This window comes from Bacteroides sp. AR29, from assembly GCF_900217715.1.
In the GTDB taxonomy this organism is placed as follows: Bacteria; Bacteroidota; Bacteroidia; order Bacteroidales; family Bacteroidaceae; genus Bacteroides; species Bacteroides uniformis.
Genome location: NZ_OBMS01000002.1, coordinates 403,700 through 445,925, shown reverse-complemented (window position 1 = coordinate 445,925; position 42,226 = coordinate 403,700). Strand labels below are relative to the sequence as shown.

Here is a 42,226-nt window from a genome sequence, read left to right as displayed (position 1 = left end):
TTTTCCAAAACCGAAGTTCCGAAAGAAACCTATGGCAAAGAAGAGAAAAATGGAAGCTTACCGCTCCGTTTTACTGTCAGAATGTCAAAACATCGCCGCCTTCGTTCCCGAAAGCGGATGCAAAAGTAGCGCTTTTACGGACATCTGCAAAATATATACAAGCTTTTTTTGAGGGTTTACGTGAACTTTTTCATAACTAGCTGATTGATAGATATGTTTTAAAGCATGTTTTTTAAAGGGAAAGAAAGGAAGGAAGGAAGGGGACACATTATATATATACGCGCGCGCATCGGAATATACTAAGTTCGCCCCTTGACATAGACCACAGAACGGCCGGCACCACGCTTGAGGAGCCCAAAGAGAACTGACAATAAACCTGCGAAAGGCTACATCCGGAAAGCCCGGATACTAAACGAGAACTACTGAACAACTTTTCTCACCACAGATATGTTTCTTTCTTACCACACCCGCGTTTCTTTCTTTCCACAGCTGTGGTAAGAAAAGAACATTGCTGTGGAAAGATTAGTTTTTAGAGAAAAACAAGGTAGTACATCGCAGTTTTTTTCCTAACTCTTAGGTGTCATCTACGCACCATACTGCGACAATCAGTAGAAGCCTTTATCAAATCCACTTCTGTGCCCTACCCAAAGAACGCACAACGGCAGCAAACTCTTCCCGAGGAATGATAGCCTTATTACGTGTTTTCAAACGATTATTATAAACGGTCTGAGGTGAATAATGCAAGAATTCGGCAATCTTCACACTATCAGTGATACCTAAACGCACCAAAGCATAAATGCGCAATTCCGTATTCAGTAACTCACCATCTTTTAGCACAATCTGCTCGTCAGGATGGAGCAAGGCATTGAAGTCACTTACAAAATCCGGATAAATGTGCAAGAAGATAGCATCAAAGTTATGATAGAACTCTTTCAACTCATTCTGTGCCATAGAATGAGTATCGGTTAATGCTTTCACATCCTCCAACTGGTTTGCCTTAAGCTTACGATTGATATTTTTCCGATACTCATCCAGCTTACTGATATAATTGGAACAAATGGAAAAGACATAACCTATGTATTCCTCCTTCACATAGTTGGATTCACGAAGCTGATTATTGGTATCCCTCAACTGTTCATTCAAAGAAGTAAGCTGTACATTCGTTTCTGCCACTTGTCCGTGCATTTTCGAAAGCTCTTCCACATGCTTATTCAAGCGGTTGTTTGCCTCATTCAGCTGTTGGCGCGACTGCTTCAACCGCTTCATCTGCTTGTATATATATAGGAAGGCAAACAAGGATATCAAAGACAAGACACTGACCAGTACCAAATACATACGTAACCGCGCTTCTTGCCTCTGATTACGTTCCTGATAGATCTGACGAATGGTGTCCTGCACCGCAGAGATGCCCACTACCCTCACCCGGTTCCGATATGCCAAGGCATTCTGCAAGCAGTAACTCATGTAGACATAAGCATGGTCAATATCACCCAAACTAAAAAGTACCCCCGCCAGCTCTTCCAACGAAGCAATATCTTTATTGGAGATACGTACATCGGCCATAGCAGAATATATCAGGTAAGTCAGATAATTTTCCTGCTCATCGGACTCGCGATAAAAGCAGGCCAGCACGTAAGCATTCATGGCATCGCGCCGAGTGTCGAATGCAGAATTAAGAATTCCCTTCTGCAAACGTTCTTTAAAAACATACATACTGTCCGTACCTTGTACTACCTGCCCTTTATACCACAAGAACAAGGGGTCTTCAGGGGTAAGAACCATATTCAAAGAGTCCTTGTAAACACGCTCCAACTGTGCATAATGTTCATGCAAAGTACCCATTTCACTACCGGTATACTGATTGAAATGCGAATACAGATACAACATTTGTCCGTAATAGTCCACTAACAATTCTTTGGGGAGCGAACCGCCCGAGACTCCGTCCAACTCATCCTGGGCTTCTTTCAACAGACCGGTGGCAGCCAACAGAAAAGACTTTTTTATCTTCCACTCCATCTGCCGGTATTTATCATTCTGCTTATAAACTATGTCCAAATTGCCTGCCACATAATTCATTGCAGAATCGGCATTATAGACACAATACTCATCATAAAGATTTTTATTCAGCCAATATCTCTCCTCCAAAGTACGCACATCCTTTCGCAACTTGTGCAACTGGGCAATCTTCGCCTCTTTAAGCATAGCAAACGTGTTTTTTTGCGCAATCAGAGAATCAAGACGCACCAGCAGTTCTTTTATCTTTTCACTGTAAGGTGCCGCATTCAGAAAGGTACACCCCATCAGCAAAAATAGTAAAGCTATGATTTTTCTTTTCATTTCTATTATCTATATAAGGCTGAGAGCACAAAGATAAATTAATCTATCTAAACATAAACTACCTCCACCCTAAAAAGTACATGAAATTTAAGAGATATTTCGACCGCTCAAAGCGACAAAACAGTATATACAGACCTCCTTCCATAGTGGCCGACCTTTACTTTACACAGTAATCAGCAAGAATACAACTTATTATATATCTGATATTTACATTTCACACAGACTTACTTCTCCATATTACCTGCCTATCGGACGAATAGGGTTGTCCGCTATCTTTGCAGCACAGAAAGAAAAGTGTACTATGGAAAACCACCAATCTCTATTAGGACATACTTTTCTAATAATAAATTAAATCTTTCAATTAAAGTACTATGAGAATGATTACAAGAAATCTTCTTACGCGGAGTTACAAGCTCCTTTTGACATTACTCGTACTGCTAATGTCAACAAATGCATTTGCCCAACGATTGACAGCTACGGGTAAAGTAACAGATGCTGCAGGCCTGGAGGTCATTGGCGCATCCGTATTGGAAAAGGGTACCGCCAACGGTGTTGTTACCAATCTGGACGGGGAGTTTTCCCTGAGTGTAGGACAGAATGCCACACTGGTAATATCCTTCATCGGCTACAAAACGATAGAGGTAAAAGCAACCACCAACATGAATATCACATTGCAGGAAGATAACGAACTGCTGGACGAAGTGGTAGTTATCGGTTATGGAAGTGTGAAGCGTAAAGACGTAACCACAGCCGTATCCACGGTTTCTACAAAGGATTTGGACCAACGCCCCATTGTATCGGCAGCCCAAGCCCTGCAAGGCAAAGCAGCCGGCGTGTCGGTTATGCAACCCAGCGGTGAACCGGGCGGAGGCATGAGCATCCGCGTACGTGGTACCACCTCATTCAACGGCAGCAACGACCCGCTCTACGTAGTGGACGGTGTGCCCGTGGACAACATCAACTTTCTCTCTCCCAACGACATTGAAAGTCTCTCTATCCTAAAGGATGCCTCATCGGCAGCCATCTATGGTTCGCGTGCAGCCAACGGTGTGGTACTGATTACGACCAAAGCCGGAGCAGAAGGCAATGCCAAAGTGGCACTGAACGTACAATATGGTATGACGAAAGTAGCCAAGAGCATGGATGCCCTGAATACAGAACAATACCGTGAGTTACAGGAAGAAATCGGGGCTGTCAACCCCGCTGCCCTTGAAGGTCTAACAGACCAGACAGACTGGTTTGATGAAGTTTACAAAACCGGACAGACCCAAAACTACCAGGTGTCCGTATCTAACGGAAACGAAAAGATGAAATACTTCCTCTCTGCCGGTTATCTGAATGAAAAAGGCATTTTGGAAGGCACGTACTTCAAACGATATAGCTTCCGTGCCAACATTGACAACCAGATACGCAGTTGGCTGAACGTAAGTGCCAATATCTCCTACTCCGACAATATCGGAAACACCGGCATCATTTCCGGTACGGGTGCCAACCGTGGCGGTGTAGTCCTCTCGGTTATCAACACACCGACCTATGCTCCTATTTGGGACCCTGAAAAGCCGAATCAATACAATAAGAACTTCTACGGGGTAAATATCATGAACCCGATGGAAAACCTGGCCCGCCAGAAAAACAACAAGAACAAGGAGAACCGCCTCATCGCATCCGGAGCCGCTACCATCAGCTTTCTGCCCAACCTGAAGTTGAAATCATCCGTAGCCCTGGACCGCCGTAACGGTGTAAGCACCACATTCCTCGATCCAATATCGACCACCGACGGACGCAACAGCTTCGGTACAGCCTCTGACAACCGGAATATGAATACCGTGTTGGTTTTCGATAATATATTGACTTACAATACCAATATCAAGAAGCACGGCATCGACGTAATGGCAGGTTCTTCCTATACCAAATCGGACTATACCAACAGCTGGATAAACGGCTCACATTTCCGGGACGATAAAATACAGACCCTGAACGCTGCCAATAAAATTTCATGGGACGGTACCGGAACAGGAGCTTCACAGTGGGCCATCTCTTCCTATTTCGCCCGTGTGTCCTACAACTATGACAGCAAGTACATGCTTACCATGAACATGCGTGCCGACGGTTCATCCAAGCTGCATCCCGACCATCGCTGGGGTATTTTCCCCTCCTTCTCGGCTGCATGGCGCATTTCGTCGGAAAAGTTCATGAAAGACATCGCTTGGATTGATGACTTGAAGCTCCGCGGTGGCTGGGGACAGACCGGTAACCAAAGCGGTATAGGCGATTACTCGTATCTGCAACGTTACAACATCAACCGCATACCCTGGTTTGAAGAAGGTAACGACCATGCAGTTCCCGGTATCAGCCAGGCCAACCTGAGAACAAGTGACCTGAAATGGGAAACTACCAACCAGACGAACATCGGTCTTGACCTGACTGTACTGAACAACAGACTAACCTTCAGCATGGACTACTATTACAAGAAAACTACAGACATGTTGATGAATGTAAGTCTGCCTGCTGGTGCGGCAGCAACCACCAGCATCACCCGTAACGAAGGCGAGATGACCAACAAGGGATTCGAGTTCGCCATCAACTCCCATAACCTGACCGGCGAGTTTTCTTGGGATACAGACTTCAACATTTCTTTCAATAAGAACAAGCTGACCAAGCTGTCATTGCAGAAAATCTATACAGCAGCAAGCAGTGCCGAGGTGGTGAAAGAAAATATCGTACGCAATGAGCCCGGACGTCCTTTGGGTGGTTTCTACGGCTACATCAGCGACGGTGTAGACCCCGAAACCGGTAACCTGATTTATCGCGACCTTAACGAAGACGGCAAGATTTCCACTTCTGACCGTACCTATATCGGCGACCCGAATCCCGACTTCATCTACGGATTGACAAACACCTTTACATGGAAAGACCTCAGCCTGAGCATCTTCATCCAAGGAAGCTACGGAAACGACATCTTCAATGTGTCCCGTATGGAAACCGAAGGTATGTATGACGGTAAAAACCAGTCAACGGAAGTATTGAAACGCTGGAGAATTCCCGGACAGATTACGAATGTCCCGAAAGCCAACTTCAACATCAAGAACTCCACTTATTTTGTAGAAGACGGCAGCTACCTGCGTGTCAAAGACATTTCACTCTCTTACAACATCCGTTGCCGCCAGTTCAAGAAATGGGGTATCAGCCGCGTACAGCCTTACTTTACCGCCAGCAACTTGCTGACCTGGACCAGCTATTCAGGTATGGACCCCGAAGTGAACCAATATGGCAACAGCGGTTCTGTACAGGGCATCGACTATGGAACTTACCCGCAGAGCAAATCATTCGTTTTCGGTATCAATGTTGAATTCTAAAAAAGGAAGAAATAACTTATGAAACTAAACCATATATATAAAAGTATAGCTTGCGGTGTATTGTTGGCAATGACCGCAACCTCATGTGACTTGGACTATAATCCGGTAGACACCTACTCGGATGTAACGGAAGGAGTGAACAAAACTGATGAAAAGCCTATTTTCAACAGTGTGCAAGACGTGGAAACTTCAATGGTAACCCTTCACAAAAAATTTCGTGACCGGCAGGAGCACTGGTATGTCGACAAACTGCTTATCGGTGACGCTCATTCCGATAATGCCTACGCCGGAACAACGGGGGCCGAAGTGGTGCCTTACGAAACCAACTCCATTGAAGGCTCTAATTCTGTACTAAAACGTGACTGGGACCGTTTCTTAGGCGACATTGCCGTTGCCAACCGCATCATCGTGGGCTGTGACCAGCTCAAGGCACTCAGTGAAAGTGAACGCGGCAAGTATCAGTCACAAGCCAAGATATTCCGTGCCATGGTCATGTTCGATATGGTACGCTTATGGGGTAACTTCCCGGTCATCACTACCGTGGGCGGTGACATTACCGAAGACAACGTAGAAGAAATGTACCCGACCTATTTTCCTCCACAGAATACGGCTGAAGAGGCTTACGCCCAAATAGAGAAAGACCTGACTGAAGCAGTGGAAAACCCCAACACACCGACAAACGACACATCAGACAAGAGCATACTTACCAAATCGGTGGCACGTGCCATGCTTGCCAAGGTCTATGCAGAAAAACCTCTGCGCGATTATGCAAAGGTTATCAAATATGCCGATGAACTTGCTGCCGACGGCTTCGACCTCGTGGAAGACTTCAGCGACCTTTGGGCGTATGATACGGAAAAAAAAGACTGCCGGGTACGCAATACCAAGGAGGCAATTCTCGAAGCCCACTTTCCTCCCGGCTCCGGCAACTGGTGTACTTGGATGTTCGGCCGTAACTTGAGCAACTGGGATGAAAGTTTCACCTGGGCCAAATGGATTACCCCTTCCCGTGACCTTATCCGCCTCTATGAAGAGCAAGGAGACACGAAACGTTACAATGAATCTGTTGTATGGTATGACTGCGGATGGAGCAACTATTATCCGGCAGACCATTATGCCTTCATGTACAAATGCCGCTCTGCGTTCAACAGCATTATCTATCTGCGATATGCCGATATCCTGCTCCTCAAAGCCGAAGCAAAAATTATGGGAGAGGCTCCCGACCTGAACGGTGCAGCCGACATCATCGACCGCATCCGCAACCGCGCCGGACTGGGCAAACTTCCACAAAGCACCCGCAGCAGTAAAGAAGCATTGCTCCAAGCTTATATGGACGAACGCCGCATGGAGCTTGCCTTTGAAGGACAGCGCTGGTACGACCTTTGCCGCCTCAATAAGGTAGAAGAAGTGATGAACGCCGTTTACGCCAAAGACAGCGGCCGCCATGCACAAGAAAATCTGTTCAATGAGAACTCCTATCTGCTGGCTATTCCCCAAGGAGCCATCGACCAGAACGAAAATCTGATACAGAACCCGGGCTATTAATACTAATGAGTAATATAAAAATCAATTGAATATGAATTTAAGAAATATATTCACTACCGCATTAGGCTACTTCACCATACTGGCAGCCTGCGGCAATGACAATGACAGTAACATCACCCCTACACCGGAACCCAAGCCAGACCAACCCACGGAAGAGGCAAAGGATGTTACCCTCTATGTAACGAACACCAGTCGTACTTATGATTTGACAAAGTCCGGGCTGGCCTTCGGCACCGGAAGCAACATGTCACCTTCTACCGTGACACTTGACCCTGCCACCCGCTATCAGGAAATGGACGGTTTCGGTGCAGCCATCACCGGCTCTACCGGTTACAACCTGATGCAGATGACACAAGAGAACCGCACGAAGTTTCTGACTGAAACATTCTCGGACAAAGAAGGCTATGGCTTCAGCTATGTACGTATTGCCATCGGTTGTTCCGACTTCTCATTCAGTGAATTCACTTGCTGTGACGAAAAGGGGCTTGAGCACTTTGCCCTTCCGATGGAAGACACCAAATATGTGATTCCTATATTGAAGGAAATTCTGGCAATCAATCCTGCCGTCAAAATAATTGCCGCTCCCTGGACATGTCCGAAGTGGATGAAAGTGAAAAGCCTGGAGGAACGTGTACCCTTTGACTCATGGACCAGCGGACACTTGAACCCCGAATATTACAGAACGTATGGCGACTATTTCGTAAAATGGATACAAGCTTTCGAAAAGGAAGGCATCAAAATCCACGCTGTGACTCCGCAGAACGAACCGCTGAACCACGGTAACTCAGCATCCTTGTTCATGGGATGGGAAGAAGCCCGTGACTTCATCAAGACCGGCCTGGGCCCTGCCTTCAAAGAAGCCGGAGTTACTACAAAGATTTATGTTTTCGACCATAACTACAACTACGACAATCTGGCCGACCAAAAAAGTTACCCTACCAAGATTTATGATGATGCGGAAGCCTCACAATACATTGCGGGCGCTGCCTACCATAATTATGGCGGTAACCGTTCTGAGTTGCTGAATATCCACAAACTCTATCCCAACAAGGAACTGCTTTTTACGGAAACCTCCATCGGTACTTGGAACTCCGGTCGCGATTTGGAAGCACGCCTGCTTAACGATATGGAAGAAATAGCATTGGGAACAGCCAACAACTGGTGCCGCGGCACCATTGTGTGGAATCTGATGTTAGACAGTGACCTGGGACCGGTAAGCCCCTCAGATGGTTCTTGCAAGACCTGCTACGGTGCAGTGGATATTGACAATACAAACTATTCTAAAATTGTCCGTAATTCCCATTATTACCTTATCGGGCACATGTCTTCAGTCGTGAAACCGGGAGCTGTACGTATCGGAACGACCGGTTACACAGCCAACGGAATCACCTACTCCGCCTTCGAGAATACGGACGGTACCTATGCATTCGTATTGGCAAACAACAATGCAGATGCCAAGCGAATCACCGTAAGCGACGGCACACACTACTTTTCCTACGAAGTTCCGGCCAAAGCAGTCGTTTCTTACCGTTGGAAAAAATAAAACTAATAATTTAAACAGAAGATTATAATGAAAAGCTTAAAATACTATCTAATGGCATTGGCAGGCATAGCCATGCTGAATGCTTGCAGCGATGACGATCCGGTTCCCGGCAACCCGACAATGGACTTTCAGGCAGAACCTTCTTCAGCCTTGTTCGGAGACAGTCTGCCTTTTACAATCAAGGCATCGGACGCAGATGTACCCCTTTCCACGTTAAAAGCGCGGTTATACTTCAGCGACGAAATGGTGTCAGAGACTATAATCCGTACAAAAGTAAACGGTCAAGACTATACCGGGAAAATATATGTTCCCTATCTGGCAAATATTCCCAACGGAACAGCTACATTGAAGTTCATTCTGCAGAACATCAATTTCACAATTACAGAGAAAAGCTATGACGTGGCGCTGAGTCGTCCGGACTTCCCCTACCTAACTCTGATTTCCGGAGACCAAGAATACCGCATGGAAAAAGTCGCAGCCAATCAGTATAGCGTGACCGGTGAATTTGCACAAAAAGTGAAAGGTTACATCAAAGCTCCTAAAGTAGGCGCCAACGGGAATGAAATCAACTTCGGATGGAGCAACGGTGCCATTACACAAGGTACCTCCAGTGAAATTACCTTCTCCAATCTGTCAGCTGGAGAATATTCCATCTCCTTCAATACGTTGACTTATGCAGCCGCTCCTTTCGTGAAACTACTGCTGAACGGTTCTGAAATGGAGATGGTGGATGATGACCATTACAGCATCGACCTCAATCTGAAGCAAGGGGACAACATCACTGCAGACATTCCCAACTTCGACCAATATTGGATAGACCCCGACTTCTTCGAAAAGAATGAAGACGGTTCGCTGAAGTTCCTGCCCATCGATGGAACTTATCGCGTCATTGCCAACCTGGCCCTGAATTATCTGGAAGTATTGAAAATGAACGGAACAAGCACCGCCACTCTGAACGATGACGGAACCGGCGCCCTTTGGATTATCGGTGACGGTATCGGTAAACCTTCCGTAGCGACCAATGCCGTAGGTTGGACTACAGAAAAAGGTCTCTGCATGTCACAGATTGAAGCGAAGAAGTATCAGGTAACAGTAGTAGCGGGAGAGCAAATCAAATCTGATGACATCAACTTCAAGTTCTTCCACCAGCAAGGTTGGGGAGGTGAATATAAAAACGATGCCTTGTCTACCACCAGTGACTTAGTATTTATAGGTGACGGTACCAACGGACGTGATGCCGGCAACTTGGGCCTCGTAGAAGGCAAAAGCCTGGAAAACGGTGTCGCTTACCGGTTCACAGTTGACGTAACGGCAGGTGTCTCTTCGGCAGTTCTGACAGTAGAAAAGGTAGAAAGATAGACGGATAACGCAGAAGATTAACTAAATGAGAAAGGGGCTGGCTCTATAAAAGAGTTCAGCCCCTCTTGTTTATGCAGAATATATGTTCCGGATTTAGCTTAAACCTTCTTTCGCCTCTTCTTGTGGAATACGTATCGAAGTGTAAAGCTCAAGAATGGCGGCTATCGTCAGAGACACAATCCATTCATTGCCCCTTGTAAAGAGCATGAATGCCCCCGTAAGCACCAGCAAAAGCGCACCGAATATTTGCTGTCGGCGCAGGCGTTTGACAGTGGGACTTTTACATTTGGACGGAGAATTAATTTGGGCCAAAGCAACCATCGTAGCGCCGATAGTATATATATAAGGTGAAAGAGGCCAGCCCGTGATATAAACGGCAGCTCCTGCCAAGAGCATCACGGCCCCTACTGCGAAAAGGGCGGGTATCAGTTGTTTCATTCTTCTATATCTTCTTCAAATACATAAATATCCTCATTGGGCTTTTTCATCAGATACTTCTCACGGGCAATCCGTTCGATGGCACCGGAGTCGACGGCAAGCTCATTGAGCCGTTCGGTATTCTCCTCGTATTCCTTGCGGTACTTTTCTATTTCATCGCGCAGACGGCTTTCTTCCCGGGCGTAACCCAAACGGCGTACAACACTGTTCTCATCCAGGAACCCGATAATTACAGCAAACAACGCAAGCGTAATCAGATATTTATGCTTGCGGACAAAAGACCAAAGAGAAGCAAGTTTATCCATCTCGTTATCTACTATTTAGCAATTTATCATTCATGATGGAGCTTGTCCATCATATAACTTCACGTCACAAAGATAAGAGGAATAACCGAAAGATTTCTTTTTTTTGTGTACATTTGCACAAAAAGCAAAGAATATCCCAAATATGGAAAACTATATCGTATCTGCACGGAAATATCGTCCCTCGACCTTTGAGTCCGTAGTAGGCCAACGTGCACTGACCACTACCTTGAAGAATGCCATTGCCACCGGAAAACTGGCGCATGCCTATCTTTTTTGCGGTCCAAGAGGCGTGGGAAAAACAACTTGTGCCCGTATCTTTGCTAAAACAATCAATTGCATGAGCCCCACAGCAGACGGTGAAGCATGTAACCAGTGTGAATCCTGTACTTCCTTCAATGAGCAGCGCTCCTACAATATCCATGAGCTGGATGCCGCCTCAAACAACTCTGTGGATGACATCCGCCAATTGGTGGAGCAGGTACGCATTCCACCTCAGATAGGCAAATACAAAGTATATATCATTGACGAGGTACATATGCTGTCCGCCTCGGCTTTCAATGCTTTCCTGAAAACACTGGAAGAGCCTCCACGCCATGCCATATTCATCCTTGCCACTACCGAGAAGCACAAGATATTGCCCACCATCCTTTCACGCTGCCAAATATATGATTTCAGCCGGATTGGTGTGGAAGATACCGTAGCACACCTCGCATATGTCGCCTCCAAAGAAGGTATCACTGCTGAACCGGAAGCGTTGAATGTCATTGCCCTCAAAGCAGACGGCGGTATGCGCGACGCACTATCCATCTTCGACCAGGTGGTAAGCTTCACCGGAGGACACATCACCTATAAGAGCGTGATTGAAAACCTCAATGTGCTGGACTATGAATACTACTTCAAACTAACCGGATTCTTTCTTGAGAACAAAATCAGTGACGCGTTGCTATTACTGAATGATGTGCTCAACAAAGGCTTCGACGGCAGCCACTTCATCACCGGACTTTCATCCCACCTGCGCGACTTGCTTGTCAGCAAAGACCCGGCGACACTGCCGTTGCTTGAAGTGGGCGCAAGCATCCGCGAACGTTACCAAGCACAAGCACAGCAATGCCCCCTCCCTTTTCTTTACCGTGCCATGAAGCTCTGCAACGATTGTGACCTGAACTACCGTGCCAGTAAAAACAAACGGCTACTGGTAGAGCTCACTCTGATACAAGTGGCACAACTGACCGCCGAGGAGGACGACGGTGCCAATGGGCGCAGCCCTAAACAAGCTATAAAACCCATATTCACGCAGCCTGCCGCCGCTCAGCAGCCACAGGCCACTGCTGCCATGCCCCAACAAACCGTACAGCCGGCAGTACAGACAAACAGCACTCCCCAACCTGCTGCCACGCAGCATAGTAATGCAACAACTCCACATGCCACACCTGCTGCCGTATTAATGGCGCAAGGGAGAGAAGAGAAAAAAATTCCGGTCATGAAAATGTCCGGATTAGGGGTCTCCATCAAACGCCCCCATATAGAAGAGGAACAAAGAAACCCTTCATCTAACCCTACTGCCGCCCACCAAGCAGCACAACCGGAAGAAGACTACATCTTCAATGAAAGGGATTTGAACTATTACTGGCAGGAGTATGCCGGACGTATGCCCAAGGAGCAAGTAGCCATTGCCAAGCGCATGCAGAACATGCGCATCACTTTAATAAATGACACAACTTTTGAGGCTGTGGTAGACAATGAAATCGTTGCCAAGGAATTTACCGGCATGATACCCACTCTGCAAAATTACCTACGTACCCGGCTAAAGAACCGCAAAGTCACCATGACTGTCCGGATTAGTGCTCCTACTGAAAAGGTACGTGCCTATGGACGCGTTGAAAAATTCCAAATGATGGCACAAAAGAACAGTGCACTATTACAACTAAAAGAAGAGTTTGGTTTGGAACTCTATTAATCCCTTCCAATCGCCTGCATAAAGTTGCTAACAAATTGAGTATAAAGGATAAAAAAAAGCATCTATTTAATTTTTTATTTATTCATTTATATTTATTTTTGCCAATAATAAACAAAAGAGGCAAACAAACATTTGAGAACAAAAATGATTATATGGATGCTATTGGGGCAGATACTGTATACTTCTGTCTTATCAGCACATACAATAGCCAATCAAGAAAAGCAGAGTATTCTGCAATCATTGGTCAAAAGACAAGTTCTCTATGATGACTCCATATCCATAGACAGTGTCATTGCGTGGAGCGAGCAACTTCTTCCCACCCAACAATCAAATGAAGATAGAACAACGTATTTTCTATTACAACTTCAATTGGCCAATGCCTATACATTGCGCGGCGATATCAGCTTAGCGACGAACCGGGCACAACTTATGTACGAAGAAGCTAAAGCAACAGACTACCAATTTGGTATGGTAGTGGCCAACCAAGCCATCGGAGACGCCTATAATACAATAGCCAACATGGGGGATAAAGCCCTGGAATCATACCAGGATGCTTTGACTGAACTATCCAACATTTCAGACCAGCATCCATATAGGGCACAGCTTCTTTTAAAAATGTCCAACGTTCTGCAACGGAAAGGACGTCTGGAAGAAGCGGAAAAAATCCTGGAAGAGCTGGAGAAAATATTATATCAGGAGCCTGACTACCCGACAGACTTCTTTTTCTGCATCGAAAAGACGAATTTTGCCATTTCCCATGGACACCTCTCACAAGACTATCTTGATGAAGCAAACATCTGGCTCCACAAAATGGACTCCATTTACCAACTGCACCCAGAGAAGTTCTATCGGTTTCACTTGGATTATACCACTGCCGCCTACTATAGAGCCATGGGAAATTGGGACAAACAATACTGGAAACAAGCTCTGGACATCTACTCCAAATTGCAAGCAGAATACTCCGGTAATAAGCGCTCCACGTATTACCGCTGGACTTCGCTGGAAAAAATCTATCTCTGTAAAATACAAGGCATGGCCATGGAAGCCTGCCGAATCTACCAGGAATTGTATCCTCCTATAGATACACTCGCTTCACAAAGCTATATCCGGCAAATCAATACGATAAAGGCAAAATACCAGGTAGATAAGGCAGAGACGGCCAGCAATAACGAATACAATAAAATCATAACCAGCATATTGGTAGGAACGATGGCATTAGTAACGTTATTTGTTCTACTTGCCATCCTACTCAAAAGGCAACGGGAAAAGGTGAAACTCTCCACCCAAAAACTGGCAACATCACGGATAAATGCCGAAAATGCCATGCGTGCAAAAAGCGTGTTCCTCTCGAACATGAGCCATGAAATCCGTACCCCACTCAATGCATTATCGGGCTTTTCATCCCTATTGACGGAAGAGGGACTGGACGATGAGACACGCCGTCAGTGCAATGAAGTTATCCAACAGAACTCAGAACTATTGCTGAAGCTTATTAACGACGTGATAGATCTATCGAGTCTTGAATTCGGCAAACTGCAATTCTGTATTGCACAACATGATGCCGTAAGCATCTGCAGAAACGTGATAGATACCGTGAACAAAGTGAAACAGACACAAGCTGAACTTACATTCACCACCGAGCTGGAAGAAATGCCCATCGAGACTGACGACTCACGCCTGCAGCAAGTCCTGATTAACCTACTGATAAATGCTACCAAATTTACCCCACAAGGCAGCATTGTCCTAAAGCTGGAAAAAGAAACGGACGACACCGTACTATTCACCGTAACAGATACCGGTTGCGGCATTCCCAAAGACAAGCAAGCCAACATTTTCCAACGTTTTGAAAAGCTGAATGAGAATGCTCAAGGCAGTGGGTTGGGGCTCTCCATATGCCAACTTATCATAGAGCATATCGGCGGACAAATATGGATTGATTCAGAGTATGCCGAAGGCTCACGCTTCTGCTTCACCCACCCCATAAGCCAGACAGGCAGAAAGGAGAATAAGAAATGAAACAGATATTTACATTGCTCATTGCCTTATGCTGGCTGTTACCGTCCGCACACGCAGATGTGCGACGGACAGAAGCCAAGGATAGCCTGCTACGTATATATCTTGCCTCCCCAGCCGATACCACCAGATTGGAAACCCTATATCAGATAGCACTGCTTGACCAACTGTCACCGACATTCATCTATTACGAGAACAAATTACTGGAAGAGGCCATCGCCCAGAAAAATATACTTTACCAGAGTGCGGCCATATATGCGCACATTATTTATTACTACAACCTATTGGACCAAAAACATGCAGAACAATGGCTGAAGAGGCTCGAACAGTTGTCTGAAGAGCACAACTACTACCGTCATTACTTCAGAGGCAAAAAGATGATGATAGAATTCTATGTCATCAGCCAGAAGATTGAATTAGCCCTCAAACAAGCACAAGACATGTACGACAAGGCTCAAAGTCTTGGCAACCATGACGGTATGCGCGAAGCATGCCTATGCCTGATGACTGGATATTTCAATACCTTACGTTACAAAGAAGGAATCACCTACCTAAACAAGGCTTTTGAACTGACAAGTCCGGATTCCTCCCTTGCCACTCAGATTGATTTATTGACAAAAGCGGTACTGGCTTACTCATATCTGCATGACAATGACAACATGTTCCGGTATCTGGAGGAACTCAACAATGCAAAAAACAGATTGCAGGAAGAAGGCACCACCGTACTGACAAACGGCTATACCAATTTGTATCTGCTCATAGATTTACAATACGCCCTTTACTATACCCGCCTTCAACGTCCTGCGGAAGCATGGGAATATTTGCAGAAAGCAGAGCGGCATCTCAGTACATCTTCATTTCTTCCTTATCGGTTGATACGTTTGGCAGCATATGCCGAATATTACCAACTGACAAAAGAATACGACAAAGCTTTGGTTTATTTAGAAGACGCCATTGAACTTGTAACCCCTATTTCACTGGATGATGCCATGATTTATGGACTTCAGAAAGCGGATATATTAGTAAAGATGGGGTTTCCGGACGACGCACTTCCTGTCTATAAACAAATAACCAAGGCAAAAGATTCGTTATATACAGTATTCTCCACCTCACAGATAGAACAGATACAAAGCCTATATAATATGGACCAACTGCTTTTCCAAAAAGAACAGCGGCAAGCCACTTTTCACCGTATCTGTCTCGTTACCTCCATCATCATCATTATAGCCTTGTTACTTTTCAACCTACATATGTATAGAAGCAGGAAGCGGCTGCAACAAGATGAGAAGGAAATGCGTAAATTGGCAATTATTGCCGAAGAAGCCAACGAAATAAAAAGCCGTTTCCTTGCCAATATGAGTTATAATATCCGTATCCCACTGAACAATGTAGTCGGTTTCTCCCAACTGCTTTCCACCGACAACGAGCTGGATGAAGAAGAGCGAAAAGAGTATTCCTGTATTATCCAAGCCAATTCGGGTGAGCTTATCCAACTGGTAAACGACGTATTGGACCTCTCACGCCTGGAAGCGAATATGATGAAATTTCAATTGCAGGATTGTAATGTAAAAGAATGGTGCAACGAACTAGGTTGTCTAATACAAATGCGTAGTGAAGGCCGTATCCTCCTGGAACTACAAGTGGAGGTAGGAGATGTACGTATCCATACCGACGTCAACCGCCTTACACAAATAGTGACAAGTATGCTGCTTTATCCGAACGACTGCAAAGAAACACGCAAAGTCAGCATGTTCTTGGTCAACCATCCGGACAAACACATCATCGCATGCCGGATAGAGAACAGTCCTATAGCCGATTCCAGGTTTGCCTCTCAAAAAGTATCAGTGCAACAGAAAATCAACCAGTTGTTCTTTGAACATTTCAAAGGTACCTATCAAACCGAGAATGTCGAAGAAGGAGAAATCGCAGTGATTACTTTTACCTATCCGACTCTTTCTTAAAAGTTGAAAATCGGCTTAAGCTCCAGCTAAAGCCAATAGTATCAGAGCAATTCGTTTACGAAATTCAAAAACGAACATTTTTCAGTCTCTGCGGTATGCTGTGTCGCTTTCTCGACTCCTTATTTAGACGACATACAAATTATACGTTTTTAATCAAGATTGATAGCAAGTAATAAAGAAAACCACTATTTTTGCCAAACGAATTAGTACTAATAATAATTTAAATCTAAAAGAAAATGGCTTACGTAATTAGTGACGATTGTATTGCTTGCGGAACTTGTATCGACGAGTGTCCGGTTGGCGCTATCTCTGAAGGTGATATCTATCATATCGACCCTGAGACTTGCACAGAGTGTGGTACTTGTGCAGATGTTTGTCCTTCTGAAGCAATTCATCCGGGAGAATAATACAATCCCAGTATCAAAAACAAAAGCGTGGGTAGATAAACTGCCTGCGCTTTTTTATATCCCCCACGTGAGATTCAGTACCTTCACCCCCCTCATTGTTATTTTCTATATACGGATAATACGTTAGTTCACAGACATGAACACTTTGTTCCATAAGTATAAAACAAAGTGTTCATATAGTAGAAAACAAAATGTTCGTATAATATAAAACAAAGTGTTTATACTGTATGGAACAGAGTGTTCGCTATAATGAAACAAAGTGTTCGTCATAACAAAACAAAGTGTTCGTCATAACAAAACAAAGTGTTCGTCATAACAAAACAAAGTGTTCGTCATAACAAAACGAACAGTCCGCTTTGATGAAACGAACTGTTCGTGACAGCATGACAGATGTCTTGCTAAAATAAGTTTGTAGAAGAAGTTAGAATCACTTCAGATTAGCCAGTGCTTCTTTTATACGACGGATAGCTTCAACTATATTTTCATCGCTGGTTGCATAACTCATACGAATGCATTCGGGAGCTCCGAAAGAAGCACCACCTACGCAAGCCACATGAGCCACTTCCAACAGATACATGGCCAAATCATCTGAATCATTGATTTTACGTTCTCCGGCAGATTTACCGAAGAATGAATCGCATTTAGGGAACAGATAGAAAGCACCTTCCGGTACATTCACCTCGAAACCCGGAACTTCCTTGGCCAACTTTACAATCAAATCACGACGACGCTCGAAAGCCTTGCGCATTTCCTCCACCGGAACTTGTGTACCCGTATAAGCAGCCTCAGCAGCCTTCTGAGATACAGAACAAGGACCGGAAGTATACTGTCCCTGCAATTTATTGCAAGCCTTCACAAGCCATTCCGGACCTGCAATGAAACCGATACGCCAACCAGTCATTGCATATGCTTTGGAAACACCATTCACAATGACCGTACGCTCTTTCATTTCGGGGAATTGTGCTATGCTCTGATGCTTGCCGATATAGTTGATATGTTCGTAAATCTCATCGGCAATCACAACAACCTGCGGATACTTTGCCAATACTGCGGCCAGGCCTGCCAACTCCTCCTTGCTGTACACCGAACCCGTAGGGTTAGAGGGAGAGCAAAGAATCAGCGCCTTTGTCTTCGGGGTGATGGCAGCCTCCAGCTGTGCAGGTGTTATCTTAAAGTCCTGGTCGATACCGGCAGGTACGATAACCGGCGTACCCTCAGCCAACTTTACCATTTCCGGATAACTGACCCAATAGGGAGCAGGTACAATTACTTCGTCACCCGGATTTACCAATACCAGGATTGCATTGCAAACCGACTGCTTGGCACCATTGGCGCAAGAAATTTGTGCGGCGGTATATTCCAGACCGTTTTCCTTCTTCAACTTCTCTACAATTGCATTACGTAAGGCAGGATAACCCGGCACTGGAGAATAGCGAGAAAAGTTATCGTCTATCGCCTTTTTCGCAGCCTCTTTAATGTGGTCGGGAGTATTGAAGTCCGGTTCTCCCACACTCAGGTTAATTACGTCTACGCCTTGAGCCTTCAGCTCTGCGCTCTTTTGAGACATAGCCAGTGTCGCAGAAGGCGACAAACTGTTTAAACGATCTGATAATTGGTTCATTTTGTTACTATTTAATGATTGTTACGCAAATCCGGTTGCAAAATAAGCGATTTTCTTTGATATAAGAAAACAAAAAGACAGTTACTTATTGAAATGAAGTGTATGTCCCATACGTTCTTTCTTGGTACGGAGATAACGCTCGTTGTATGGATTCGGAGTAGTCTCAATAGCTACGTTCTCCGTTATTTCCAAACCGTAAGCCTCCAAGCCCACACGTTTCACGGGATTATTGGTCATCAGCCGCATTTTGTGCACTCCTATCTCACGAAGAATCTGGGCACCCACACCATAATCACGCTCGTCTGCCAGATGTCCCAGGCAAATATTAGCATCCACAGTATCCATGCCTTCTTCCTGCAATTTATATGCTTTCATTTTTTCCATCAGGCCAATGCCGCGACCTTCCTGATTCAGATATACAACTACCCCCTTACCGGCTTTCTCTATCATCTCCATTGCCTTATGCAGCTGCTCGCCACAATCACAGCGTTTGGAATTGAATATATCACCAGTGGCACAAGAAGAATGTACACGCACCAGAATCGGTTCATCCAATTCCCAAGTACCCTTGAACAAAGCTACATGTTCCAAACCGTTCGACTTCTGGCGGAAAGGAATCAAACGGAAATGACCGTGGTCTGTAGGCATATCCACTTCCACTCCTTTTTCTACAATAGACTCCTGCTTCAAACGGTAGGCAATCAAGTCACGGATAGAAATCAATTTCAAGCCAAATTCATCTGCCATTCTGCGCAATTCGGGCAAACGGGCCATTGTACCATCCTCATTCATTATTTCCATAAGGGCTCCCGCCGGATAAAGTCCAGCCAAACGTGCCATATCAATAGTAGCCTCCGTATGTCCGGCACGGCGCAACACACCTTTCTCCTGAGCATACAATGGATTAATGTGGCCAGGACGCCCGAAAGTGGCCGGAGTAGAAGCCGGATCGGCCAACGCCTGGATAGTAGCAGCGCGGTCTGCCGCAGAAACCCCGGTACTACAGCCTTCCAATTTATCAATAGTAACAGTGAAGGGAGTACCCAATACAGAAGTATTATCCGATACCTGATGCGGCAAATCCAGTTCCTTGCAACGCGAAACTGTAATTGGAGCACAAAGCACACCACGGGCATGCTTCAACATAAAGTTTACTTTCTCCGGTGTAATCTTTTCAGCTGCAATTATCAAATCACCCTCATTCTCACGGTCCTCATCATCCACAACAATCACAAAGTTACCGGCTTTGAAGTCTTCAATGGCCTCTTCTATCGTATTCAACTTTACATTTTCCATAATCTATTTTGTTTTTATTTATTCTGATCCCTTTCTATAATTCCAATCACATCTTCATTTGTCTTGATAATCCGCTCCATATCCTTATTCAGACGGATACGGAATGCCCAGATACGGAAATAAAAGAACAAGCCTATCGGGAAAACAATACCGCAGAGCAAGTTTAACCAATAATTGCGGAACGGACGGACATGCGCATGGATGGGGATGACCGGATAGGTGTTCAGCGCTGTCAACAAAGTAACGGATCTTGTATTCGACATCTCATCTATCAGACTCTCCAAACGTTCGTTAATATCTTCCACTGCCTCATCCTGGCTATCAGTCATCCACAATTTAAAGTAATTGGGAGCACGTTTCAACCCCTTTCTATCAGCATATTCACGACAGTCTACGGACAAAGCCTTCAGCTCTTCCGGAATACGTGTATAATCAGGATCATGGATGATTACTTCCTTACGGAACAGATGGCGTACACTGCGAATACCCACAACCTTCTTGAACCAATTTATATAAGCATCAGCATTCAATACCACTGAATCATTGTTGGATTTATATGTCAAGAACGCACCCAATGGAGCCAAGACAGCAGTACTGGTCCACATACCCATCCAGACAACCCACTGTCCGTCACGGGCCATCTTATACCCCGTATTGTTGATGATGTAATAGATAATAAAAATCAATACAGAAACCACCACCGGCATTCCCAAGCCTCCTTTACGGATAATTCCTCCGAGTGGCGCACCAATAAAGAAGAAGATGAGACATGCCAGAGAAAGAGTCAGTTTCTCATGCCAGGAAGTCATGTGCCGTCGAAGGCTGCTTTCAGTCTGCGATATATTAAAGCTCTTAAAACTCCAGTCACTCCCCGCACTCTCTGCACGGCTGACGGCCGTGGATATAACCTTCTGTTTCTGCATCAGTGTAGCCACATTGTAGAGGCTGTCTACATTGTACTCACCTAAATAGGCCTTTTCAATCTTCAATGTATCCTCTTTAGACAAGCTGGCTGTCACCTTATAAGTTCCTGCCATAGCTTCTTTATAATAACCACGTCCCACACTGTCATTCTGCAATTTCATGGAATCAATATCCGCCTGCAGCATTCTCATATCCTTACTGTTGGACTGATTACTCATGATACCTGCATCCACCATATTAAAATCCGAATTGAACTCAATGATTGCATGCTTTTCGCGGAATGTCTCACGCCGGTAAGGCACATTCCTTTGGTTCATGTTCTGCGATTTCAAATTCTCAAACTGCTCACCACTGTATAAATGCAAATATAAATGCTGTTTGTCAGCCGTCATCTCCAGACGTCCCGAATCAGACTTGATAATTTGAGCATTCTCAAAACCTTTCTCAAAATTATATATCAGTACGTCATACAGCATACCAGTTTTGCGGTTCTTATGCTTCACATACAGATTATAACCATCTATTTCATCGTAGAACACACCTTCAGGAATATCCACTTCGGGAGATTTCTGCTTCATGGAAATAAGCAAAGTCCATAATTTTGTTTGGGCTTTTGGTCCTATGACATTTTGGAAATAGAAAGAGACACAACAGATGAAACAAATAAAGATAATCAGGGGCCGCATGATTTTCAATAAAGAAATACCGGCTGCCTTCATGGCAAGTAATTCAAAACGTTCTCCGAAATTTCCAAAGGTGATAAGGGCAGCCAGCAGAATAGCCAGCGGCAACGACGCAGGTACCAACGAAAGCGCAGAATAAAAGAAAAACTGTGCAAGGACAGTCATCTCCAATCCTTTTCCTACCATTTCGTCCACATACCTCCATAAAAACTGCATCATAAAGATGAAGAGGCAGATGAAGAAAGTACCCATAAAGAGCATGCAAAAGCTCTTCAAAACAAATATATCTAACTTTTTTATGCGCAGCATTTTACTCGTTTCATGCAATGAGAGCACAAAAGTAGTACAAAAAAGGGAGTACGGGAAATTTTTAATCTAAAGTTAACTAAAAACCACAAGTTCTTCGCAAAGTATCCACTTGCGATTCCCATAATTCACGCGAATCACCCACCTCGTCTATATCGGCAAAGTCTGTTATCTCCAATACGAAATCATTGGTCAACTCATTGTTTGTCATCTTCAGTTCAAAGTATTCTCGCTCGTTCTCATCGTCCAGCCAGCGGAAGCGGATGAATGAATACGCCCGCACGGCAATAATCTCGGCATCACGTTTTTCTGTTTTTCCCCAAAAAAAGGTTACTGTTTTATCGTCTGACTGAACCCTATCAGCAAACCAGCCCTCCAAACCAGTAGGGGTACTTATCGCTGCCCAAAGAATACTTTTAGAAGTCGCATTCAAGAGATATTCCAAATGTATTTTCTTTCTTTCCATAGTCTATTCTGCTTTTTATTGCGCCAGCCAAGATAAATACTTTTTTCTAATTACAGAAAATAAATCATCAAATTTATTTATACCTCCCTTTCCATACGCCCCTAATTCATTGATAATGTTATACAAAGACTTTTAATAAAAAGTACTGCAAACCACTTCAGCACCCTATCAGCAAAAGAAAAAGCAGAAAATATCCATAAAAGTTTTGGCAATTTAAATAAAAGCTATATCTTTGCACCCGCAATCGAGAAATGATGGCGGGATAGCTCAGCTGGTTAGAGCGCATGATTCATAATCATGAGGTCCCCGGTTCAATCCCGGGTCCCGCTACAAAGAAGATTTAGACTGTTAGGAGGCTTCCACTCTTGGCGGTCTTTTTTGTTTTTAATACTCGTTTTTTACTATGGTTTGTTTTCAAATTATAGTAAAAAGGAAAATATGAATACAAACAGTTGATATATGGATAGTCCTCTTGCATTTTAAGCCACTAACTTTGTGTGCAAATATCAAGTGACTATTATGAAAAGACAACTGTTCACATTTTCCTTTCTGTGTCTGCTTGCACTAGGTACAAGAGCACAAGATACCCTAACCTTGGAGGACTGCCTCAAAATAGGTATCGAAAACAATTTGTCCTTACAAAGCAAACGGAAGGAAATACAAAAAGGGAAATACGGCATCTCTGAGAATCGAGCCAAACTACTGCCCCAAATCAATGGTTTTGCCAACTATAACGACAATATCGATCCACCCGTATCCGTTACCGATGGTTCAGCGTATGGCAATCCCTATAATGTAACCCAAACTTTGCAATACAACGCCAACTTCGGATTACAGCTGCAGATACCACTTTATAACCAAACACTCTACACCACTCTGTCCATAGCTAAAACCATGGATGAGATGAATCGCCTTTCTTATGAAAAGGCAAGAGAAGACCTCATCCTTCAAATTAGTCAAATGTACTACCTAGGACAGGTTACAGCTGAACAGATTATTTTGATAAAAGCCAACATCACTCGCCTAGAAGAGTTGAGAGATATCACTCAGGCCTTCTATGACAACGGTATGGCTATGGAAGTAGATGTGAAACGCGTCAACATCAACCTGGAGAACCTCAAGGTGCAACACGACAACGCACAAGCCATGATGGAACAGCAACTGAACCTACTGAAATACATCATCGACTATCCGGCAGAAGAAAATATAGCACTGGTACCGGTGAATACAGAAATGATTACGCCCGCAGCACTCACCGGGCTATCTGAAACACTATATGAACTACAGCTGCTGCAATCACAGAAACAACTCGCAGAGCAACAAAAAACAATAGTCAGCAACGGTTACATCCCCTCCTTGAGCTTGACGGGAAGCTGGATGTTCTCTGCCTATACGGACAAAGCTTACCATTGGTTCCATTCCGGCCCTTCCAACCATTGGTATCGCTCCTATGGAGTGGGACTCTCCTTGCGCATTCCCATTTTCGACGGACTGGACAAACGCTACAAGATGCGTAAGGCAACCATTGACATAGAGAACATCAAACTCGCTCAAGAGAATACCCGAAAAAATCTTCAGACACAATATCTGAATGCTACCAATGACCTGATGAACAGCCAGCGTAACTTTAAGAAGCAGAAGGACAATTATCTGCTTGCTGAAGATGTATATACCGTTACCATGGACCGTTATCGGGAAGGAATCGCCTCAATGACCGAAGTGTTGCAGGACGAAATGCGGATGAGCGAAGCCCAAAACAACTATATCAGTGCCCACTACAATTACCGGATAACCAATCTGACTTTGCTGAAGCTGACGGGACAGCTGGAGACGTTGAGCCCCTCAATTCATTAAAGAGGAAGATGAATAGAGCCCGTATTCAAGGACGGATGTATATATAATAATAAGTAAACAATATAATATAGAAAATATGGAAACAAAAGAGAACAATAACACCGCAAGTACCCACCAAGAAAAAGCACGGAAATTGAAGAAGCTTCGCCGTTGGCAAATCGTTGTCAGCCTATTAGGAATAGCTATCCTTATCTGGGGAATTATTCAAGTGGTCTGCCTCTTTTTGAACTACAAACGGACGGAAACCAGTAATGATGCACAGATTGAACAATACATATCTCCCGTCAATCTGCGCGCATCAGGATATATCAAGAAAATTTGTTTCACAGAACACCAAGAAGTACACAAAGGAGATACCTTACTTATATTGGACGACCGGGAATATAAAATCAGAGTCATGGAAGCTGAAGCTGCACTCAAGGATGCACAAGCCGGTGCCACAGTCATTGGTGCCACACTACAAACCACGCAAACTACAGCCTCTGTCTACGACGCCTCCATAGCAGAGATAGAAATCCGCCTTACCAAGCTGGAGAAAGACCGCCAACGATACCAGAATCTGGTGAAGAGAAACGCTGCCACCCCCATTCAATTGGAACAGATAGAAACCGAATATGCAGCTACCCACAAGAAGTTGGAAGCCGTGAAACGACAACAGAAAGCTGCCTTGTCGGGTGTGAACGAAGTGTCACATCGCCGTGAAAATACCGAAGCTGCCATACAACGGGCAACAGCCGCACTCGAAATGGCACGACTGAATCTCTCCTACACCGTAGTAGTAGCTCCTTGTGATGGGAAATTGGGGCGGCGTACTCTTGAAGAAGGACAATTCATCACTGCCGGACAAACCATCACCTACATTCTGCCTGACACACAAAAGTGGATTATAGCCAACTACAAGGAAACCCAGATTGAGAATCTGCACTTGGGACAAGAAGTAGTCATTACCGTCGATGCCATCAGCGACAAAGAATTCAAAGGAAAAATCACTGCCATCTCCGGAGCCACCGGCTCCAAATATTCCCTAGTGCCCACGGATAATTCTGCCGGCAACTTCGTGAAGATACAGCAACGCATCCCAGTCCGCATCGACTTTACCGATTTGTCCAAAGAAGACAACAGCAGCCTTGCCGCCGGTATGATGGTAATAGTCAAAGCGAAGATGGAATAATGATTAGTGTTTAATGATTAATTTTTAATTATCCATGCCCTCATCCCCCAAGAACTATCCCTTCTACAACTGGGTACCTAAGCCGGTAGGTATCATCATCCTATTCGTATTCTTTTTGCCGATACTGACTGTAGGCGGTACCTACTCGGTGGCAAGCACCGAAATGATGAGCGGGCTCGGCATCATTTCCGAGCATATCCAGTTTGCCAACTTCGCCACTTCCATCGGTATGGCGGCATTCTGCCCCTTTCTATATAGGCTGGTAGTCATACGCCGGCAGAAAATGATGTGTCTGGCAGGATTCTCCCTGATGTACATCTTCAGTTATATCTGTGCCAAGACAGACAGTGTTTTCCTGCTGGCACTATGCAGCATCTTTATGGGATTCCTACGAATGGTACTGATGATGGTCAACCTCTTCACCCTCATAAAGTATGCAGGGCATATCGAAGCGTACGATAAGATTACACCCGGCAACGAGCCTGTAACCGGCGAAGGCTGGGACAAGCTGGACATCGAACGGAGTGCGGCACAACCTGCCATCTACCTATTCTTCATGGTACTGGGACAATTGGGAACCTCGCTCACCGCCTGGCTCGCCTTTGAGTACGAATGGCAGTACATACACTACTTTATGATGGGGCTACTATTACTTTGCATCCTCATCACATTCATCACTATGCCTTATCATAAATATACCACCCGCCGCTTCCCCATCAACCTCAAGCAGTTTGGCAATGCCTCCATCTTCTGCATCACACTGGCCTGCATTACCTACGTGCTTACTTATGGCAAAGTGCTCGACTGGTACGACGACCCAACCATACGATGGGCCACAGTCTGCGCCATCATTGCTGGTGGTATATTCCTCTACATCGAGTCTACCCAACGCAATCCTTACTATCAACTCGATGTATTCAAACTGCGCACCATCCGTATGGGTTTCCTATTCTATTTTCTGTTAATGGTACTGAATTCCAGCGCCATGTTTGTCAACGTATTCACAGGCATAGGCATGAAACTGGACAACTTTCAGAACGCCACCCTAGGCAACTGGTCCATGCTGGGCTACCTCATCGGCGGTATAGCCACCATCTGGCTCAGTGCGAAAGGCGTACACTTCAAATATCTCTTTGCCGCCGGTTTCCTTCTATTGGGGCTTTCCACCATGTTCATGTATTTCGAGGTACAAGGTGCAGGACTGTACGAACGGATGAAGTATCCGGTCATCATCCGTTCCACTGGTATGATGTTCCTCTATTCGCTGATTCCAACCTACGCCACCCAACGTATGCCTTACAAATATCTTTCTTCCTGGATATGCACCATGCTTACCGTACGCATGGTATTGGCTCCCAGCATCGGAGCCGCACTCTATACGAATGTACTGCAAGAACGCCAGCAGCACTACATCACCCGCTATGCACAGAATGTAGACATGCTGCACCCCGAAGCGTCCGCCTCGTTTACCCAAACTGTACAAGGTATGCAATATCAGGGAAAGAGCAAACAAGAAGCAATCAACATGGCTGCCATATCCACCAAAGGACGCATCCAAGTACAAGCCACTCTCTCTGCTATAAAGGAAATGGCAGGATGGACACTCTATGCCTGCCTGATTTGCATGATATTTGTGCTTGTCGTGCGGTATCCTAAACGAAAATTACTAACTTAGCGGACAATTTTCAGTACAACCTGTAATTTTGTCTGTTATGGATACCCAACAAGAACGTTTATCCCACTTGGACCACGCATTGTCAAACGGAGAAAACATTTGTAGTTCAGAAGGTATGCTCTGCTCCTTTCCCACCTCCCTGAAGAAACCTTTTATGATTAATGGAGCAGGACTGATAGTTTGCCGCCAGGGTAACTTCACCTTTTCGCTCAATATGAAAGTATTCTCGGCCCAGGCTGGCGAAACAGTTTTCATTCCGGAAGATTCCCTCTTCCAAGTGCTGAGCGAATCGGAAGACCTGCAACTATTCATATTCATTTACCAGATAGAACCGATAAGGGACATCATAGGCAATTCAGTGGCAACCATGTACCTATACATGCAGCTCCGGACCGAACCATGCTACGTATGGAACACCGGAGACGAAGAAGAAGTCCTGAAATACATGTCCTTACTGGACAATACCCTGCACTTAGACAACAACACCTTCAACGACAACGAACAAAGGCTGCTTCTGCTGGGACTCACATACCGCATCTGTTCCATTTACAACCGTAAACTGATGAACCTTAAAACAACGGTTGGCCACAAACATGAAATTTTTATCCGGCTGATTCAGTTGATAGATGCACACTACACGGAAGAACGCGGTGTAGAGTTTTATGCAGACAAACTCTGCTTATCACCCAAATACCTCTCTGCACTATCCAAGTCCGTCTGCGGATTCACCGTACAGGAACTGATATTCAAATCCATCATCCGCAAAAGCATCTCACTACTCAAGAACACCCAGAAAAATATCCAGGAAATCGCCGATTTCTTCAATTTTCCCAATGCTTCTTATTTTGGTACATTTTTCAAGAAACAAACAGGCATGTCTCCGCAACAGTACCGCAAAAAATAGAAAACGTTACGCTTTCAACCGGATAACGAAGCGGCTCCCCTTACCCAGCTCACTCTGAACAGTCAGTGTACCGCCATGCGCTTCTACAAAGTCTTTCGAAATGGAAAGTCCTAAGCCACTACCTTGCACTTTAGTGCCCGGCACTCGGAAATAACGGTCAAAAATGCTCTGGTGATAACGCGGGTCGATACCTTTTCCAAAATCCTGCACATACATTTCCACAAAATCCTCGTCATGCTTGGCGCCGATAACCACCCTCCCGTTCTCTTTGGAATAGCGGATAGCATTACTCAACAAATTGGTGAGTACCCAAGCAATCTTTTCGCTATCGACAAACAATTTAGGCATTTTTTCTTCCGGATACTCCACTTCTATCTGAATGCCGAATTTATCAGCCTGTACCTGATTAGCCTTGATGGCATACTCTATCAGTTCAATGGGCTTTGTTATTTTAGGCATCATCTGCAGTTTACCGGCTTCTACCTGCGTCATGTTCAGTAGTTCTCCGGTAATCCCAAGAAGGCGATCAGCATTTTCCTTAATGCTGTTCGATAATTGCTCCTGCTCGTCGTTCAACACCCCTACCCGTTTGTCCTCCAACAACTGCAGACTCATCAGAATAGCGGATATAGGCGTTTTCAGTTCATGAGAAATAGTCGAGATAAAAGTAGTCTTGGCACTATCCAATTCTTTGAATTCTGTAATATTTTTCAGTAAAATCACATCGCCAAGATTATGAGGTTCGTCATCATCAGCCTCTGCATTTATAATGGTAATGTAAGAAGCTTTAAAGTAACTCTCCTTATTGTCTGCATAAATCTTCAACGGTTCTTTCTTTTCACCCGGATTTACCAATTCACGAACTAAACGGCGGAGCAAATCATTCTTCAAAGAAAGCTCCTCAGCCGAACGGCGAATTACCTCTTCCCGTTTTAAATTCAGCACAGTTAAAGCCTCATTATTGATAAAGAGAATTTCCCTATTACGGTTCAAACCAATAATAGGTTCATCAATACTATTCACAATAGCCTCAAGAAATTTCTTAGCAGAAAGTATGTCGTTCAGCGTACTGGCGCGATACTCCGTCAGTCGTTCTGCCATCCGATTAAAACTATCAGCCACTTCACGAAATTCCTCGTGTCCACTCATATCCAGACGTTTCTCATAATTATGGTTCGCTATTTCAAGAATCCCACGCGTCAGTTCTTGAATAGGTTTGCTGATGGAACGGGGAAGCCATACCAACAATATGATACTGGCAAAAATACATACCCCACCTATCACAGAAATCCAGAGCAATGCACGTTGCAATCCCGGTACAGCAGCAGGACTATCCGGCTCTGTAGCCGTCAGTATCTGTAGATTCACCACAGAAAGAGCAACCAGCAAAATAATCATTCCAGCCAATACCCCTACGCTGAGTATCAATTTTGTACGAATATTCATAATGTTCCTAAGAATTAATATTATGCAAGTATAATCAAATCTATGTTTACTTGTGCCAAATCACGCACAAATTTTCGGTATTTCAATATCATGAACAATGATTTCGGAAAAGAAAGTGACGGACTTCCCATGCAGACAGTTGTTATCTGTTTCTCCCTACAAGTATCAACAATGCTTCCCAGCACATCCGGCGATTGCACCTGAACGACCTCCCCTCCCAGTTCGGTCACCAATTTGAAGTGGTTCAATAAATACCTTTGATTTGCCAGACCGATGCGGTCAGTACTTTCTCTGGGAGTCTGCACATAAAGGGCAACAAACGAAGTATTGTAGCGGGTTGCCAGACGTGCAGCTTTACGAATGATGCGTCGTGGTGTTTTCTCGTTGCTGCTGATACATGCCAGAAATCTCTCATGACGGACTCCCACACTGGTAACCACTTCATTCTCCACTTTCTTTTCCACCCGTAAAGCCACCTCTTTTAAAGCCAGTTCACGTAATTGGAGAATATTTTCCGTTTTAAAGAAATTGTTCAAGGCAGTAGAGACCTTTTCCGGCTTGTAAATTTTTCCAGCTTTCAGACGGGCTATCAATTCTTCCGCAGTCAAGTCAATATTCACCACCTCATCTGCCTCTTGCAAAACGCTATCGGGAATACGTTCCTTCACCTCAATACCCGAGATGCCTTGTACTTCTTCATTGACACTCTCAATGTGCTGGATGTTAACGGCAGAAATCACATTGATACCCTCATCAAGCAAATCCATCACATCCTGCCAGCGTTTCTCATTCCGGCTACCTTCCACATTGGTATGTGCCAGTTCATCCACCACTACTATCTCAGGGTGTATCTGGATAATGGCATCCAAATCCATTTCTTCCAGCTCTTTCCCTTTATAGAATATCTTACGACGAGGAACAACGGGCAATCCTTCCAACATAGCATCCGTACCGGCACGCCCGTGTGTCTCTATATAGCCTATCTTCACATCTACTCCGTTGTCAAGTAACTCGTGTGCTTCCTGAAGCATACGATAAGATTTACCTACACCAGCAATCATGCCGATGTAGACTTTGAACTTGCCACGCCGCGACTTTTTAATCAAATCAAGAAAATGCTGTACGCTTTCTTCCCTACTCATTTCTTCTGTTTTTTTACTTGTCTTATATATGCCATATAACCCGTAACGATCATCACGACCGCCACGGGCATCCAACACTAATTCATGAGTTCTAAAGTTATATCTAAATAAATCATGGCCTTAAAGTAAAGCCGAATACCAGATGTGCATCTTCCATACGAGGGTTCCAAATGGCTTGTGCAAATACAGGTATTGAGAAACTGTCAGTAATCTTGATTCCCGTAATACCTTTCAGTGCCACATTGGTTACGGCAAACCCGCTGTTAGGAACGCCATATACTCCTACCCCAGCTTCATAAGGCAGAAATCCGCAAGTCAGGTTCAAATCTACAGACTTAACACTGAACGGATAGTTGAGTTCAACATACGAAGAATAATTCTGCCTGCCTTTGTCATCTTTGTCAGCTCCGGCAAACATAGTGTACCAAGCGATTGACAAAGGAAACTTTTCAACCGGCAATGTATAGGCTAATCCCGCTTCAAAGTGATGAGCTGTTTCGTGGCTCTTAAAATTAAAATACTTTCTTGCTCCTTGTCCGCCCCACCACAAGCTGGCAACAGAAAAAGTTAGACCTGATTCTCCCAAAGCATAGGCAGCCGTCAAATCAATCTCCTTAGCCGCAGCCCCTTCTCCTGAAGAAACTCCGTCAAAATCGGTAGAGCCCCATGCCGTCAAAGAAAAATCACCGACCCCAAAACCCAAAGTGGGCTGAAAACTGACTCCCGTCTGGTAAAAGCCGCGCCAAACATAAGAACTGACTAAATCACCTTGTATTGTAAATTCCTGAGCTTGCACTTTGCCGGTTCCCATAAAACAAGCAGCCACCATACTCGCAAGAACTAGAATTGATATTTTTAAACTTTTCATATCCAACTATTTATTTACCATTACTAATCAATCGTTGAAAGGCAGGAAGGAAGTTTCGGCTCCCCCTGTAAAATGACAGTCTTTCGCTGCCTGAACAGAAATACTTCCGCTCCTGCCCATAACACATGACAAACACAACTAAAAAATTATTTATTCTGATCGGCTTCTTCTAATGCAATGTTCAGTTCCAGCACATTGACAGTTTCCGTACCAAACACCCCCAAAAAGGGTTTGCTGATGTTCTTGTCTACAATGGCTTTCACTTCAGCCTCGTTCATGCCACGTGCCTGAGCCACACGCTTCACTTGCACATAAGCACAAGCAGGTGTGATATGTGGGTCTAGACCGGAACCACTGGCGGTTACCATTTCAGCAGGCACATCCTTGCGGCTCAGATAAGGATGATGTACCAGAAAAGTATCGATACGGGCTTCCACTTCTGCCAGGTATTCATCGTTCGTAGGTCCCTTGTTACTACCACCCGAAGCATCGGCTGTATAATTACCCGCAGATGGGCGTCCCCAGAAATAAATATCTTGCGTAAACATCTGGCCTACATTGGCTGCACCTACCACTTTACCATTGAGTGTTGCCACCTCTGCATTTCCCTTGTTGGGACCGGCGAACTGTGCAAATATCCACAAGACAAGGATATAGAACAGAGAGAAAAATATGCAAAATGCAATTGTTATTTTAAATGATTTCCAAAGAGTTTTCATTTTATCCAAGTTTTAAAAAAACAGACTAACTATCATATCTATCAGTTTGATACCGACAAACGGAGCAATGACGCCACCCACACCATAAATCAACAGATTGCGACGAAGTAGCGCACTGGCACCGATCGGCTTATACTGAACACCTTTCAAAGCCAACGGAATCAAGATAGGAATAATGATAGCGTTGAATATGACAGCCGAAAGAATGGCCGTTTCAGGGCTATGCAGTCCCATAATGTTCAGAGGAGCCAACTGAGGGATGGCTACCATAAACAAAGCAGGGATAATAGCAAAGTACTTGGCAACGTCGTTCGCAATGGAGAAGGTAGTCAACGTACCGCGCGTCATTAACAACTGTTTGCCAATCTCCACAATTTCAATCAGCTTCGTCGGATCGTTGTCAAGGTCCACCATGTTACCAGCTTCTTTGGCTGCCTGCGTACCGCTGTTCATTGCCACACCCACATTAGCTTGTGCAAGGGCGGGAGCGTCGTTTGTACCGTCACCCATCATAGCCACCAGCTTACCGGCCTGCTGTTCTTTTTTGATATATTCCATCTTGTCTTCCGGCTTGGCTTCAGCAATGAAATCATCTACTCCAGCTTTCTCTGCAATATATTTGGCTGTCAAAGGGTTGTCACCGGTCACCATCACAGTTTTCACACCCATCCTGCGAAGACGCTCAAAACGTTCCTGAATGCCCGGTTTGATAATATCCTGCAACTCAATTACCCCAGTAACTTTCTGATTGACACATACCACCAGCGGAGTTCCACCGTTGCTGGTAATTACAGCAATCACCTCTTCAATCTCTTTCGGGAACTTATTTCCGGCATTTTCCACAATCTTGCGAATAGCGTCGAATGCGCCTTTACGTATCTGAGTACCATCCTGCAAATCCACACCCGAACATTTTGTTTCGGCTGTAAACTTAATCATATGAGCACCGGTAGTATTCAAATCACGCATACGATGACCGTTTTCACGTCCCAGTTCAATGATAGACTTACCCTCCGGAGTCTCGTCAGAAAGTGAGGACAACAAGCAAGCCTCTACGAACAAATTCTCGTCAACACCCGAAGCCGAATGAAACTTAGTAGCTTTACGGTTACCGATTGTAATGGTGCCAGTCTTGTCTAGCAACAAGGTATCAATGTCACCGGCTGTTTCTACCGCCTTACCGGATTTTGTAATTACATTAGCGCGCAAAGCACGGTCCATCCCAGCAATGCCGATGGCAGAAAGCAGTCCGCCGATAGTAGTCGGTATCAAGCAGACAAACAAAGAAATGATGGCTGCAATGGAGATATAAGTTCCCGGATGGTCAATATTCGTATAGTCAGCCATAGGAATCAACGTTACACATACAATAACGAATACCAAGGTGAAACCAGCCAGAAGAATAGTCAATGCTATTTCGTTCGGAGTCTTCTGACGAGTAGCGCCTTCTACCAAAGCAATCATCTTGTCAAGAAAGCTCTCACCCGGTTGCTGCGTCACCAATACCTTGATTTTATCAGAAAGAACTTTTGTACCACCAGTTACGGAACTCTTGTCACCACCGGCCTCACGGATAACCGGAGCAGATTCACCGGTAATGGCACTTTCGTCAATGGAGGCCAAACCTTCCACAATCTCACCGTCGGCAGGAATCGTATCTCCTGCTTCACAAATAAAATAGTCACCTTTCTTCAAACGTGAACTGCTAACGGTATGGATTTTACCGTCAACCAACACTTTAGCAGGAGTCTCTTCACGGGTTTTACGCAAACTGTCAGCTTGGGCCTTACCACGAGCTTCAGCGATGGCTTCAGCAAAATTAGCAAACAGTAACGTCACAAACAAGATGATGAATACCAATAAATTATATCCGAATGCTCCATATTCCGAAGTACCCAATGAAAGGAAACAGACAATCAGCATGACAACCGTTACGACTTCCACCGTAAACATAATTGGATTCTTTATCATCACCCGTGGATTTAGCTTCACGAATGATTGCTTCAAACTTTCCATTACTTGCTCCTTCTGAAACAGAGAAGCTGATTTATTATCTTTCATACCTATGAAATTACTTTTTACAAACTACTATTACAAACTGAAATGTTCAGCAATCGTACTCAATGCATGTGCCGGGAAGAATGACAAGGCAGCCACAATAAAGATAACGGCAAAAGTCATCACACCGAAAGTTACTGTATCTGTCTTCAGCGTACCGGCACTCTCCGGAACATATTTCTTTCCGGCCAACAGACCAGCAATGGCTACCTGACCTACGATAGGCAGGAAACGTCCTAAAATCAGCGTCCAGCCGGTAGTATAGTTCCAGAAGTAAGTATTGTCGCCCAATCCTTCGAAGCCAGAACCATTATTGGCCGCAGCCGAAGTATATTCATAAAGCTGCTCACTCAGTCCGTGGAAACTGGGATTATTCAACCAGCCGCCTTCACCTGCCACAAATTCAGGATAATGAGCGAACAAAAAGCAAGAAAGTGCCACACCGCCCAAGATGATAAGCGGATGAAGCAGTGCCACAATGGTAGCAATCTTCATTTCACGCGCCTCTACCTTCTTACCGAGAAATTCCGGAGTACGTCCCACCATCAGTCCACTGATGAATACGGCGATAATGATGAATGTATAATAGTTCATGAAACCTACACCCACACCTCCAAACCACGTATTAATCTGCATGTTCAGCATTTCCATCATACCGGAAAGAGGCATCGTTGAATCATGCATACCATTCACAGAGCCATTGGAAGTAACTGTAGTCACAATACTCCAAAGAGCAGTAGCAGCAGACCCTAAACGGACTTCTTTACCTTCCATTGCTCCATTGTCTTGAGCAATTCCCATCTCATCAATGCGCGGATTACCTCCCATCTCCTGCGAAACATTGATGCAAACACCGACAAGAAAAGCAAAAAGCATTACGCTATAGATAGAGTAAGCCATCTTCTTACGTTTGATGTAAAAGCCGAGTGCAATCACCATAGACATTGGTATAATTAGGATAGACCAACATTCTGCAATATCTGTCAAGTAAGTAGGATTTTCCAACGGATGTGAAGAGTTACATCCAAAGTAACCGCCACCGTTCGTACCCAATTGCTTGATAGGAACAATCGCTGCCGTAGGACCTTGTGAAACCAACTGGGTTTGTCCTTCCATCGTCTGAACTTCCAGCTTACCATCAAATCCCATCGGAGTACCTTGTAGAATGAGGATGAAGCCCACAATCAACGAAAGCGGTAATAATACACGTGTACAGCTCAAAACCAAGAACTTCCAGAAGTTACCGATAGTCTTCGTCGATTTAGCAGCCATACCCTTCATGATACCTGCCATAGCTGCCATACCGGTAGCGGCGGTAATGAATTGGAACAACATAATGACGAACAACTGTGTAAAATATGTCAGTCCGCTTTCACCGGAATAATGCTGCAAATTACAGTTCACCATAAAACTGATACATGTATTGAATGCCAGGTCCGGTGTCTGGTTAGCGTTTCCATCCGGATTTAACGGCAACCACTGCTGTGTACAGAGTAGCACCATGCCCCATACAAACCAAAAGGCATTCAGAATCAGCAGGGCTTTCAAGAACTGTTTCCAGTTCATCTCTTCCTCCGGATTGACTCCGGCCACTTTATAAATCAATCTCTCGACCGGCTTCATGAAATCCGACCATGTCTTTTCGCCTTTGTAAACCTTGGCAATATACTTTCCCAGAGGATAGGATATCACAATCAGCAGAACAATCTGCAAGGCTACACCTAAAATTTCAGTGTTCATTTCTCCACTCTCCATTCATTAAAACTTTTCGGGTCTTATCAGCACATAAGTCAGATACCCGAACATTACAATACCTAATACAAATAAAGCTGTGTACATAATTCTCTCTTTTAAATCTTCTCAAACCAATCTACGCATTTCCAGAAAAGCCAAAAGGCGAACAAACCGCTCAATAGGCAAAAAATAAATGATACTGTTATTCCCATGTTTTTACCTTTTAAAATGTTACTACATATTTTTGTCTGCCAGGAATGTGCCAAATATGTGCCAAAAAGAGCGCATATACCATACACCATTAATTATCAACAAAATACATACTAAACAAGTATAAAAAGAAACAGGTTGCACCCTTTCAAAATGAAAAGGTGCAACCTGTTTTGATATGTTTTAGCCCATAGGCACTTTCTGCTTCTAAGCCTGTTTCAAGAATAATCTTGCCACGGTCCTATATCGAAGGTACCTCAGTCGTATACTGAGCCCCCTATTATAGATCTGAGATCTTGTATTCCTCAATCTTCCGATACAACGTCGTCAAACCTATTTTCAATAACCGGGCTGCTTCTGTCTTATTCCCCTTTGTATACTCCAGTACACGGGCAATGTGCCGGCGTTCCATAGCTGAAAGTTCAAAACTGCCGGGACTTGAATCATTGGAGTGTTCATAATGGGCATTCTGAATATCAAACGGCAAATCAGCAATGTCCAGATATCCGCTCTCGCAAACAATCATACTGCGTTCTATCACGTTACGTAATTCACGAATATTTCCCTTCCACGGTTGGGAGTCCAATGCTTCAAGAAATGCGGGAGCTATTTCAACCACCGGACGCGCCAGCTGTTCCGCAAAACTCTTTATAAAAGCCTTCGCCAACAGCCGGATATCACCTGCACGTTCGCGCAATGGCGGCAGATGTATCTGAAATACGCTTAATCTATAAAACAAATCCTCGCGGAAACGTCCGGCAACAATCTCCTGGGACAAGTTGCGGTTCGTAGCGGCAATGATGCGGACATTGACACGGGTAGGTTTCGTATCACCTATCTTAATATACTCACCGGTTTCAAGAATACGCAGCAACTTGGCTTGCAGTTCAAACGCCATCTCACCGATTTCATCCAAAAAAATAGTCCCATTATTCGCTTCCTCGAACAGTCCCTTCTTATCCTTCAATGCGCCGGTAAACGAACCGGCTTTATGACCGAACATTTCACTTTCCAGCAACTCCTTGCTGAACGAAGAACAGTTAACCGCTACAAAATTCTGCCGTGCACGCTTACTACTGTAATGGATGGCCTGGGCAAATACCTCCTTACCCGTGCCCGTTTCTCCAGTCAACAGTACAGGAACATCAGTCCCTGACACCTTCTGAGCTAATGAAACAGCATCCTTCAGGACTTTGGATTCTCCCAGGATAGAATCAAAAGAGTACGTCTGTCCCACCTTCTTCTCCAGTTTTTCCAACCGCACATTCATACGCGCTTTCTCTACAGCACGGCTTATCAGAGGAATAATCTTGTTATTATCGTCTCCCTTGGTGATGTAGTCGAAAGCACCGTTCTTGATGGCCTGCACCCCATCGGGAATATTGCCGTGCGCTGTCAGCAGAATAACTTCCACATTGGGTGCCGCCTTCTTGATAGCCAACACCAGGTCTACCCCATTTCCATCGGGCAGAAACACATCACACAAAACTACATCGGGATTTTGGAGTTCCAGTTGCTTCAGGGCAGCCCTGCAATCACCAGCCTGACAGACGTCATATCCCTCCAACTCCATCATCCGTGTCAGAAGGGTACGGATTTGTACCTCATCATCAATGATTAGAATCTTACTCATATCTATTCGATAAGTTTTTAAACTGATAACGGTAAAAAACAGGGTGTGCAAATATAAGCTTTTCCCAAATACCAACGGCATATCTTTTGAACTTTTATAGGTGAAGGGGCAAGAGCCTGCCACCAACCGGGATATGAATATCTCACCACAGCAATGCCACAGCGGCATTATGCAGGCCTAGTCCCAGTGAAAGCCCCTCATGCCTCCCCCTTCCATTTTGGAAAGAGGCCACCTGAAATGAAAAGTCGGAAGGAAGAACATCCGGATGAATGCAATTATGAAACTGTTAAAAAAGAAACAAGAAATGAAAGTTTGTAAATTCGGCGGAACTTCCGTCGGCACCGTAGAGAGAATGAAACATGTAGCAACACTCATTAAAGATGCAACACCCAAGATTGTGGTACTGTCTGCCACTGCAGGCACCACCAACCATCTGGAGGAGATTGCCGCCAACTTGTTCAACCGTGAAATAGAACAAGCTCACGACCGTATCACCCGGCTGGAATTCCAATTCATCGAATTTGCCAATGGGTTGCTGACCGACGAGAAACTGAAACGGGAAGCAATAGATTATATCCTCGACCGCTTCCAGCAACTATGGAAATTTACCAAAGATTCCTTCACCTCTGTCGAAGAGAAGGAAGTGCTGGCACAAGGCGAACTTATCAGTACCGCCCTAATGCACTTCTACCTGCGCGAGCTGAAAGTTCCCAATGTACTGCTTTGTGCATTCGACTTCATGCGTATCGGCCCCGACAACGAACCCGACTTGGAATATATAGAACAGAAACTCCGAGAGCAGCTTGCCTGCCATCCCGGCATCAATCTCTTCATCACTCAGGGTTTCATCTGCAAGAATGCCTATAACGAAACAGACAACCTGAAACGCGGCGGCAGTGATTACACCGCTTCCCTCATTGGCACCGCCCTCCAAGCAGACGAGATACAAATATGGACGGACATAGATGGCATGCACAACAATGATCCGCGCGAGGTGTCAGGTACCCGCCCCGTGAAACGCCTCAGCTTCAACGAAGCCGAACAACTGGCCTTCTATGGTGCCAAGATACTGCATCCCTTCTGTATCGCCCCGGCACGCCTAAGGAATATTCCCGTCCGGCTGCTTAACTCTATGGAACCGTCGGCAGAAGGCACGTTGATTTCCAACCTGCAGGACGACAATATCATCAAGGCCATAGCCGCCAAGGACCACATCATATACATAAAGTTCGAATCGAACCATAATCTGTGTCCCTATCTGTTCATCAGCAAGATTTTCGACATTTTTGCCAAGTACCGTACCCCCCTCTGCCTGCTGGTATCCTCCAATCTGGACGTATCTGTGGCTATAGACGACTGCACTCGTTTATCGAATATCATCTCCGAACTACGCCAATATGCCCATGTATTGGTAGAAGACCGCATGACCATCGTCTCCGTGGTGGGCAACATGCAATGGGAATATGCCGGGTTTGAGGCAAAGATTATGGAGGCGCTAAAGGACATCCCCCTACGGATGATTTCATATGGCAGCAGCAATAATGACGTGGCATTCGTCATTAAGAATACAGACAAAAAAAGGGCTTTACAAGCCCTAAATGATAAGTTATTCCAACCGGAATATGCAGAACGGAACTAAAAGAAATGGTTCCGTATCTCCTTCGCGATGTAACGGCCCATCAGCTCCTGCCCCGGTTTGTCGGGATGCAACCCGTCGCGCAGATAGCGCCCGCTACCGGAAGGCTGCTCAAACTTTTCGGTGATACCACAGTTGGAGTAACAGTCTATCAGCTGAACGGAAAGCGCCCGGCACAACTCACGCAAGATGGCAATCTTCTGCAGATTCAGTGCATTGTGTTCGGGGTTGCCGGTCTGAATCGGCGTGCACACGAATACGCGGCATTGGGGATAATGCTCCAGAATGGTCTGAATGGACCAACGGGCACCGCCCGCCATGGTGTTGACATCTACTTCATCGAGCGTCTTCCCTTTAAGGGCCTCTTCGGCACTACCCAAGTTACGGTCATTCGTTCCCATAGAGAACACAAAGACATCGGGCGCAGGGTAAGCGCCACTTTCCACTTCGGCTATGAACTTCTGGATATGCACCTTTGACACGTTGTTGTGCCGCATCTGTAACTCATGCTTATCCTCCGTAACCTGCCAACCGCCGGAGATGCCGGCAAAAGCTTCGCTGCCATAATCCTGAGTATCGGGATGGCATGCCCATGTGGCAGAACCGACCGCCACGTTGTGATGTGTAGCGAATCCGAGTTTATCCACTACAGTCTTAGACCATTGTTCGCCTGCGGTAATGCTGTTTCCATCGCACCCGAAGTTCAGCTTGCTGAAGTCCGGATAAAGAGATTGCGCATGCAGCGCAATCCCCATCCAGACAAGAATCCCCAAAACCATCAATCTATTCATCTTCTTATGATAGAAAACCTATGAAAAACGTTCAATAATTTCCATGCACATACGTCCGTTGTGATACGGACATTTCCAGAATCCCGCCTTGTCATCATCGGTGTTCACCGTGCCGTCGGCACGCACGCTCCAATGCCATTCTCCGTACTTGTAGTCTACCAGATGCTGCTTGATGAAGTCCCAACATCGGAGAGCCTTCTGCATGGCCACTTCGTCATCAAAGTGCTGGTAGAGGTTGGCATGTCCCACTACGTTCTCGGCCTGCACCCACCAGTGGCGGTCAGTATCGGTCTTTCCTTTATCCAGAAAAGTCTCGTATATCATGCTGCCGTCGGGCGTCAATCCTTCATCGGCAGCGGCAGCGATGTATTCTACAAGTGGTTCCACTTTCTCCAGGAGGTCCTTATCGCCCAGAACAAGGGCAGCCTCGTGTATCAACCAGGAGGCTTCGATGTCGTGCCCATAGGAGACAATGCGGTATTTACTAACCCAATCATCATTGAAGAACAATTCCAGATGACCGGTCTTGATATTCAGAATCCGTTCCGTGAAAAGGCCTATCAAATTGCGCAGTTGCCTCTCCAGACGGGTATCCTTCCACACGCGGAAAAGATTGGTATAAGGTTCCAGAATATGCAGATGGGTATTCATCGTCTTGCGCTCGTTCTCATCCTTGGCGCTGAGGCGCATGTCGGCTATTTCTCCCCATTCGCGGGTCAAGGCTTCGCAATAACCGTTTTTCACGGGGTCGAAGCTATGCTCTTCGATGGTCTCGAACAAGCGGATGGCATATGCCAGCGCTTCATCATCGCCCGTGGCACGAGCATATTCACTCAGCCCGTAGATGGCGAACCCCAAAGCATAAATCTGCTTCTTGGTATCGAGCGGATTGCCTTTATAGTCGAGAGACCAGTAAACTCCACCAAATTCATTGTCATAGAAACGGTCGATAAGAGTACGTTTGGCACGCGTAGCCGTTTCCAGATACTCCGGCCTCTTCAGCAAGCGGTATGCAGCCGAGAAGGTCCACAAGATGCGGGCGTTCAGGATTGCCCCCTTTTCTGCTTCGGGCTTCACCTCCTCCCGGCCCGTGATACGGCCGTAGAAACCGCCGTTCACTTCATCCGTCATTCTATTTATCCAGAAGGGGAGGATATTGGAAACCAGCTCCTCCTCCATCTCCTGTTTCATCTTCTTGATATCCACAAGTTTTTGAGTTATGAGTTATAAGTTATGAGTTATTCTGCTAAAGGTTCTCACGGCGCTCTTTCAGGTCTGCATTGATGGCTGCCATACGCGTCTTATTCAATGGATAGATGAATACGACAACGATGGAAAGTGCGGCTATCGCAGCAGGAATAAAGCTCATCAGATACTTCAAGCCATCCAGCGCCTCGGGAGTCTGCACGGCATTCTCTGCGGTATTGTAACCGAAGAATGCCAACAGTGCCATTACTGCCCAGCCTGCAAATGCACCGCCAAACTTCTGCGCCATAGAACCGGAAGAGAATATCAGCCCCGTAGAGGATGTGCCATCCTTTTGCTCGGCATAGTCCGCCACATCCGCATACATGCTCCAAATCAACGGAGATACGATACCGGTGCAGATGGAGATAAGCACCTGGAAAATCATCATCAGCCACCATCCCAGCCCGTCATTCGGCACAAAGAAGAAGAGCACGCTGAGCACTACCAGGCACACGAGCGAAATGATATAAGTGGACTTCTTTCCAAACTTCATGGACAGAGGCACAGCCAGCGCCACACCAATCATATTACACACTTCACCCACCATCAGGAACAAGCCGGCATACAATACCAGATTGAACACCCCGAAATCGAGGAATGCATTGGCACTGATATAGTCC

General features: G+C 45.2%; 30 protein-coding genes and 1 tRNA gene (1 of these 31 only partly in view). 14 read left to right on the top strand and 17 right to left on the bottom strand.

Going from position 1 to position 42,226, the window contains the following annotated elements; translation table 11 throughout:
* Positions 1-621 precede the first annotated feature (621 nt).
* Positions 622-2,337, bottom strand: coding sequence for a DUF6377 domain-containing protein (locus tag CSD97_RS01615; RefSeq protein WP_098031873.1), 1,716 nt, complete (start codon positions 2,335-2,337; stop codon positions 622-624).
* A 371-nt stretch (positions 2,338-2,708) separates the two neighbouring features.
* Here CSD97_RS01615 and CSD97_RS01610 point away from each other — a divergent pair, with 371 nt between their 5' ends.
* From CSD97_RS01610 to CSD97_RS01595, 4 genes are read left to right on the top strand one after another with little or no spacing between them, the layout of a single operon-like run.
* On the top strand, positions 2,709-5,693 hold the full coding sequence (locus CSD97_RS01610) for a TonB-dependent receptor (protein ID WP_005824745.1): 2,985 nt from the start codon (positions 2,709-2,711) through the stop codon (positions 5,691-5,693).
* A gap of 18 nt (positions 5,694-5,711) precedes the next feature.
* Positions 5,712-7,238 carry a RagB/SusD family nutrient uptake outer membrane protein gene (locus CSD97_RS01605; RefSeq protein WP_005834883.1) on the top strand — a complete coding sequence of 509 codons (1,527 nt, stop codon included), beginning with the start codon at positions 5,712-5,714 and terminating at the stop codon, positions 7,236-7,238.
* Between the two features lie 31 nt (positions 7,239-7,269).
* A complete protein-coding gene (locus CSD97_RS01600; RefSeq protein WP_098031872.1) occupies positions 7,270-8,781 on the top strand; it encodes a glycoside hydrolase family 30 protein in 1,512 nt (503 codons plus the stop codon).
* Between the two features lie 27 nt (positions 8,782-8,808).
* Complete coding sequence (locus CSD97_RS01595) at positions 8,809-10,140, top strand: DUF5125 domain-containing protein (RefSeq protein ID WP_005834880.1); 1,332 nt, start codon at positions 8,809-8,811, stop codon at positions 10,138-10,140.
* 93 nt (positions 10,141-10,233) lie between these two features.
* Here the strand turns inward: CSD97_RS01595 and CSD97_RS01590 are convergent, their stop codons facing one another.
* Both CSD97_RS01590 and CSD97_RS01585 read right to left on the bottom strand, forming a co-directional pair.
* Positions 10,234-10,578 (bottom strand): hypothetical protein, encoded by a 345-nt coding sequence (locus tag CSD97_RS01590; protein ID WP_005834878.1) that lies wholly within the window; start codon positions 10,576-10,578, stop codon positions 10,234-10,236.
* Positions 10,575-10,883 carry a septum formation initiator family protein gene (locus tag CSD97_RS01585; RefSeq protein ID WP_005824736.1) on the bottom strand — a complete coding sequence of 103 codons (309 nt, stop codon included), beginning with the start codon at positions 10,881-10,883 and terminating at the stop codon, positions 10,575-10,577. The genes CSD97_RS01590 and CSD97_RS01585 overlap by 4 nt, the downstream gene beginning before the upstream one ends.
* Before the next feature lie 142 nt (positions 10,884-11,025).
* Between CSD97_RS01585 and CSD97_RS01580 the strand changes: the two genes are divergently transcribed.
* The 4 genes from CSD97_RS01580 (at position 11,026) to CSD97_RS01565 (ending at position 17,221) form a co-directional block, all read left to right on the top strand.
* Positions 11,026-12,840, top strand: coding sequence for a DNA polymerase III subunit gamma/tau (locus CSD97_RS01580; RefSeq protein ID WP_008662950.1), 1,815 nt, complete (start codon positions 11,026-11,028; stop codon positions 12,838-12,840).
* 144 nt (positions 12,841-12,984) lie between these two features.
* Positions 12,985-14,856: a sensor histidine kinase gene (locus CSD97_RS01575; protein WP_005824733.1), complete on the top strand. Its 1,872-nt coding sequence runs from the start codon at positions 12,985-12,987 to the stop codon at positions 14,854-14,856.
* Positions 14,853-16,814: a HAMP domain-containing sensor histidine kinase gene (locus CSD97_RS01570; RefSeq protein WP_057256116.1), complete on the top strand. Its 1,962-nt coding sequence runs from the start codon at positions 14,853-14,855 to the stop codon at positions 16,812-16,814. Before CSD97_RS01575 ends, CSD97_RS01570 begins: the two co-directional genes overlap by 4 nt.
* Before the next feature lie 236 nt (positions 16,815-17,050).
* On the top strand, positions 17,051-17,221 hold the full coding sequence (locus tag CSD97_RS01565; protein ID WP_005834872.1) for a 4Fe-4S binding protein: 171 nt from the start codon (positions 17,051-17,053) through the stop codon (positions 17,219-17,221).
* Between the two features lie 427 nt (positions 17,222-17,648).
* Here CSD97_RS01565 and CSD97_RS01560 read toward each other — a convergent pair whose 3' ends face one another.
* The 4 genes from CSD97_RS01560 to CSD97_RS01545 all read right to left on the bottom strand — a co-directional run bounded on the left by CSD97_RS01560 (position 17,649) and on the right by CSD97_RS01545 (position 22,517).
* Entirely contained in the window at positions 17,649-18,842 is a 1,194-nt protein-coding gene (locus CSD97_RS01560; protein ID WP_005834870.1) for a pyridoxal phosphate-dependent aminotransferase, read from the bottom strand.
* A gap of 81 nt (positions 18,843-18,923) precedes the next feature.
* A complete protein-coding gene (locus tag CSD97_RS01555) occupies positions 18,924-20,138 on the bottom strand; it encodes a bifunctional 3,4-dihydroxy-2-butanone-4-phosphate synthase/GTP cyclohydrolase II (protein ID WP_005824728.1) in 1,215 nt (404 codons plus the stop codon).
* Between the two features lie 14 nt (positions 20,139-20,152).
* The gene (locus tag CSD97_RS01550) at positions 20,153-22,054 is read right to left on the bottom strand and encodes an LptF/LptG family permease (RefSeq protein WP_005824727.1); all 1,902 of its coding nucleotides are present in this window, start codon (positions 22,052-22,054) and stop codon (positions 20,153-20,155) included.
* Between the two features lie 76 nt (positions 22,055-22,130).
* On the bottom strand, positions 22,131-22,517 hold the full coding sequence (locus CSD97_RS01545; RefSeq protein ID WP_005824726.1) for an START-like domain-containing protein: 387 nt from the start codon (positions 22,515-22,517) through the stop codon (positions 22,131-22,133).
* Positions 22,518-22,773: 256 nt separating this feature from the next.
* On the opposite strand from CSD97_RS01545, the gene CSD97_RS01540 reads away from it, so the two are divergent.
* The 5 genes from CSD97_RS01540 to CSD97_RS01520 all read left to right on the top strand — a co-directional run bounded on the left by CSD97_RS01540 (position 22,774) and on the right by CSD97_RS01520 (position 28,121).
* Positions 22,774-22,847 (top strand) — tRNA-Met (locus CSD97_RS01540).
* A gap of 189 nt (positions 22,848-23,036) precedes the next feature.
* On the top strand, positions 23,037-24,371 hold the full coding sequence (locus tag CSD97_RS01535; RefSeq protein WP_005824723.1) for a TolC family protein: 1,335 nt from the start codon (positions 23,037-23,039) through the stop codon (positions 24,369-24,371).
* Positions 24,372-24,447: 76 nt separating this feature from the next.
* Positions 24,448-25,542 (top strand): HlyD family secretion protein, encoded by a 1,095-nt coding sequence (locus CSD97_RS01530; protein ID WP_005834867.1) that lies wholly within the window; start codon positions 24,448-24,450, stop codon positions 25,540-25,542.
* 34 nt (positions 25,543-25,576) lie between these two features.
* Positions 25,577-27,217, top strand: a complete 1,641-nt coding sequence (locus CSD97_RS01525) for an MFS transporter (protein WP_098031871.1) — start codon at positions 25,577-25,579, stop codon at positions 27,215-27,217.
* A gap of 37 nt (positions 27,218-27,254) precedes the next feature.
* Complete coding sequence (locus CSD97_RS01520; RefSeq protein ID WP_005834864.1) at positions 27,255-28,121, top strand: AraC family transcriptional regulator; 867 nt, start codon at positions 27,255-27,257, stop codon at positions 28,119-28,121.
* A 6-nt stretch (positions 28,122-28,127) separates the two neighbouring features.
* On the opposite strand, the gene CSD97_RS01515 is transcribed toward CSD97_RS01520, so the two are convergent.
* From CSD97_RS01515 to CSD97_RS01480, 7 genes are all read right to left on the bottom strand, one after another.
* Complete coding sequence (locus CSD97_RS01515) at positions 28,128-29,567, bottom strand: ATP-binding protein (protein WP_044468372.1); 1,440 nt, start codon at positions 29,565-29,567, stop codon at positions 28,128-28,130.
* Between the two features lie 20 nt (positions 29,568-29,587).
* Complete coding sequence (locus CSD97_RS01510) at positions 29,588-30,709, bottom strand: hypothetical protein (protein WP_005834862.1); 1,122 nt, start codon at positions 30,707-30,709, stop codon at positions 29,588-29,590.
* 112 nt (positions 30,710-30,821) lie between these two features.
* Positions 30,822-31,577 carry a hypothetical protein gene (locus tag CSD97_RS01505; RefSeq protein ID WP_098031870.1) on the bottom strand — a complete coding sequence of 252 codons (756 nt, stop codon included), beginning with the start codon at positions 31,575-31,577 and terminating at the stop codon, positions 30,822-30,824.
* A gap of 146 nt (positions 31,578-31,723) precedes the next feature.
* Positions 31,724-32,296: a K(+)-transporting ATPase subunit C gene (locus CSD97_RS01500; RefSeq protein ID WP_005834858.1), complete on the bottom strand. Its 573-nt coding sequence runs from the start codon at positions 32,294-32,296 to the stop codon at positions 31,724-31,726.
* Between the two features lie 12 nt (positions 32,297-32,308).
* Positions 32,309-34,357, bottom strand: a complete 2,049-nt coding sequence (gene kdpB / locus CSD97_RS01495; RefSeq protein ID WP_005834857.1) for a potassium-transporting ATPase subunit KdpB — start codon at positions 34,355-34,357, stop codon at positions 32,309-32,311.
* A gap of 30 nt (positions 34,358-34,387) precedes the next feature.
* Positions 34,388-36,094, bottom strand: a complete 1,707-nt coding sequence (kdpA, locus tag CSD97_RS01490) for a potassium-transporting ATPase subunit KdpA (protein ID WP_009037805.1) — start codon at positions 36,092-36,094, stop codon at positions 34,388-34,390.
* Positions 36,095-36,578: 484 nt separating this feature from the next.
* A complete protein-coding gene (locus CSD97_RS01480; protein WP_008662930.1) occupies positions 36,579-37,931 on the bottom strand; it encodes a sigma-54 dependent transcriptional regulator in 1,353 nt (450 codons plus the stop codon).
* A 304-nt stretch (positions 37,932-38,235) separates the two neighbouring features.
* On the opposite strand from CSD97_RS01480, the gene CSD97_RS01475 reads away from it, so the two are divergent.
* Positions 38,236-39,570 carry an aspartate kinase gene (locus CSD97_RS01475; protein ID WP_008662927.1) on the top strand — a complete coding sequence of 445 codons (1,335 nt, stop codon included), beginning with the start codon at positions 38,236-38,238 and terminating at the stop codon, positions 39,568-39,570.
* On the opposite strand, the gene CSD97_RS01470 is transcribed toward CSD97_RS01475, so the two are convergent.
* The 3 genes in view from CSD97_RS01470 to CSD97_RS01460 are tightly spaced (at most 40 nt apart) and all read right to left on the bottom strand, a layout consistent with a single transcriptional unit that may run on beyond the window.
* Positions 39,567-40,358 (bottom strand): SGNH/GDSL hydrolase family protein, encoded by a 792-nt coding sequence (locus CSD97_RS01470; protein ID WP_005824695.1) that lies wholly within the window; start codon positions 40,356-40,358, stop codon positions 39,567-39,569. The two genes, CSD97_RS01475 and CSD97_RS01470, sit on opposite strands and share 4 nt — an antisense overlap.
* An 18-nt stretch (positions 40,359-40,376) precedes the next feature.
* A complete protein-coding gene (locus tag CSD97_RS01465) occupies positions 40,377-41,564 on the bottom strand; it encodes an AGE family epimerase/isomerase (RefSeq protein ID WP_008662925.1) in 1,188 nt (395 codons plus the stop codon).
* Positions 41,565-41,604: 40 nt separating this feature from the next.
* On the bottom strand, positions 41,605-42,226 hold the 3' portion of the coding sequence (locus CSD97_RS01460; RefSeq protein ID WP_005824990.1) for an MFS transporter. Its footprint extends 758 nt past the window's final position; only the last 622 of its 1,380 coding nucleotides appear in the window; its start codon lies beyond the right edge, outside the window; its stop codon occupies positions 41,605-41,607.

Bases quoted from the DNA above. Each gene is read 5' to 3' on its own strand.
- kdpB (WP_005834857.1), bottom strand. From the start codon at position 34,357: ATGAAAGATAATAAATCAGCTTCTCTGTTTCAGAAGGAGCAAGTAATG.
- CSD97_RS01585 (WP_005824736.1), bottom strand. From the start codon at position 10,883: ATGGATAAACTTGCTTCTCTTTGGTCTTTTGTCCGCAAGCATAAATAT.
- CSD97_RS01470 (WP_005824695.1), bottom strand. From the start codon at position 40,358: ATGAATAGATTGATGGTTTTGGGGATTCTTGTCTGGATGGGGATTGCG.
- kdpA (WP_009037805.1), bottom strand. From the start codon at position 36,094: ATGAACACTGAAATTTTAGGTGTAGCCTTGCAGATTGTTCTGCTGATT.
- CSD97_RS01605 (WP_005834883.1), top strand. From the start codon at position 5,712: ATGAAACTAAACCATATATATAAAAGTATAGCTTGCGGTGTATTGTTG.
- CSD97_RS01535 (WP_005824723.1), top strand. From the start codon at position 23,037: ATGAAAAGACAACTGTTCACATTTTCCTTTCTGTGTCTGCTTGCACTA.
- CSD97_RS01570 (WP_057256116.1), top strand. From the start codon at position 14,853: ATGAAACAGATATTTACATTGCTCATTGCCTTATGCTGGCTGTTACCG.
- CSD97_RS01515 (WP_044468372.1), bottom strand. From the start codon at position 29,567: ATGAATATTCGTACAAAATTGATACTCAGCGTAGGGGTATTGGCTGGA.
- CSD97_RS01520 (WP_005834864.1), top strand. From the start codon at position 27,255: ATGGATACCCAACAAGAACGTTTATCCCACTTGGACCACGCATTGTCA.
- CSD97_RS01600 (WP_098031872.1), top strand. From the start codon at position 7,270: ATGAATTTAAGAAATATATTCACTACCGCATTAGGCTACTTCACCATA.
- CSD97_RS01575 (WP_005824733.1), top strand. From the start codon at position 12,985: ATGATTATATGGATGCTATTGGGGCAGATACTGTATACTTCTGTCTTA.
- CSD97_RS01555 (WP_005824728.1), bottom strand. From the start codon at position 20,138: ATGGAAAATGTAAAGTTGAATACGATAGAAGAGGCCATTGAAGACTTC.
- CSD97_RS01550 (WP_005824727.1), bottom strand. From the start codon at position 22,054: ATGCTGCGCATAAAAAAGTTAGATATATTTGTTTTGAAGAGCTTTTGC.
- CSD97_RS01505 (WP_098031870.1), bottom strand. From the start codon at position 31,577: ATGAAAAGTTTAAAAATATCAATTCTAGTTCTTGCGAGTATGGTGGCT.
- CSD97_RS01525 (WP_098031871.1), top strand. From the start codon at position 25,577: ATGCCCTCATCCCCCAAGAACTATCCCTTCTACAACTGGGTACCTAAG.
- CSD97_RS01500 (WP_005834858.1), bottom strand. From the start codon at position 32,296: ATGAAAACTCTTTGGAAATCATTTAAAATAACAATTGCATTTTGCATA.
- CSD97_RS01545 (WP_005824726.1), bottom strand. From the start codon at position 22,517: ATGGAAAGAAAGAAAATACATTTGGAATATCTCTTGAATGCGACTTCT.
- CSD97_RS01580 (WP_008662950.1), top strand. From the start codon at position 11,026: ATGGAAAACTATATCGTATCTGCACGGAAATATCGTCCCTCGACCTTT.
- CSD97_RS01560 (WP_005834870.1), bottom strand. From the start codon at position 18,842: ATGAACCAATTATCAGATCGTTTAAACAGTTTGTCGCCTTCTGCGACA.
- CSD97_RS01590 (WP_005834878.1), bottom strand. From the start codon at position 10,578: ATGAAACAACTGATACCCGCCCTTTTCGCAGTAGGGGCCGTGATGCTC.
- CSD97_RS01595 (WP_005834880.1), top strand. From the start codon at position 8,809: ATGAAAAGCTTAAAATACTATCTAATGGCATTGGCAGGCATAGCCATG.
- CSD97_RS01475 (WP_008662927.1), top strand. From the start codon at position 38,236: ATGAAAGTTTGTAAATTCGGCGGAACTTCCGTCGGCACCGTAGAGAGA.
- CSD97_RS01530 (WP_005834867.1), top strand. From the start codon at position 24,448: ATGGAAACAAAAGAGAACAATAACACCGCAAGTACCCACCAAGAAAAA.
- CSD97_RS01610 (WP_005824745.1), top strand. From the start codon at position 2,709: ATGAGAATGATTACAAGAAATCTTCTTACGCGGAGTTACAAGCTCCTT.
- CSD97_RS01565 (WP_005834872.1), top strand. From the start codon at position 17,051: ATGGCTTACGTAATTAGTGACGATTGTATTGCTTGCGGAACTTGTATC.
- CSD97_RS01615 (WP_098031873.1), bottom strand. From the start codon at position 2,337: ATGAAAAGAAAAATCATAGCTTTACTATTTTTGCTGATGGGGTGTACC.
- CSD97_RS01510 (WP_005834862.1), bottom strand. From the start codon at position 30,709: ATGAGTAGGGAAGAAAGCGTACAGCATTTTCTTGATTTGATTAAAAAG.
- CSD97_RS01480 (WP_008662930.1), bottom strand. From the start codon at position 37,931: ATGAGTAAGATTCTAATCATTGATGATGAGGTACAAATCCGTACCCTT.